Source organism: Spirulina subsalsa FACHB-351 (assembly GCF_026130165.1).
GTDB lineage: Bacteria > Cyanobacteriota > Cyanobacteriia > Cyanobacteriales > Spirulinaceae > Spirulina_A > Spirulina_A subsalsa_A.
This window is the reverse complement of record NZ_JAIHOM010000035.1, coordinates 1-44,965: the sequence shown is the minus strand read 5'-3', so window position 1 is coordinate 44,965 and position 44,965 is coordinate 1. Positions and strand designations below refer to the sequence as shown.

Below are 44,965 nucleotides of genomic sequence, written 5' to 3'. Positions count from 1 at the left end.
CACCCCGTCCCCCAGTCCCTCTCCCACTCCCCAAATCACCCCCACTCCTTCCCCCAGTCCCCCCGGAGGAACACAAACGGAGAACAGCAATAATGCTCAAGGGTTGGATGAACGAGATCCCTTTGCTAACTTTCCCAACTATTGTGACAGTTTCCCCTGTCAACGGGGCGCTTTAAATCTCCTCTCAGCAGAATTTGAACAAGGGGCATTTCACACCTCAGACCCACTGGAAAACGTGGCGAACTGGTATCAAAAAAACATTACCAAAGCGGGCTTTAATGAACCGCAAAAAATGCCCCAAAGTTCGGGCATGGTGGAAATTTATCAGGTGTCAAAGGGCAATAGTCAGGCGCGTTTTTTACATTTACTGAAGATTGAAGATAAAACCGTGATTTTGCTCCTGTCTCAACCCATTGCAGAGACAGAACTCGCCCGTTTAAGAAATTTAGAAAATCTCTCCCCAGAAGAAAGCGAATTTGAACAGATTTTTCTGGCGTTGCAACAGGAATTAAGTTTGGAAAGTTTCCAAGAGTCTGATTTAGTAGACCCTAGTTTAGGGTCTGGGCAAACCTTAAGGGGACGTTTGCCGGAGTCAAGCAGTCTTTCCCCAGAGGCTTTTCAACAACGGGTGATTGCTCGTTTAAAAGCCAGAAATTTTGTTGAGAAAGAGGTTTCCAATGATTTTAAACAGGACGGTGTATATTACATAGAAAAGGGAAATTCGGTCTGGCAGGTAGTATTTACTCCGGTGAAGGCTGGGAGTCAAACTAGGTTTGGGGTGATGAGTTCTAATGTGTCCTTGTTTTTTGGAAATTAGGAAATAACTGTTTTTGCCCCACCAGTTTCGGTGTTTTATATTAATCTAATCAGGTTCGTTGTTGCGCTTCAGCGCGCCTTTTGTAGGTCTAAAGCCCCAAAACCAGCTAGGATTATATTGTTGGGTTTCGCGCTCCGCTGCACCCAACCTACAGGCCCCACTTTGGTAGAAGCTTACGAACAAGCCTTTAACGCCCTCTGATTACCTCTCATCGGTCTGCTCCAACGCCCTGTTAGCTTGCGTCTGAGGAGCAAGTGCTTGGTTCTGCTGCGTCACCCTAATTAAAAAACGCAGAGCTTCATTCACTGCATCGGCACTGGGAAACATCTCAGCAACATCCGGATCTAGACGCACTGTTGTTGTGCCAAAACTCTTTCGTCCTGATCCTAATCTTCTGACTCTCAGGCTCTTCAAGTCGTATTCAGTCCGTAGATCATCTTCCATTTCTGACTTATCCCTTTTCATAAGCTTCTCGTTCAGTTCGTGTGACCTCTCTTGCGCTGATAAGGCGAATTGAATCCCCTTTTTCAGTGTAGGAAACAATCAACAATCGCCCTCGAATTGACTGTCCAACAATGAGGTATCGCTCCTCATTCTCAGAGTGATCTGGATCGTAGAAGTCAACATAGAGAGGATCATCAAAAACTGTTTTTGCTTCCTCAAATGAAACTTTATGCTTCGATAGATTGCGTTCTGCTTTGTTTTCATCCCAGTCAAACTGCATAAAGCTATTGTGCTGTTATATTAATCTAATCACGTTCGTTGTTGCGCTTCAGCGCGCCTTTTGCAGGTCTAAAGCCCCAAAACGAGCTAGGATTATATTGTTGGGTTTCGCGCTCCGCTGCACCCAACCTACAGGCTTATTCAGCAAGCTCTAACTAGATTTACTTTTGCGCTCTAATTGATTCACCTGTCGCATTAATTGCAGCCAGACTAAAGTTCCCATTCCTATACTCAGGGGAGTTGCGATAATGTAGGCTGTTTTGGGGCTAATCGCTAACACTTGTAAACTGGTTGCTAAAAAAAGACAAACTCCTCCAACAACACCCAAAAATGGTAAAAAAAGGGGGATGCCTCGCAGTTGATCTAAAATTTTGGTCGAGCGAGTTTTTGACCATTTTTTTAATAATTGTTTTAACCCTTGAAAAAAGGCAAAACCACACACAATTCCTACAAATAAACCAAAAAATAGTAGAACAAATGGAGGGCTAGAAAAGTCTGTCATTTGCGTTAGAACACCAAGGTTAATTTATTTTTATCCTATAGCATAACATGAACGGAATACTCTGAACTAACTGGCGGAAACCATCATCAGTAATCAGAAAAGAAAACAATTCACACTTTACTGTTTTTTCCAAAGAAAGCGGATTTGAGATTCAGATTCATGCTTTTGGGTGATGCAGTGGGCAACTCCTAATGAAACAATTTAAGGAGGAGTCCTATTGGATTCTACGGCTTCTTTTTGTAGTTCATTTGCTCTAACTTGTCCAGATGGGGCATTTATCGCTAAAATTAAATAGATATTACAAAAATTCACAAATTTTTATATACCCAAAATATACAGTTCACCTTTACTAATTGAGGAGAAGCAGTGAGTCAAGACAGGAACATCACAGGTCAACCCGACCCAGAGTTCGGGGCGATGGAGGTATCATCTTCTGAGCCTTCTGCACCCATCAAGGGCGGATTGGAAAGTGCTTTAAGTAAAAGTGCTTTGAATAAACATCAAGGCAAAACCCTACTATTAGGGATTGGGATTGGGATCTCCTTGGCTGTCTTTGGGATTCAGATACTTGTACCGAAGGCAGAAGAGCCTGCCACGGCACAGGAAACCACCCAAACAGAGCCGAGTGGTTCGAGCCAAACCGTTACGACGGCGAGAGTGGAACAGACGGTGGTGGAACGGACTCTAGAAGCGACGGGGACAGTGCAGGCGCAAGAACTGATTCCGGTCTTTTCAGAGGCGACGGGGTTAAAAATTGCCCGTTTGTTGGTGGATGAAGGAAGTATGGTTCAACAGGGTCAATTGATGGCGGTGTTGGAAAGTTCGGTGCTAGAGGCGCAACTGGTGCAAGCTCAGGCTTCTGTGACTCAGGCTGAGGCTAGGGTGGCGGAGTTGCGGGCGGGGGCGCGGAGTGAGGAACTAGCTCGGGCGCGGGAAGCGGTGCGCAGTGCGGAGGCGGGCGTAGCCCAAGCCCAGTCGAATTATGATTTAATCGCCAAGCGGGTGGAGAGTAACCAGAAATTGGTGGATGAGGGTGCGATCGCCCGGGACCGTTTTGATGAGCTACTGAATCAGAAACAGGTGGCTTTAACCAATATTCAACAAGCCCAAGCCAGTCGGGAAGATGCCAAAGCCCGGTTACAAGAATTAAGTCGGGGGCCGCGGCCGGAGGTCATTTCCCAAGCTGAAGCCCAACTGTCTCAAGCCAAGGGACAAGTCCAATTGATTCGCGCTCAATTGAATAATACCCGGGTGGTGGCTCCCCGGAGTGGGCAGGTGTTGCGCCGCAATGCCAGTGTGGGGAATTTAACCTCCTCATCCCAAGAATTATTCCAAATCGTTGAGAATGGTCGCTTAGAGGTTCAATTCAGGGTACCGGAAACCCAACTGTCCCAAATTCAGCCGGGGCAAGCCGTGGAAATTATGGCCGAGAATCAATCGGGAATTAATGTGGTGGGGCGAGTGCGAGAAATTGAACCCTCAGTGAATGAAGATTCACGCCAAGCGATGGTTCGGGTGGATTTACCCAGTTCTGAGGGCTTAAAACCGGGGATGTTCCTACGGGGTCGAATTGTTGTTGCCTCAACGTCTGGGATTACAGTCCCTTCGGGAGCCGTGTTACCCCAACCTGATGGTAGCGGTCGGGTGTTTATCCTACAAGGGGATAATACGGTACAGGCTCAACGGGTAGAGATGGGAGAGTTATTGGGTGACAATCGGGTGGAAATTCTCTCAGGCTTACAAGTAGGGCAGGAAGTAGCGGTTAAAGGAGTTCCTTACTTGAAAGATGGCGATCGCATTACTGTCCGTAATAACTAGGGCTTGCTGAGAAAGTCCCCTTGTTGGGGAGTTGGAAATAAGAACTAATTCCCTATTCCCTATTCTCTTGTTACCTCTAGCGTCCGGTTTTATTCAGCAAGCCTTAACTAGAAAAAACTATGTCCTTTCACGTCTCCTCCTGGTCGATTAAAAACCCCGTTGCCACCGTGGTGATGTTCCTCACCCTAGGGATTGTGGGCTTCTTCTCCTTCCTCGGTTTGGGTATTGATCAACAGCCCAATATTGATATTCCCACCATTCAAGTTTCCGTCACCCAGCCCGGAGCCGGACCAGTGGAACTTGAAACCCAAGTCACCCGGAAGGTGGAAGATGCCATTGCGGGTCTAGCCGATGTGGATGATATTATCTCCAACATTAGCGAGGGAGTTTCTAACACCACCGTTCAATTCACCCTGGGGGTAGAGAGCAATCAAGCGACTAATGATGTGCGGAATGCGATCGCCCAAATTCGCGCCGACCTGCCCCAAGATATTAACGAGCCGATTGTTCAGAAATTGGAATTTGCTGGCGGGGCGATTATGACCTATACCCTCTCCTCCGATCAGCGTTCCGTCGAAGAGTTGAGTAACTTTGTCGATCAAGATATTAGCCGCGCCCTCTCCTCCGTCCCCGGAATTGCCCAAATTGAACGCATTGGTGGGGTCGATCGGGAAGTGCGGGTTAACCTCGAATCCAAACGCCTCCAAGCCTACGGCATTACCGCCACCGCCGTGAATGACCAAATCCGTAGCTTAAACCTTGACCTGCCCGGTGGCCGTTCCGAAGTAGGGGGCAGTGAACAGAACATCCGCACCCTCGGCAGCGCCCAAACCGTCGCCCAGTTGCGACAATATCCCATTGTCCTGCCCGATGGTTCGACGGTTGCCTTGGGAAGTTTAGGCACCGTCGAAGATGGGTCTTCAGACCCCCGACAAATGGCTTTATTGAATGGGGAGTCCGTCGTCACCTTTTCCATTCGCCGCAGCACAGGCAGCACCTTAGTCACCGTCGAAGAACAAACCCGCAAGGCGATCGCAGAACTCCAAAAAACCCTGCCAGCCGATATGCGCATTGACCTGATCTTCACCCGGGCTACGGCGATTCGGGACTCCTATAAATCCACCATGGACGCGGTGATTATCGGCTCCATCCTAACTGTAATCACTGTGGGTCTATTCCTGCGCGATTGGCGCATGACCCTAATCACCGCCCTCGCCCTTCCCCTCTCCATCATTCCCACCTTTGCCGTCATGGGAATGTTGAACTATACCCTCAACGGCATGACCTTGTTAGCGCTAGCCCTAGCCATGGGGAACTTAGTCGATGATGCCATCTGTATGATTGAAAACATCGACCAACACTTACAAATGGGCAAAACCCCCCTAAGAGCCGCTTGGGACGGGGCGCGGGAAATTGGGTTAGCCGTCATTACCACCACCGCCACCATTGTGGCCGTATTCCTCCCCGTGGCCTTTATGGGGGGCATTCCGGGGCAGTTTTTCCAGCCCTTTGGGGTAACAGTAGCCGTAGCGACCATGTTCTCTACCCTCGTCGCCACCACCATGACCCCCATGTTGAGCGCCTACCTGCTCAAACCCAAAACCAACCCCTCCAAATTTGTTAAAAACCCCCCCCAAGACCGGGAAACCCTGCACCTGCAAGAATGGCGAGAAGAACTCCAAGAAGCCTACAATCCCCAACCTCATCGCAAACGCCAACCCTACCGGGGCGCGCTGACTTGGGCGCTGCGCCATCGTATCGCTACATTATTAATGGCGATCGCCTTCTTCATCGGCAGTCTCCAACTCATTCCCTACATCCCCCAAGGCCTCTTTGATAGCGGCGATATCGGCCTAAGTACCGTTAACGTCAGTTTGCCCCCCGGTTCCACCCTACGAGACACAGAAACCGTCCTGCGAGAAGTAGATCAAGTCCTCCAAGACCATCCCGCCGTCGCCAACGTCTTGGCCAGTGCCTCCGCGCCAGACTCTGCTAGTGTTTTTGTCAACCTGATCCCCCGTTCAGAACGCATCCATCAACGGGACTTTGAACAAGAAATGCGCTCCGTCTTCCAAACCATTCCGGGAGCGCGCATTTCCTTCCAAAGTGGGGGCGCAGGAGGCAGCAGCAAAGACCTCAGCCTAATTCTCAAAAGTCAAAACCCCGAAAGTTTAGCCGAAGTCGCCGACCGTCTGGAAAACGAAATGCGCCAACTTCCGGGCCTAGTGGAAGTCAGTTCCAGCGCCAGCTTAGTCCGGCCTGAATTAGTCATCCAGCCCGACCTTCAACGGGCGGCCGACCTTGGGGTATCTGTGCAGGCCATCGCCCGAACAGCCTCCCTCGCCTTAATTGGGGACAATGAGTCCAATCTAGCTAAATTTAACCTTCCCGACCGTCAAATCCCCATCCGCGTCCAAATAGACCCCGTAGAGCGGCAAAATATTGACACCATCCGCAATCTACAAGTCCCAGCCTCCGGGGGGCGTTTAGTTCCCCTCTCCTCCGTCGCCACCATTCGCCTAGGCAGTGGTCCGGCGGAAATTCAGCGTTATGACCGCTACCGTCAGGTGTCCCTGGAAGCGAACCTAGAAGGGATTGCCTTGGGGAATGCGGTGCAAGCGGTGCGCGCTTTACCCACTATGACATCTCTCCCCCCAGATGTGTTTGAGGAACCCTCTGGGGATGCGGAAATTATGCGGGATATCTTCGCCCGTTTTGCCTCAGCCTTGGGGTTAGCGATTCTCTCCATTTACGTCATTTTGGTCTTGTTGTACAACAATTTCCTCTATCCCTTCGCCATCCTAGCCGCCCTTCCCCTGTCCATTGGGGGGGCTTTACTGGGTTTATTGGTCATGCAGAAGGAGTTAGGGTTATTTGCTCTGATTGGGATTGTCTTGCTCATGGGCTTAGTCACCAAAAACGCCATTTTGTTGGTGGACTGTACTCTAGCTAACATGGCGGAAGGCAACCCTCGCCGACAAGCCATTATTGACGCGGGGATGTCCCGTCTCCGTCCGATTATTATGACTTCTATTTCCACCGTGGCGGGGATGTTGCCCATTGCCTTAGAATTCGGGGCAGATGGGGAGGTGCGGAGTCCTATGGCGATCGCTGTTATTGGCGGATTTACTACCTCTACCCTCCTCACCCTGATTGTGGTTCCCGTTTTGTTCACCTATGTGGATAGTGTGGTGCAGGGAATCGGCAAAATCTTCCGTCGGGAAAATGTTCCTCAAGAGGAGTATTTAGAGATAAACCATTGACCCTGATTCATCTGTGGTTTGTCCACCACAGGAGCGATCGCCCCATCTTCAATTTGGACATTAATCCCATGACGATTATGCAACGGCTTCCCCTCCGCAAAGCCCTCGTGGGTTTATTTGTTGGACAAATTCTAGTCGCTGTTGGCCTGGTGGGCTACCTCTCCTTTCGCAATGGCCAATCTGCCACGAACCACCTAGCCGCCAAACTGCAAATGGAAACCACACAGCGAGTTCAAGATCGCCTCAATCAGTTTTTAGCAACCCCCCAGCAGGTGGCGGCGATGAGTTACCAAGCAGCCCAATGGGAACAGCTTGACCGAAGCCACCTATCTTCAGTTGCGCGATCGCTACCGTTTTGAGGCAAGGGGGCAGGTTGAGATTAAGGGCAAGGGAAAACTGAACACCTACTGGCTAATGGAAAAACTGCCCGAGCCTGTGCCGGGTGGCGAAGCTATACCGTGAGGGCTTGAAGGGAATAGGGGGGTGTCGGGGAATTGATAATTGATAATTGATATCGGTCAATCCTACTCAATCTCAATGGGGGTAGGGGGTGCATCTCCGGGGGATTGGGGAGTTAGGGGCTGGCGAAATTCGGCATAAAGGCGATCGCGCCAAGCAAAGAAAGGAGCATAGGCACTATTATCCGCCAACTCAGGAATCCCCTTCCCTTTCAAGTGTTCCGGGATATCTAGATAATTCCCATCGGGGAACTTTAACACCATACTTAACCCAGCTACGGTAAAATCGGCCAGAGAGGGCGTATTCCCCACTAAATAGGGTTGACTCTCCAAAATCAAACACAAGGCCTCTAAATCCTGTTTTAGCCCCGTCACAGCCTCTTTTACTGAATCTCCTCCTAAACCTACACCAGACCCTAACACATCAAGCAAATCCCCCGGAATTGCCCCGACTAAATTTTTCAGGAAATCTGGCACCTCTTTCGGCAATATAGAGGTTCTGAAATTCTGATTTTTATTCAAAGCCCCAATTAAAGCCTTGCGTCCTTTTAAACCAATGGACTCATCAGCCCATTCCTCCATCATCAAACAAAACCCCTTCGCCCTAGGATTAGAAGGTAATAGGGGCTTTTCAGGATATTTGCGTTCTAAATAAAACGCAATGTCCGTTGAGTCTCCAATATAGGTATCCCCATCCTTCAAAACCGGAACTTGCCGATGTCCTGACTTTTGAAATAAGTCCAATTGTCCTACACCGGGAGTCACTTCTACTTTCCGGTAGTCTAACCCTTTGTAATCGAGAATAAAGCGGACTTTCTCGGAATATTGGGATAACTCAAATTGATATAACTCCAGCATGACAAATTTTCCTTAAACGATGGGTTACAGATACAGGGTACAAGGTTTTCCTGCTTCGCGTCATGACGGTTTACCCCTTTCCCCCCCTCGCTCTAACTCTCCCAATACCTCAAGGGGTTTTTCGACCAAACTCTCCCGAATCCCTTCTCTCCAATAGGAAGCGGGGGATTGTTGAGCATTGGGGGAACGATTGAGCAACAAGAAGGGAATACTTAACACCCCTAACCCCATGACCAATCCTGCCGTTAGCCATACCATGAGGGGATTAGGGGTATACTGGCCCGTTTCAATTTGCTCACTGATGCGACCGTAGTTCCAGAGGGCTAAGGGAATGAGGACTAAACCTGTAAGAATAAACCCCAGACCCAAGATCTCCGAGGTGCCTAAAGCACTCATGGAAACGGACTCGGGATTATTCAGGTATTGACTTTGACGGAGAAACAGGCCAAAACGTGCGATCGCCAAACCAATCCCAATCATCGCCAAAGCTGTGCGAATCCAAGCTAAAAACGTGCGTTCATTGGCCTGATGTTCTCGTTGGCGATCAATGGGAGGTTTTCCTGTCATTTTCCATTACTTTGTAGCTACTAATTAACTTCACCTAAACTAGGATTAGGTTTTATCAATTTTTTACGAGACAAAAATATGCAACCCTTCAAAGTTTCTCATAGTCAGCATTCTGGATCAACCCGTTCACTATGGGCAAGGATGACCACCCTTGCCACAATACTAGCGACTTCATCACTGTTTGGGTGTAATTTAGGCATGGCTCAAGAAAGTTTCAGTCAAGGAGAAATTAGGTCATGCCCTAGTCGATATTTTAGAATTACCTATTACTGGAAAAGAAGAGGATGTGGTGGATGAATTTGCCGCCATTATGCTGTTGCGTGGAGGAGAGCAAGAAATTGAAGCTGTTTTTTCCGCCATGTATCAATTTGAGGTAGATGCGCAAGAAGCTGAAGAACTAGAGGATGAAATCTCCTATTGGGGTGTCCATTCTTTGGACTTACAACGTTTCTATAATCTAGCCTGTTTTGTTTATGGCAGTGACCCCGAAGAATATGCCTACTTTATTGAGGAAGAATACTTACCCGAAGAGCGTGCAGAAGTGTGCGAATATGAATACGCTCAAAAAGAGAGAAGTTGGGATATTTTGTTAGGGGATTATTATAAATAAAGCCCCAAACCATCAATTCAAAGGGGTAAAAAGTTTTTACCCCTTTGGCTCAAAAACCGTCACTTAGTCAGGAAAAACCCCCGGTGTAACTTGTAACTGCATGGTGCGTCTTTGACGGAGAATTGTCACCGCCAACGGTTGTCCAATGACACTGCGTTCCACTTGCTGCTGAACATCTACAGCCGTAGCCACGGCCACCCCACCCACTTGTAGGATGACATCTCCCGCTTGGAATCCCGCTTGAGCCGCCGGGGAGTTCTGAATCACCTCCATAATGACAACTCCTTCATCTACGCTGACATTAAAGGTGTTTTTACTATTCTCATTGATTTCCTTGCGCCGTTCAGCGTTCAGGGTAATCATTTGAATCCCTAAATAGGGGTGATCGGCCTTGCCCTTACTAAATAACTGATTCGCAATTCGTTGGGCGGTTTCGACAGGAATGGCAAAACCTAAACCTTGGGCATTGGCTCGGATGGCTGTGTTCATGCCAATGACTTCCCCTTGAGCATTTAACAAAGGGCCGCCAGAGTTGCCGGGATTAATCGCCGCATCGGTTTGGATAAAACGAACGCGCTTATCGGGAACTCCCACTTGACTACTGGAACGGTCGAGAGCGCTGATAATGCCCACCGTAACGGTATTATCTAGACCCAAAGGATTGCCAATGGCGATCGCCCATTCCCCCGGAATCAAGGTTTCAGAATTCCCCAACTGCACCGTCGGCAAGTTTTCCGCCTCAATTTTCACCACCGCAATATCCGTAACATTATCCGCCCCAATCACCCGCCCCTCTAAAATACGACCATCTTTCAGGGTGACACGGACCAAATCCGAACCTTCCACCACATGAGCATTAGTAATTAAACGCCCATCGGAACTCAGAATAAATCCAGAACCCGTCCCCCGTTCTACCGGAGTTCTCGGTTCAGGTACATCATTGCCAAAAAAGCGACGGAAAAACGGCGAATCCCCAAAAGAATCCACTGATTGACTCGCCGTTGAACGCATCGCATCAATGCGAACCACTGCGGGCCCAACTTTCTGCACTGCCTCGGCAATAAAGTTAATATTAGCTGGATTGGGGTTTGCTGCTGGGGAAGGAGTAATCGACAAGGGCTGTACGGCAGCAGGAACGACCTCTGGCGTTGGCGTGACTGCACGGGGTCGCCCAGAAAGAAGATACTGATGCCCGACAAAACCCACACCTCCACCAATAAATAGCAAACTAATATACACACCCAGTTGCTTTAGTGGAATAGTCATCGAAAAATACAATTTAGGCTTACCATTCCCATTGTACTGTTAACCTTTTGAGCTACGGCAATTTTGCCAGATTATTTCCCATTTCCTAAAAGGTTGTAGTACCATGCTGGTGACATCCTCCCGATACTGATAAGTCCCCCATCCCAGCTACTGCTTCGGATACTCGCTGGTTCTGTCTTCTGAAAGGCTTCTAAGTCTCCAGTATAAAAGCCATTCAGTCAAGGGTGAACCTCTAAACAGTAGGTCTAACGCCAGATTAAGCCCCAATACATAGAGACTAATTGAAAACCTGAGTCCGGGTGACTTCTACCGAATTGTCCACAGTTTTGATTTTCAATTCTAATAGTCAGTCATTGCCATGAAAAAATTTCGTTTGATCACGCACTCCACAGCCGCCTTATGTTTGGTGGGACTACACACCCAAGTAGCCCAAGCCTCAACTGGGACGATGGTTTGGCAACCTGATGAGGAAGGGGGGGGAGATATCCCGGTTGGGTACCAGACAGAAGACCGGGCAACTCAAAGCCTACCGACCACTCAACCGACTACCCTTGTCCCCCTGTCCCCAGCTGCCTCCTATACCCCCATTGAGAAAGACCCCTATATTCGGGCGGCCATTGACCCCGGTAGTTCCTCCCTTTCCCCCGCAGAATTGCAACAACTCACAGCCGAGGATGTGATTCGGGATGGTCGCAGTTTTGCCGAACTGATTAACCCCTCCTCCGAACAAATAGCTGCTAAAACCACAGGATTAACACCGGAAGAACAGGCCTGGGTAGAAGCAGACCGCCAAGCCCGGATAAGTGCCGCCCCAGTGGAATCGGCTCCCGTTGCAACGAGGGAAGCGACCCCTCGCCCTTCCTCAGAACCGCCTATGTTAGCGGAACTAGAAGCCGACTTACAACGGATTCGTACCCAAGTAGCCCAGTTGTCCACAGAAACCCTAGACCCAGCCCCAGTGATTCGCAGTGACTTTGTGCCGGACTCGTTGCCGGAGAACGTTTTCTCAAAACGGGACTTAGGGACTACCGTTCCAGACCTGAACGAGACAGACTTTCAAACCTTTGCCGGAGCGCTTGGCTGGACGGAAGCGACGGAGAGTTTCGCTCAGATTGATCTCAGTTTCTTAAAAACTGACTTATTCAGCCAAGATTTAACCCAAATGGCCGTCGAGAGTTTTAGTCGCCATCTGTGGCAAGAGGAGAAAAATCCCTTGGTTCGGGAATTATTGAGTTTTGAGGCAGGGGTTAAAGTCTCGCCCTTGGCACTTCAGGCGGACTGGTGGACTGAGATGGCCGGGGATGTGGATGACCTATTAAAGGGTTGGGATATGGCGCTGAATCCGGTTTTAGGGTTGGAGGTGAACCCAGTTTTCGGGGAGGTGGATTGGGTTTTAGAATCGACCTTTGACCTGTTCTCTGTCCAGCCTGCATTAGGACAACTGGGGGATTTCTCGACCCGAGGCGGCTCTCTCATTGCTCAAAACCGTCTCGGCCGCTATGGGCAATGAGTTAATGTGGGCTGGGAATCTGTCCACCCTCTAAAATTGAGAAACCGGGTTTCTGCTAAGATGTTGCCCAACAGCGAGGGCAGGGAAGCAACCCGGTTTCTAGCGGCGGCTACTCTCTCAAAAAGGTTGGAACTATCTAGCTAGATGACCATTTGGCAAGCGGATTTTTATAAGCTACCTAGGGATAATGCCCCAGTTCCCCGGTGGGAGTTGGTGGTCTGTGATGAGCAGGGGAGTATCATCACCACAGCCACCTGTCCTCAAACTGAGGCCTCTGTTCCCTGGTTAATAGAGACTTTAAGCCCCTTACTGGATGAAGCGCCGCCCCAAAAAATCCAAGTGTTCCGTCCCCAGTCTCTGGCCTTAATGGAACCGACGGCCCAACGGTTACAGATTCCCCTAGAAGCCACTCGTAAAACTACGGCTCTGAAGCGGGTTTTAGCCCAACGGCGGGGGGGTGACGTGAGTTTAGAGCAACCCCCACCCCAGCCCCTCCCGGGGGCGTTGTGGGGGGAGAATTGGCGGTTTGCGAGTCTTCCGGCTGGGGATTTGTTGGCGGTGTTTTGCGATCGCCCCCTTCCCATTCTCCAGATACCTGATGGCCTAGATCCCTTGGCGTTAGGACTCCCTTCCACTGCCCCCATTCCGGGCATAATCATCGAGGGAGGACGGCGCTCCATGATGTTAGCCCGTTGGTTGGAAGAGGTGCAACCCGTCGCGGTGAATTATGTCGCCACAGAAGCAGGAGTTTCCGGGGGATTGGTCTTAGAAGCTGGGTTAGTCGATCGTTGGATTTTAGTCACCTTTGAAGATAGGGAGGTAGCGGCGGCGGCGGAACTCTACCAACAGCGTCTAGTCTCTAGTCAGGGGGTACATTTCCTGCTGGTGCAACCGGATAATACTGGCATCACTTACACTGGGTTCTGGGTGTTATCCCACCCAATCACAGACCGTGCTGGGAGAATCCCCGAAGGGAGCGAATGATGGGTCAAGAAATAGAACGGAAGTATTTAGTAAAAGGAGAGAGTTGGCGAGTCGGAAGCCAAGGAGAGGTTTATTGTCAAGGTTATATCACCCGTGAACCCCAGCGCACGGTACGGGTTAGAATTGTGGGAGAGCAGGGCTATTTGACCATTAAAGGGGCTACTCAAGGCATTACTCGCTGTGAGTTTGAGTATCCTATCCCCCTAGCGGATGCTCGCGCTTTGTTGGACTTATGCGATCGCCCTTTCATTGAAAAAACCCGCTATAAATTACAGATCGGGGATTTTCTCTGGGAAATTGACGAGTTTCACGGGGAAAATCAAGGGCTAATCCTAGCAGAGGTTGAATTACCCGACGAAAACACCTTTGTTCCCCTGCCGGATTGGGTGGGGGAAGAAGTTTCCCAAGATGGGAGATACTACAATGCCAATTTAGTCAAGTTTCCTTACAAGCAATGGTTTTAGGGCTTGCTGAATAACTCTACTCGTGGGGCTAGGGAATTGATAATTGATAATTGACAATTGATAATTGATAATTATTCCCGACTCTCCCTCTCTCCCCTGCTCCCCTGCTCCCCTGCTCCCCTGCTCCCCTGCTCTTGGGATTAGAGCCTTAGCCCCTAATCATTGTGTCACCCCATTAACCACAGGGCGAATACGCTGACTGCCCCCAAAGGGATCCGGAGTCCCAATCCAGTTAAAGTCACCAATCCGAATCTGAAAAGAACCCACAGCCAACGTGGGGTTATAGCGCAACATTAAACTATAGGTGCGACGACTATATTCTAGAGAGAAATCCGTACTAATTTCTTGCCCGGTGTCCAAATTGACCGAGGACTGCACCCCCAAACGGAAGGGGCCGTAAATCTGCTGCACAATGCCAAAGGAAAGGGTTCGTTGGTCAGCAATGCGGTCAAATAAGAAGGGAGATTGATTGGTAAAGGCTGATTGAGAATAACTGACATTAAACCCTGTGTAGTCAAAGAAAGGACGGGAAAAATGCCCCACTTGCCCTTGTAAACCAACAGTACCACTGAGGGACTCTTGACTGTCCCCATTGCTGTATAAACTGGCTACTCCCGTGACACTGGTGGAGAGTTGGAGATAGGGCTGAACTGGGGTTCCAGTATAGCGTAGTCCTTCTTCTGGTGTGGGGGGTAAGGCTTCCCCTTGCCAGAGCATAAAACTCCGACTCAGTAAGGCGGCGGTTTGATAGCGGGTGAGGGTGACGCGGTTGTTTTCCCGCACAGGAGCCAGTAAATCCGCTCGGTCGGTATCGGCGTTGATGATTTGAATGGCCCCTTGATAGGTTAAGTTAATCCCTGTGTCCCCTAAAACGTAGACAGGAGAGGTTAAAACAGCCCCGAGGTTACTTTGTACGGTTTGGAAGCCTAGAGAACCGTTAAACAGTTGATCCCGATAGCTATATTCTAGGGCGAGGGTGTGGGGCTTGTTAATATCCCCAATCAGATGATTTAAGCGCGCACTGGCGCGAAAACGGTTTTGATAGTTTTCGAGGTCTAAACCCGTTAAACTGGCGTTGCCTCGGAATTTGGTGCGTTTGCCTAGGTCGGCGGTGAGGGCACTTCTGACCCCAAACACAGAGGGATCTAAAAAGCCTTCTTCAAAAATGGCGCGTTGAAGATAGTATTCTGGGCTAACTTGCCAGAGGACGGTGGGGGTTTTAACGATGGTAAAGGTGCGGGTGAGGTAAAAGCCGCCTCGTTCCGCTCCATCAATGCCAAAGGTAAATAGACCTTCTCCCCGATCATCGGGACGGCGATCAATGAGGATGCGGTCGAGGAAGATGGGTAGGGTAAAGCCTTGATCAAAAACGAGACGGGAGCGACTGGTGAGTAGTTCGTCTTGAAATTCGTTGAGGCGGTTCAAGCGGGCGGTGTCTGCCCGAACTTCTAACTCAGGGGGGGAAAAGGGGTCGTTGGTGATGCGAATATTGGTGGCTCGCCATCCTTGGGAGTCAAATTCTACAAAGTCGGCTTCAAAGCGCAGACGGTTGACTTGTCCACTGCCACCGGGGACGGGGACGGATTGGACAATAGTATCAGGGGTGGGGTTAATGTTGCTGGTGCTACCGACACGAATTCCCCCGATGACGAAGGTGTATCCGGTGCTGGTGGTGATGCGTTGGAGGGGTTGCTGGGCTTGGATGCGATCGCTCAAAGGCCGTTCCGGTACAATCGCCGCCGCTTCGGCCGGGGAGAGTTGAAAGTCTAAATCCCGCCCCGAGGTGGGTTGATAGATTTCCCCTCGGGCTTGACGAATAATTCCCTGATCCTGCACTAACTGATACTCAAACTGTTCCCCCCGCAACACTTGATCTCCTCGTCGCAGGGCTACATTCCCCTCGGCATAAACCACCCGATTGGGCAAACTCACCCGCACCCGGTCGGCCGTGAGAACAGCCCGGGAGAAGCGCAGAGTAACGTTACCGTTGGCAAAAATGACTTTTTGGTTGTCGTTGTAGGTTTGGCGGTCTGCATTGACCTCTAAGATGCCTCTGGGGTCAGGAGTGGCGGGGGGTGGAGGGGCAACGGCTGGCGGGGGGGAAGCGGGAGCTATTTCTTCGTCAGCTTCGGTTTCTCGTATTCGGTCTCGGGGTTGTCGTCTGGGGGTGGGGGGAAATTCGGGGGCGACATCCTCCACGGCATCATCAAGCCCTTCATCAAAGGGGAGATCATCGGTGGTCTGGGGGGCGTTGAATTCGTACTCAATCACCTCACCCTCCTGATCTTGAATGCGCAGATGGGTCGGGTCAACGTCTTGAATCGAATCGAAACGGGGATCGCCCTCTTCTGACCATTGGAGGGGTACCGGCTGCTCAAAAACGATGGTCGGGGAGGGGGTTTCCGCTACAGGGGACGGGTTTTGGGGGAGTCGGGGAACTTGACGGTCTGGGGGCAGGGCAAAGGTGACTTGAGGGGGGCGACTCGTCCGGGTAATAGCCTCCCCGAGGACTTCTGAGGAGTTATGGGTTTCCGGGTCGAAGCGGTCGGGAGGGGAGGGGACGGCAGTATGGAGGGGAGAAACGGGGGAAGTCAGTTCATCGCTGCTTTCCACGGGGCGGTCGGTCGCGGCTACGGGGAGCGAGGCGACGGTGAGATCAGGGCTAGCGGGTAGATTAGAAAGGAACATTAACCCAACAGAATCATAAGTGTCCAAGGCATGGGATTCTGGATGGGTTTGCAGAGGGAGATGTTCCCCAGTGGTCACTTGACTGAGGTGGGAGAGGGGGGGGAAGGGCTGCCAACGGTCTGATTGCGGCTGGGGTGGAACGGTGAAGGAAACCTTAGTTATTGGCTTCTGCGTTAGGGGAGAACAATTTATAACAATGTCCTGACCCATGCCCTGACAAGGAATCTGAGGGCTTGCCTCCTGAGATGGGGCCAGGGACTGGGAGACAATTTGGATGGGCGGGATAGAAGGCGGTATCACAAATTGAGGCATTTGTCAAGATTTACAAGCTGTCAAAATTTAGAGACAGAGGGGGAGGAGTAGAGTAGGCAATCCTGACTTGAGCCACAGCTTCGGAGTTTTGGGGGGTGGGGCAAGGTCTAACTTGCCCCTAGAGGGCGCGGTTGGCCAGATTTGGCGGTTTAATTTTTAAGGCGCGGGGGCTTTTCTCTCCCATCTTATGGGTTTCCCATAAGATGGGTTATGGACGGGAGCATTCCCGCGCTATCCTTCTGGTAAAAATTAGGCTGACCCAAGGCTGATATTATTCCAAATCGCGACGACTCGGACTCCGAGAGGGGTCATTGGAGAGAAAACCGAAAACGAACAAACTGACAAAGAAGGCCACCACTAAATAAACAACAATTTTGAGGGTTAGCATTTATTAATCTCCTAAAATTAAATTGGGATTGCGGTCTGGCGTGGGAATTCCCCAAGGCTAAGGCCTGACAATATTTACAAATGTTATCATAATCTAACATCCTGTCGGCAGGTTAGGATAAAAAGAACATTGGTTATTTAGCCTATGCTTTCGGTAACGCCCTTTCTCTATCTATGTTGACCCCAAACCAGCGCGATCGCGCCATTGTTAAGCAGGGACTCACCTCAGAACAAGTTGAACTCAATCGTCAGAAATACGGACGCAATGTCTTAACCCCCCCAAAACGGGATCCGTGGTGGGTCTTGTTTTTGGAGAAGTTCGCTGACCCGGTAATTCGCATTCTCATGATTGCGGCCATTATTGCTTTGGTCGTTGGCGGATTTCAAGGGGAATATGTGGAAGGCCTAGGGATTATTATGGCTATTTTCTTAGCCACGACCTTGGCCTTTATCAATGAGTACCGTGCTAATCAAGCCTTTGCCATCCTCAATCAATATGTGGATGATGTCCAGGTGCGGGTAATGCGGGATGGACGTTTCACGACCATTCCTCGCAAGGATTTAGTGGTGGGGGATGTGGTCTATGTGGAACAGGGGGAAGAAATTCCGGCCGATGGGGAACTGTTAGAAACGGTGTCTTTGTTGATTGATGAATCGAAGATTACCGGAGAATCGGAAACCATCCAGAAAATGACGCGCCAGGACGCGGAAGAACAAGGGGTCCATGAGGACACTTACCCGATATTTAATGTATACCGCAGTACCATTGTGGATCAGGGCAATGGTCTGTTTGCTGTGTCTGCCGTGGGAGATCAAACGGAAATCGGTCAACTGGCTACGGCGGTGGCTACGGTGGAATCGGGGGATGAAACGCCCCTCAATCAACAGTTAGAAAAACTCAGCCAGTTAATTGGTTTGGTGGGTTTATCTTTTGCCACGCTGATTTTTAGCGCTCTCCTGCTGCGCGGCCTGTTGACTCGTGAATTACTCCTCACGGCCCCTCAAGGCTATTTTCTGGGGGTTTTAATCCTCAGTGTGGTGGTGTTTTTGACTCCGGTTTGGGGGCCGGTAGTGTCCGATGGCTTAGGTTTAATTGATGAGTCTTGGGAGTTACCCCCTTGGCTGACGGAAGATGGCCTCAAGGCTTGGCTCAAAAGTTTGTTGTTGGGCTTGGCCGTTGCAGGGGTAGGGGTGGCCATTGGCTTACTGTTGGATTTCTTACCTACGCTGAAAGAGGGCTGGCTGACGACGGAGGTCAGTAGTTCTCTGTTGCAATACTTTATGGTGGCCGTGACGATTATTGTGGTGGCGGTGCCGGAAGGATTGCCCATGAGTGTCACCCTGTCTCTAGCCTATAGCATGAAGAAGATGGCCGCGTCTAATAATTTGGTGCGGCGGATGCACGCCTGTGAAACGATTGGGGCGGCTACGGTGATCTGTTCCGATAAAACGGGAACGTTGACCCGCAATAAAATGATGATCCATGAGGTGAATTTCCCTAGTCTTCACAGTACGAAGTTCACGGATTTGGAGTTTAATCGCAGTTTGATTGCGGAGGCCATTGCTGGGAACAGTACGGCGGACTTGGATCTGTTGGCAGATGGGCAAGTGGAGGCCATTGGCAACGCGACAGAAGGGGCCTTGCTGTTGTGGTTGGATCACGAAAAGCTGGATTATATGGATTATCGCCGAGGTTTTCATATCCATTTTCGGATGTCTTTCTCGGCCCAAAATAAATGGATGGCGACCTTGGGGCGCTCTGGGGTGACGCGGAAGGATATTCTCCATCTTAAAGGGGCCCCGGAAGTGATTTTAGAACGCTGTTCCCATATCCTGACGGAATATGGGGTTTTCCCCTTACACAATAAGGAACCGATTTTGGCGGCGATTACGACCTATCAAAAACGAGGAATGCGCATTCTCAGTTTTGCTTATCAAGATTTGCCCGATAATTTAGTAGAGTTTGACCTAGAGAATATGGGGCATTATCTCAATTGGCTGGGCTTTGTGGCCATTGAAGATCCCCTACGCGCAGAAGTTCCCCAAGCTATCCAAGCTTGTCGCAAGGCGGGAATTCAGGTCAAGGTGGTGACTGGAGATGGGGCGGAAACGGCTCAGGAAATTGCCCGTCAAATTGGACTCTGTGAGGATGAAAGCACTTGGCAAATGGGCTGTTTAACGGGGCCAGAATTTCGCCAGATGCCGGATGAGGAGGCGAGGGAACGGGTGAAGTCTTTAAAGGTGCTATCCCGTGCGGTACCGTTGGATAAGTTGCGTTTGGTGAAACTGTTGCAAGAACAAGGAGAAGTGGTGGGTGTGACGGGGGATGGCACCAACGACGCGGCCGCCCTGAAACAGGCGAAGGTGGGGCTAGCTATGGGGAGTGGAACGGCGATCGCGAAGGAAGCCAGTGATATTATTTTGTTGGATGATTCCTTTCAAAGTATCGTCAATGCCATTATCTGGGGGCGATCGCTTTATGAGAATATTCAACGCTTTATTCTGTTCCAACTCACGATTAATGTGGTGGCTTTGGGGATTGCTTTATTAGGCCCGTTTATCGGCGTTTCCCTTCCCCTGACGGTGACTCAAATGTTATGGGTCAATTTGATTATGGATACCTTTGCCGCCCTAGCACTGGCCACAGAACCGCCTCATGATAGTGTTTTGGACTATCCTCCCCGTCCCCGAGATGCTTTTATTATTTCCGGTAAGATGGGCTGGAATATTTGTATCAGTGGGGTGGTTTTCTTGATCTTTTTGGTGGGCTTTCTGCTCTATCTCCAACGGGATCATCTGATGACGGATTATGAACTGTCGATCTTTTTTGCGGTGTTTGTGATGTTGCAGTTTTGGAACTTGTTTAATGCCCGGTGTTTGGGGCTGAAACAGTCGGCTTTTAACAAGTTAAATGAAAATTGGAGTTTTGTGGCGATCGCAACTACTATTTTAGTCGGGCAGGTGGTGATCATTCAATTTGGCGGGGAAGTCTTCCGCACGGTTCCCCTCTCCCTAGAAGATTGGTCTTGGATTATTGGCGGAACTTCAGTGATTCTCTGGATTGGCGAAATCTGGCGTTTTGCCCAACGATTAAGGGAAAGTCGAGACTCCTAGGGTGCAGGATCCATCCATTCCCCATTCCCTATCCCCCCATTGATTCAGGTCACATCCTGCTAAAATGGGATCGGGGAGTGCTTTGAGAAATCCCGCTTAACAAAAGCCCTAACAGTAGGGCTTAATCGCTGTATCTGAGGACTGGTTATTGTGTCATTGATTATTGGTGGCTTGCTCATTTTGTGTGCCTATTTGTTGGGGTCAATTCCCACCGGGTATTTATTAGCGCGCTGGCTGAAAGGGATTGATATTCGCGAACAAGGTTCCGGATCAACTGGGGCCACCAATGTTTTACGCCACGTCGGGAAAAAAGCCGCCCTAGCTGTCTTATTGATTGATCTGCTCAAAGGGGCGCTGGCTATTGCCTTAGTTCATCTCCTCTATACCCTCCCCAGTCTGGCCTCAGAATTGCCCCTGACGGCGAAACCTTGGTTAATTACCCTCGCGGGCATCATCGCCATTATTGGTCACAGTAAATCAGTCTGGTTAGGTTTTCAGGGGGGCAAGTCCGTAGCGTCGAGTTTAGGAGTTTTGCTGGTGATGAATCCTTGGGTGGCGCTGGGTACTTTAGCCGTATTCGCCCTTGTCCTAGGCATCTGGCGGATTGTGTCCTTGGGGTCCATTTGTGGTGCGATCGCCGTTAATCTCCTCATGCTCCTCCTCGGCCAACCCCTCCCCTTCTGTCTCTTCGCTGCAATGGCCGGCCTCTACGTCATCATCCGTCACCGCAGTAACATTGAGCGTATTCTCGACGGAACAGAACCCACCATCGGCAATAAATTGCAACAGAAAACTGTGGACAGTTGATCATTTAACTTTGGGTCTTAACGGGTCAAGATTACTCAAGGTTTTACCGCCCCAGCGCGACAATCCCGCAACCACAAAGCCACCGCCTGACCCATAATGCCCTCATGACTCTCCCGAGGGGGTGTAGGATCCTTCTGAGAAGTCGTCCCCAAACGAGTGAGCAACGTCGCCACCCGCCACCCACTCGGGGTTTTCGTCAAAAATAACCAGTAAAAATTCTGACGCTCCACCATCCGATCCCGATAGTATTGCCGTTCTAACGTCGTGAAAAAGACCTGTTGGGGGTCTGCCGTAGGGGGAGGAGGCGGTTGTCCGAAGCCCAAACTGAGGGGGTCAAACTCGGGGCGACCTGCCAAAACAACCGACGTGCGGCTATCCTGACCCGACAAAATCCGTGAACGACTGATTACCCGGTTAGCATAACTGGGTAAATCCCGTAACATCAACTCCACCAAAGGTTCAAGCTCCGTTGGGCAACGATAACGGGCTGGTTGAGCGACTCCCGGAGAAGCCCCAGCCCAGATCGTGAGCCACAGCACAGTCAAACCCCACAACCCCTTAATCATTAACCCTTTGCCACCTCCTCAACCAAGCGCTGCCAAGCCGCCACCGGGTCCGACGCGGCCGTAATCGGGCGACCAATGACCAAATAATCCGCCCCCGCGTCTAGGGCTTCACGGGGAGTCATCACCCGCCGTTGATCTCCCGCTTCCGCCCAAGTCGGGCGCACCCCCGGACAGACTAACAAAAAATCTGGGCCACAAATCTCCCGCAACTGGGCCACCTCTTGGGGAGAACAAACCGCCCCATCAATGCCCGATTCCTTGGCCAACAAAGCCATCTGTAAGACGTATTCCGGCAGTTCTAGGGGAATTTTGAGGTCAAAAGCCAACTCACGGGCATTCAGGCTCGTTAAGAGGGTAATCGCGAGCAGTTTTGGCTGGGGATGCACCCCCACGGCTTGGGCAGCCGCCGTTAGGGCAGCCCGTCCGGCGGTAGCGTGGAGGGTGAGTAAATCCACCCCGTGAGTGGTCGCAGAGGCCACCCCCCCAGCCACGGTGTTGGGGATGTCGTGGAGTTTGAGGTCTAAAAAAATGCGTTTTTGCCGTTGTTTGAGCAGGTCTAGGATTTCCACCCCAGCGGCAATAAACAGTTGCAGGCCGACCTTCCAGAATGTGACCTCGGGCAGTTTATCCAGAAGGGCGATCGCACCCTCCACCGTCGGCACATCCAAAGGCACAATAATCCGGTCACTTGGAGACATGAGAACTTCAATAAAACTAGAGAATCAGACGAACAAACTTTTTCTTACCCACCTGTAACACCTTACCCTGCAAATCCTCCGACCCAGAGAACTCTAAATCGACCTCCATCACCTTCTCCCCATCCAAACGCACCGCCCCCCCTTGAATTTGTCGGCGACCTTCCCCACTACTCTTACACAGCCCACTCGCCCCCAAGATATAGAACAACTTCGCCGGGAATTCCACCCCCGCCAGAGAATATTCCGGCACCGCCTCCGCCTCCTGCGCCCGTCCCTTGACCAGCGTCTGTGCTGCCTCCTGGGCCTTCTGGGCCGCCTCCCGACCGTGATATTGCGCCACCACCTCCAGGGCCAGCAACTTCTGTTGCTCCCTTGGATTTTCCGGCAACTGGGCAATATCTAACTTCGTCAACAGCGTAAAATAATCTGCCAACAAGGCATCCGGCGTTTTTTCCAACTTCGAGTACATCGTTAGTGCATCTTCCGTCAGCCCCACATAATTATTGAGCGACTTTGACATCTTATTCACCCCATCAAAGCCCAGCAACAACGGCAACAATAGGCAAAATTGCGGTTTCTGGCCAAAATGACGCTGAAGATCCCGACCCACCAACAGATTAAACTTCTGATCCGTTCCTCCTAACTCCACATCCGCCTGCACTGCCACCGAATCATAGCCCTGCATCAACGGGTAGAGAAACTCATGGAGATAAATCGGATTTTCCTGTTGATAACGCTCCGAAAATCCCTCCTTCGCCAACATTTGCCCCACTGTCATCTGAGCCAACAGGGCGATAATTTCCTTGAGATCCAAACCCCCCAGCCACTCCGAGTTATAGCGAATTTCCAGCCGTCCCGGAGTCTCAAAATCCAACACCGGACGCAATTGATCTAAATAAGTCTGAGCATTGGCCTTCACTTGCTCTGGCGTTAACTGGCGGCGCACCTCAGATTTACCCGTCGGATCCCCAATCTGTGCCGTAAAATCCCCAATAATAACCACCGCCCTGTGGCCTGCGTCCTGAAACGCTCTTAACTTGCGGAAAGGAATACTATGTCCTAAGTGGAGATCCGCCCCTGTAGGGTCAATCCCCAACTTGACCCGCAATGGTCGATCCACTTTACTCAGGAATAAGGCTAAATTTTCCTCAATTTCCCCGGAATTGGGCTGATTGGGGAAGATTTCGTGGGTTCCCCGTTCTAGCCAACTCAGGTCTGAAGTCAAAAAGTCCAATGTCATGTTAATGTACAGTCTAAAAGTCCCAATTCAAGCTGGGGGGATGAACCCTACCCCCCTTGATCATAGATTGTTGCCGTTCCTACTATGCGGTTTGTATTATATAGTGTCAAAAACCCCCGGTCTAATGGCAGTACATTTAAACTGTATTGCTTTAGCCCAAATTTGCTAAATTGGCACAATATAAAATATGCTCTCTGTCCCAAGATTGTTTAACAATAAGCTAAACTTTCATAGATAACTGCCTAGACTAATTCTAAAGTTCTGTCTCTCCTCAGAGCATTTAATCTTTTTTTGAGTGAGGAAGTGAAATCACCGTGGCGACCAGCACTGTTCGACAAAAACCAGAAAAACAAATCCCCAGAACTCCCGCTCTGGACTTTGCCCTAGGCACAGCCAAAGTAGCCGGAGGGACATTAATTGGGATCACCATGCTGACCAGTTCCATTGTGGCAGGGGGCCTCGTGGGGTTAGCGGTCAGTTTTCGGAATCTACCCGATGTAAGGGTGCTTCGGAACTATGTTCCCACTGAAACGACCTATATTTACGATATTAAAGGGAAGTTACTCGACAGTCTGCACGGTGAGTATAACCGGAGTGTGGTTAAACTCGATGAAATCTCACCTGAACTCAAGCGTGCGGTTCTGGCCATTGAGGACAGTCATTTCTACGTTCATGAGGGGATTAATCCCAACAGTGTCGCTCGGGCTTTATTGGCCAACTGGCGGCAAGGTTCCGTCGTAGAAGGGGGGTCAACCATCACCATGCAGTTGGTGAAAAACCTCTTTCTCTCCCGGGAAAGAACCGTCAGTCGGAAGCTGGCAGAAGCGGTCTTAGCTATTCGAGTGGAGCAGATTTTCACCAAAGATCAAATTCTGGAAATGTACCTCAATACAATCTATTGGGGTCATAACAGTTACGGCGCAGAAACTGCCGCCCAGAGTTATTTCGGCAAACCTGCCTCAGAAATTAACCTCGCAGAAGCGGCTGTTATGGCGGGGTTAATTCAAGCCCCGGAAGATTACAGCCCCTTCATTAACTATAAAGAAACCAAACGCCGTCAAGGAATGGTTTTAACCCGGATGCGGGAGTTGGGTTGGATTACCGCCGAGGAAGAAGCGACGGCCCGAGCCGAACCCTTGTTAGTCAGTCGCCCCACCGCTTGGAAAGCGAGTGAACTGCCCTATGTAACGGAAGCGGTGATTAGTGAACTCCAGCAGCGTTTTGGTCAAGATGCCGTTTTACAAGGGGGGATGCGGGTACAAACGACGGTAGACTATAACTTCCAAAAAATGGCAGAGGAGAAAGTCTCCACTGCCCACCGTCGTTTAAGAGGTCGTGGACTCTATGCCGATCAAGTGGCCTTGGTGGCCGTGGACCCTCGCACCCACTTTGTCAAAGCCTTGGTCGGGGGCGTAAACTACCGGGAAAGTCAGTTTAACCGGGCGATTCAGTCTCTGCGTCAACCGGGGTCGGCTTTTAAACCCTATGTGTACTATGCGGCCTTTGCCAGTGGGAAGTTTACTCCCTATTCCGTGGTAGATGATAGTCCGGTTCGTTATCGGGATGGTGCGGCTTACTATTCTCCGAGAAACTACGGCGGCGGTTTTGCTGGCCCCATGAGTTTACGGGATTCTTTAATTCAATCTCGCAACGTTCCGGCGGTTAAGTTGGGTCAGATGGTGGGCTTAAAGAATGTGATTGAAGTCTGTCGCACCTTGGGGATTAAAAGCCCCTTGGATCCGGTGGTTTCTCTGCCTCTGGGGGCGATTGGGGTGACTCCTTTGGAAATGGCGGGTTCCTATGCTACCTTTGCCAGTACGGGCTGGCACTCGGAACCGACGATTATGGTACGGGTGACGGATAGCCGAGGCAATGTAATTTTAGATAATACGCCCAATCCCCAATTGGTGTTAGATCCTTGGGCAACGGCTTCTTTGAATGCTGTTTTAAAGGGGGTGATTGAAGGGGGAACGGGTACGGCGGCGAATATTGGTCGCCCGGCCGCTGGGAAAACTGGAACGACTTCCTCGGAGCGGGATGTATGGTTTGTGGGCTATGTTCCTCAACTCTCAACGGCGGTCTGGATTGGTAATGATAATTTCCGTCCTTTGGGCAAGGGGATAACGGGGGGCGGTTATGCGGCTCCCATTTGGCGTGATTTTATGTTGGAAGCGCTGAAAAATGAGCCTGTGAAGCAATTCCCGGCGGCATCTCAATTTCGTCGTCCCCAGTAGGATTCTAGGACTTTAGGATTCTAGGACTTACAGTGAAAACCCGCTAGAACGGAGCAGAAAGGCCTGCTCTGTGCGGCGGGTTTTATTATTGCTCAATTTCAGATTTCATGCGCTCTAGGGTGAGGTGCATTTGGTCAAACATTTGTTGGGGGGTGATGCCAAATTGACCGAGTTGGGTTTTGAGTTGCTGAACGGTCATTTGTGCCATGAAGTCTTCGGAGAGTTCAAAGCGTTTCATGAAAATGCGGTAGCGTTCCATTAGGCCTTCCATCCGCTCGATGAAGATTTTTTTGCCTTCGCGGTCAAATTTGCCGTACTCGCTGCCGAGTTGGATCAAGGACTGGTAATCTTCAAAGAGTTGTTTGGCTTCTTGTTGCACAACTTCGGATTCAAAAAATCCCATGATTCCTCTGCGTTGATTGTTATAGTGGGTTTACCGAATGACTTTTTTTAAAGAGTCTCTCTAGAGAATATTTTAAAACAGAGCAAAGTCTGGGGACAATTCGGTTTTCCGTATCCGTCAGTGGGGGGACGGTGTGAGTCGAAGGTAAGGAGACATAAGGGGGTTTCTGTGTTAGAGAGTCTTTGGCAACAGCCCAGAAATCAAAAGGTTGCGGTGTTGTTGGCGTTGGTGGGGGCGGTGATGCCGATGGTGGTGCCTCTGGTGGGGTTACATAAGTTTTATTTGCGCCAACCGGGTTGGGGTGTGGTGTATTTGTTGTTGTTTGCTACGCCGATTCCCCATGTGGCGAGTGCTATTGAGGCGGTGTGGTATTTGTTGTTACCCTCGGAGGAGTTTGAGGAGCGTTTTAATGGCGGTTTTGGGGGGGCTGGGAGGCGGCAGATGGCGGGAAGTAAACCGGAACAGGTGGGGGCTGTGGCGGAGGCGTTGCGGCAGTTGGAGGGGTTGCGTCAGGAGGGGTTGTTATCGGAATATGAGTTTGAACAAAAGCGCCGTCAATTGTTGGAGCATCTTTAGGTGTTGGGGTTTAATCGGGGGCAAAAACGGGCGAGAATCTTGAAGGATCCCTATTATCGTTTGCAGTCGCTGGAGGAGGTGGCGATCGCAGCGGAGTTAGGGATTATCCTAGATGTCAATCGGGCCAGTATTGATGACTGGTTACGTTTACCCGGACTCTCTATCCACCAAGCGCGGACGCTGGTGGAGTTAACGACCATGGGGGTTCAGTTTTTGTGTTTAGAGGATATTGCGGCGGCCTTAAGTGTCCCGGTGGCTCGTTTACGGCCCCTAGAGCCGATTTTAGGCTTTTATTTTTATGATCACGACAGTGTAGAGAGTCCCCAACGGTGTAATCCCAATCTAGCGCCGTTGCAGGATTTAAGTCAGCTTCCTCTGGTGGATGGGGCGTTAGCGGAACGGATTGTCCAGGAGCGGCTGAGGGGGGGGAATTATCGCAATTTGGCCGATTTTCAGCGCCGTTTAGGGTTAAAAGGGGATCAAGTGGCGCAGTTGATGCACTATTTACAGTGGATTTAGTGGTTTTTGGAAAATTGACTACTCCCACCGTTAAGCTCCTCTCGTCGCTATAACGGGGGATTCTTTGTTCACCGAGGTGACTTGCTTAGACAGGATTTCTCCTGAAAAAGTAGAGGTATCCTCTCCCAAAGCGTTTAGGCTATCTTGTAGCCAAGTTCCCGAATGCCTAACCCCTAAGATACTTTACGGGTGATGAGGTTAAGCGAGATATCAATAGTTTACGTTTGTTGACCCATGATTGTTATTGTAAAGTTTTAATTCAATTCCGTGACACCCTAGGTATTTATAACTACAACCGGAAGTGTTAAGACTGGTGAAATGCTATGTCTGAGGTCGAGCTTCCCGATGCGCTTTTGTCTGCACCTTTTCCACCTAAGATTTATGCTGAGGCTGTTATTCGTTCTCAGAGTGGGGGGTCTTTGCTTTCTAGCGCTGAGGCGGTCACACAGGAAAATGTGCGGGGTTTTTATGGCGATCGCACCGCTTTAGAAACAGCCCGCCAACGCTTATCAGAACTGGGTTTTGAGGTTTTAGAAGAGGGGGCATTTTCCCTCACAATTGCCGCCCCCGTCGAGGTGTATGAGCAATCCCTTGCTACTCAACTGATCACCTTCGATCGACCCGTTATGACGGCACCAGGAGTCATCACCACGTCTAATTTTATCAACACCCCGGACACCAAACAATTTGGGCGCATCGATACGACGAAAACCGCCGCTTTAAGGGATGTTTTAGACGGCATTGCTATTAATGAACCCCTGACCTATCTCCAGTATAAAATTCCCTCCCCCTTGCCTCCAGCCGTCAGGAGTGATTATCTTCAGATTCCAGAGGATCTCCTGCGGGGACTCAATACCCAGAAGGTGCATGAACAGGGCATTCGGGGGCAAGGAGTCCGAGTGGTAATCGTGGATACGGGATGGTATCGACATCACTATTTTAAGGAACAGAACTATCAGGTGAATGTGGTTCTCGGCCCCGGGGCGGATGACCCAGAGTGGGACGAAAATGGTCACGGGACAGGGGTTTCTGCGAATTTGTTGGCGATCGCACCCGATGTTCAACTGACTGTAATTAAAACCAACATCACAGTCCGAGAGAACGAACCGGGCAAAAACGTCAACTGTATCGGCGGATTAAAACGAGCTATTGCCCTCCATCCCGACATTATCTCCTGTAGTTGGGGGTCAAACCTACGGGGGGATCAACTCTCTGCCCATGATCGGGTATTGGCGGCCACCGTTGCTGATGCCGTCTATCGGGGGATTGTGGTACTTTTTGCGGCTGGAAATGGGGGTTGGGGGTTTCCCGCTCAACACCCGGATGTGATTGCCGTTGGGGGGGTATATTGGCATCCCCAAGACGGCCAAGGGGAGTTAGAAGCTAGTGACGCGGCCAGTGGTTTTGTCAGTGTGGTGTATCCCCAGCGTCCTGTTCCGGATATCTGTGGTTTAGTGGGGAAAAGTCCCCATGGCGACTATATCCTGTTACCTGTTCCCCCCGGTAGTGAGCTTGACCGCAAGTATGCCGCCATTGGAGACGGAACCGATGCCGAAGATGGCTGGGCAGCCTTCAGTGGAACATCGGCCGCTACCCCCCAAGTGGCGGGAATTTGTGCCTTATTGCGACAAGTGCAACCGAATCTTACCCCGGTTGAGATTAGGCGAATTTTACGAGAAACGACGCGGGATATTGTGAGGGGGTATTCTAACCCAGTTTCGGGGGGCTATCCTGCGCAGCCGGGTGTTGATTTGGCAACGGGTGCGGGTTTGGTGGATGGGGAAAAGGCGATCGCATTTCTTCAGGGTAGAGAGCAAGTTCAGACCTTCGCGGGTGCTACCCAAGATTCTAGGGAATTTCCAGCTTTTCAGCGTCCTATTATGAGGAAAAAAACCATGACGGATTATCCTAAACTGCGGGCAAATTTGGAAGAGATTCAATGGGAAATTGATCAACTCATTCGGGCAAAATTTGACCAGAATGAGATTGAAGATGTTGAGTTTAAACTGGGATTACAGAACTTTTCACCCCGTTCTCAAGTGACTCGTTTAAGCTATTCCTTACGCAAATCCTTAGAAGATTATTTGACGTTTAAAAAAGCAGAGAGTCAGGAAAAGCCAGATCCACAAGATGCTACCAAGATAATTCAAGAAAATGCTGTAGCTGCGGCAGAAGCGCTACTACAGTTAGGACGGTATCAAGGAACAGCTATTAAGGTTTTAACAATGCTTGTAGAGCATGGAAATGATACTGTGAGAAAACAAGCTATTAGTGCTTTATCAAAATGTGGTGCTGAGATTTATAGTTTCGATTCAGTTTCATCTTCTAGTGTACCGTATAGTCTTCAAAGTGATATAGATACCTTCAATGGAGTTAAGACAGTTGACTTGTACGGTCAAACCTGTACTCTACATCAACTTGAAAATGGAAACGGGGAATTGGCTTGCTGTCCTGATCAAAGCGTCTGGTATCGAAAGCTACCACATAATTGGAAACAGATATAGCGAACCTATCTGAGTCGTGCAAAAAAGGCTCGCCTGGAATCGACATAGGACAATAGCCCAGAGTTCACGTCTCATTAGGACTAGCTATAATTGGAAAAGCGTAATCGCAATTCATACTCAAAAGAACGGGCAAAAATCGGAGATAAAACTTTCTTAAGTGTAGACGACAAGGGAAGGAAAAGCCGTCACGAGTAGACTCTGGCCAGCACATTTGTTGAGTGTTAGAAAGTAACTTTACAAAAAGCTTCTATTTTGATAAAATGGGGGCTTTTTTTTGATAATAACAACCTGATCTTAATATTAGGGGATAATCTGTTCACATTTTTACGAGTTGGCTTAATTATTGAGTGGCATAATGATGGAAATCGTTTGGTTTCGGTGTTTTCGATAAATTGTAAAATCACTATCTAGGGTTAGAATTTGGCTATCTTCATACATTTCACTCATTCTCACTAAACAGGCATCGGCTAACGACATGGGGACTGAAATATAGCGTTGCATCAGGCTCTCTATCGCCTCTATTTCTTGGTTTAAGGTAAAAGGTATAACCAGATATCCTTGTTTGATTAATTTTAAAATAGTTGCTGGCCCTTGATGAATCCTTCGGGCTAGAAAACAGGCTTCTGTGATTACTGCCTCATTGGTGATGACAGGAGCAGTAATTTTTGAAAATTGGTTAACAGCCCAAAAATGAAATTTATCCTTGGGCAAGAGAAAAGCAATTAAAACTCCAGTGTCTACAATAATTTTTGGACTCATTCTTGACCTAACTCTTCTAAATACTTAGGATTGTAGGACAAATCTTCTAAGTCACTATCGAGACAGCCAATAAATTCTTTGGCTGCCTCTGCAAATGAAATCTCAGAAGTTTCTACGGTTTTAGTTGCTTTTTGCTGGTGCATAGATTGGTATTCTAAGAATTCTATGAATTCAAGCACCTTTTGCCATTGCTCAGGAGGCAATTGTTGAATTTTTTGGATGGCTATGTCTAGGGGAAGCATAGTTATTTATCTTGATTTAGAACTGTCTAATGTTCAGAAATTACCGACCTCAAAATTTTTATTTTTTCCAATAAATACTTAAAAAACAATAGTTTCATTCTATCTAATTTGGTGCAAATTGTCAAGAGTTTCCTCGGTCACTTGTATCAAGACAACCCGATACATCCAGATGACTATACCCCCCAAAATACGCAATACAAACATCTGTAAAATTTTAATCGGTGAGAGGTTGAAAAATGAAAGTTACGGGATTTCGATACAACTTATTCATCCTTGAGTGAAGTAATCATTAATCTAATAGCGTCATTACAATCCCGGTCTGGATCAAGGTTTTTGTCATTTCGCAAATAATCGGGTAAGGTAACTTGACAAAGTTCTGCCCCATCTAATTGGTTATTGGTTAACCCTTTGACTTCACTTAAATCAGTACCATATAACTTTGCTTGATCAAGTTTTACGTTATACATCACCGCATTTTTGAAGCTCGTATTAAGGAGGGTTGTTTTCCGAAAATCTGCATTACTTAATTGTGTTATATTGTCAGAGTTAGAACAATCATTATTGAAACAATCAAGCTTTGCCTTAGTTAAAACAGAATCACGAAAATCAGCCTCTTCTAGAAAAGCTCCTTGAAATTTTGTGTTGTCTAAAAGGGCTTTTCTTAACTTAGTTTTTTGTAAGTTAGCATTTTGGAAATCAGATTCTATGAAAGTAAATCCGTCAAGATTGATATTAGTAATGACAGCATAACATAAGTTGGATTGAGGTCGGGTTAAAAGATTACGATCAAACAAACTTGCGAATTTAAGGTATTGTAAAGTTCCCACTATTCTAGGGTTACGAGGACAACTCCCCTCTGCTGTATTTAAAATTTGGGTTGCTTCGTTCAGTTTTTGTGTATGAATTGCATAAATAGATGGTACAAATACACCCAAAAATAAACCGCTCAAGAGCATCCCTAAACGGGTTCTTTGCTTCCATTGACTTTTTTTCACAAACTCCAAAGCTAAACTTGACAATTTCGTTTCAGAATCACAAGTCGCCATGAACTTTTTTGCATCATCTAAAGGTCGATCCTTCAGTAAATAACCGCTTACCTTGCCTGCATCTAACCATTCTTGAGCAAGCTGTTCAATGCGTCGCTTTCTGGCTAACTTCTGCTCATGTTGCTTCAACCACTCTCCTAATTGACCCCAATTGCGAATTAAGGCCTCATGGGCAACTTCAATGGTGTTATAGCGCTTCCTCTCTTCAGTCGTATCACCATTTTTATGATCTGAATAAACACTTAAAAACCGCACACTGGGTTCAGAAAATTGGCGAATAATTGCCCGCACTCGTTCCTCTTCCTCCCGTTGAGCAACCAGTTCAGAAAATAACACCCGACGGCGACTGTAATGGCTGTCAGTTCCATACTCTCCCACTTCCACTAACCCTAAGAAAATACGACGAGCTAAGATTTGATCGGCGGGGGTTAATTGTTCATATAAACGCTGGGCTTCTCCGGCTAAAGCGCCGCCCACTCCGCCAATTTCTTCAAGGGTTTTAACCGCAGGAATACCCACTTTTAATCCTTCCCAAATGCGTTTTAAGGCAAATTGTAAGAGGGGGAGCGCGTTCTCTCGTCCTTCAATTTGTTCGAGTAATAAGTCTATTAAGGTATCCTCAAAGGGATGATGGGCGAGTTCGGCGGGTTTGGCGATCGCACGCCGCAACTCATCAGGTAGCATGGGATGGATGAGATGCCCATGTTCCGGGGCAGAGAAGAGCCGATATAATGGGGGATGTTGTTGTAATTCCCCTAAAAAGTCACTGCGGAATGTGAGAATCACACTCACCTGTTTACCGCGATCGCCTGCCGCATAGAGTAAATTCCCAATAAATAGATCCCGTTCCTCGGCAGATTTACACTGAGAGTAAATTTCCTCAAACTGATCCACCAATACAATCAACGGACAAGTATTAATATTCGGTAAAATCGCCCCAATCTTCCATAGCCCAGTAAATTTGTCCTCATTCTGCCGTTTGCCCAATTTTTGGATGAGATCCAGAAACTCCAGACTTTTCGTCGCAGGAGAAAGATCATCCGTCGCTACCCTCGCTAAAGCATTCGCTAAAGCGTCGAGGGGATGAGTGCCGGGGATAAAGGAGGCAATCCTCACCCCCCCTTGTACAGGTAACGGTTGCCGGACTAATTGGGGAATGAGTCCAGCGCGCACGAGGGAAGATTTCCCGGATCCCGAAGGCCCATAGACGATTAAAATTCGGGATTTGCTGTCACTTTCGTAAAGGGTGCGCAGTTGCTCCCACAGTTTAGCGACTTGGGTTTCTCGACCAAAAAAGCGATCGCTGTCGGTTTCCTGAAAAGCCAGTAATCCCTTATAGGGATTAGGCCCCAATTCCCGGAAAGGTGGCGTTTTCTTCGGCAGATCAAGAGAACGATCTGGATAAATAATCACCTGATTTCCGGTGCCATCTAGGGACAAACTAATCGCCATGCTATTGAGCATTTTGCTGATAATTTGGCTTTTCTCAGCGTGATCCACTCGTTGGCTAATCTGATTATTTTCCATGACAATTCCCCCAAGCTGTCGCTTGATGTGTGACCATTGACCCGACTCAGTTCACAAGTTCTAGTTATGTCAAGAGAACCCGATACTAGCTGAGAAGCCATAGGAGAGAACTAAAATCCCCACTACGAACACTGGAGGAGCGAGAGAACTTTAGTTCTCATGATGAAGGGGGTTGAATTAACATGAAATGCTGAAATGTTGGCTAGCGCGGGGTGTTGGGTTTCGCTGTCGCTGCACCCAACCTACAGCTAGCATTCTTTTTTCCCTTTCAAATAGTCATTCATGACTGGGTGACGTTGATAGTGCTGTTACTTCCACTACTATCAACGTTAGCGGCTTTACTATCCTTCATTGATGCGATCGCCTGTCCCCCGTCCATAGTATGGATAGTTTGTGTGACCGAATCGCCCCCCTCATGAGCTTCTTCTGAGCCTTCTTTAATCTTCCCCAGCGCCGCCCTCAATTCCGCATCATTCTCCAACATTTCTGTGAGTTTTTGCTTAAAGGCTTCTTGCCATACTGTTTCATCGGGCTTTTTCGCCAACTCTTCCATAATGACTTTCGTCGCCGCTTCGAGATCAATTTTCGGCTTTAACACCGCCCAGATTTTCTGGCTGACCTCCCATGTATTCTTCCCCACCTTGCTCACGACATCCCCCACATCGACTTCCCCGGCTTTTTTGACCAGAAACGGGACACAGGGAATCAAGAACCGAGAAACTGCAATAACATCCATGAGTTGAATCCTCATCTACTGGATTAGAGAGTATCAGCACAAAACCCACGTTCCGCTACTGTGCGAGTGGCATGGGGGATATCCCTTATTCGATTTTCTCTTCTGCTTCAATCAATCCTCGGAGTATTCGCCCAAAGTAACTCCAACTTTCACAACTTTTATTCGCGTCTTAATGCGGACTCAGTGCAAGGTGAACCGGGATATTTTGACACCCTCCATGCTAATTGTAGTCTCAAAATCTTTGCCGTGCCAAGGGAAAAAACAACCAGCGCAAGACATTCTCTTGCTGACTACAGCCCCCTGAAAGTATCAGCAAAAAAACAAACTACTTCCAACCTCGGAAGATTGAGAACTGGTTTAGTCTCAATAGAGATAACTAGAACTTTGATTGGGATCTCGGGCAAAGGCTAACCAGAGGGGAAATTGTAGGAGAGATAAGTTAATCAGATCCTCGGTTTCGTCCATGATGATCACCGGGAGTAACTTGTCCTCGACTAAACGTTCCGCTTTTTGGACTAGAGCTTCTGGGGACTCAAATAAACCAATCCCTCTCGATGGGCCGAAATCACTGCGGGAGATGCCTAGACAGTCCTGTAAACCGCGCCGCCATTCTCCTAGGCGTTCCGGTGTGTTGGCTAACACTAACACCCGCAGGCGATCGCGATAAACACTGTGCAACACCCCAATCACCGCCGAAGCCACCAGTATATTCTGTAAGCGACTCCCCATCGAACGAATCGCTCCCCGTCCTCCTTGTTTAAAAAACCAATCCTGCACCCGTTCCGCGTGGATGGGTTCAAAAGTACGGCGCAGTTGCCACGGGGGGCCATAATAGTCCGGTTTGGTGCGATATTGATCCAGAATGGCCGTCACTTGTCGCCGTTGGTCCAGGAAATTCTGCTTGGCGAATTGGGGAGTCGGTACCTCCTCCGGCATTTCTCCTCGGGGGGAACGTCGCCCGGTGTCCGGTGGAATGTCCCGGTTTTGATAGTTGGGTAAGTCTAACTGTTCAGCCGCGGCCGCTAAGTCCTGTAAACTGCCCACTAAATACTCTTTAAACCCTTGGACCCGAATGGCGATTTCTTGGGACGTTCCGGCAAAAGAACGACGCATTTCTTGGGAGATGCGATCGCGCCGTTTCTCCAACTGCTCTACAGACGCTTGTAGAGCTTGTTTCTGGCTTTCCAATTCCTTCAACCCTTCCCGCATCATTTGTTCAATAACCTGTTGAATGGGTTGGGTTTCCCCTTCTAACCAGCGTTGTTTTTCCGCCCGCAATGCCGCCACTTCCGCCTCTAGCTGGGCTTTTTGCCGTTCTAAGTCCCGCACTTCTTGTTCTAAATCCGTGGGGGGCATAGGCGGTATAGGGGGTTCAGTTTGTTCGTAGACTGCCTCTAAATCCATCTCATTAAGTTCTGAACCAACCAGAGAGTTGGGTGCATCCTCCGAAGTCGATTCCCTGTCCAGCTTGGCGAAATCCTGAAGCGGTGGCTGATTTTCCCCTCCTTGAGGTTTCACTCCCACAGGGGTTAACTCCGGCAAGGGTTGGAGATTTTGAGATCCTGTACTCTCCTCCGTAACATCCGGTGTTGTCTCCTCATAAAACTCGGAGTCAGACAGAGGTTTAGGAATTTGGGTTTCGTCAGAATTCATTGTGCTGGTTGGTACTATGGATCAAAAATACGGATCAAAAATTAGGCGAGATGGGGAGATAGGGAAGTGAACTACCCCACCCTGCCGTTGGCGAGGATGGGGCTTCCTGATTCAACGGGAACTGCATCTAACAAAACCGATGTTTTGCCAGGTTGTCTTACACTCCCTCCCCAGGCAGTATCGCTGGTTCCCAACGACAAGATCCGCAAGGCTTCATTTCTGATGTTTTGTGCCGCATTGACATCTCGATCATGGCAAGTCCCACAATGTTGACATTGCCATTGACGCATATCTAACGGCAAACTCTCTACTCGGTTGAGGCAAAGGTGACAGGTTTTAGAGGAGGCAAAGAAACGGTCAACCTCAATATAGGTTTTTCCTTCCCACTCCGCTTTATATTTAAGCATTGTGGTGAACATTCCCCAGCCCACATCACTAATCGCCTTGGCTAGTTTGGGGTTTCGTACCATCCCTTTTACATTCAGATTTTCTACAGCAATAACTTGGTTTTCGTTGACTATCTTGCGGGATAGTTTGTGTAGAAAGTCCTCACGGCAACGGGTCGTCTTGCCATAAACCTTAGCTACTTTTTGTTTAGCTTTAGTTCTATTCTGACTCCCCTTTTGCTTGCGGGATAGTTTTTGTTGTTGGCGTTTAAGGTTACGGTGGTGTTTGGCGAAATGACGGGGATTCTCATACTTTGACCCATCACTGGTAATGGCGAAATGAGTCAATCCAACGTCAATGCCAACCGCTTTACCTTCGGTAGACTGACTGGGAGTTTCTTGCCCATCATCCACCAATACCGAAGCATAGTATTGTCCATCAGAATTTTGGGAGACAGTCACAGTTTTGATTGTCCCTTCAAATGCTCGATGAATATGGCAGTAGACTAGCCCAATCTTCCCAGGCAGTTTGATATAGTCTCCCTCAAACTTAACGTTGGCGGGATAACTTAAGGACTGCCGACCATGCTTTGACTTGAAACGGGGCAATTGCGCCCGCTTCTCAAAGCAGTTTTTGTAGGCAGTGGAAAGATTGAGAGCAACAACTTGCAAGGACTGGGAATAGGCATCCGTTAGCCAAGGGTATTCCTTTTTTAACCCTGGCAACAGACCCTGGATATATCCACGAGATAATCCTTTGCCTGTCTTGAGATAGGTTTCTTGGCATAGGTTGAGTGCAAAATTCCAATACCAACGACAGCATCCAAAGGCCTTGGCGAGAGATGCTTTTTGGTCGTCGGTTGGGTAGATGCGATACTTGTACGCCTTATACATTATCTTGATTTGCTGTTGCCGATCACATTGTAGCTGCTCATCCGATGATTCCCTATCGCTCAGTTTGTTTATGGGTTGCTATTCATCCCCTCCCTGCAAGGAAGGAAGGGGAATTCCGCAACATTTTGTTAAAAATTGATAATTGATAATCAATCCACTCATCCTTTGATCATTGGCCCTTGAGAACTGAGTCTTGACCATTGATAATTAATTAGATGCGCGGTAGAGGTTGGAGACAATCCTTTAGGGCTTCAGGATCGAAAATAATCGGTAAAAAGTGAATACTTTTAACCTCCTTGAAATAAAACAAAATCGGAACGCCCGGCCAAAAAATGCGCCAGTTTTGCCAATCTTCATAGGGAAAATGACGGATTAGAGTCCGGCCCCGGTAAACATCTAGTGCCGTTTCTGTAAAGACTAAACGCAGCGTCGCCGTTTGAATGCAGAGGAAAACGGCAAAAAGTGCGATCGCCCCCCCTAACCAAAATTGCAGCCAAAACAAAGGGATTGCCCCCACCAACAAAAACAAAGGTAAACGATAACTTGGCGTGAGTTCAATTGTATTATCACGAACAACAGTAGATCCGGTATTACTCATCAGAACAATTAGGTTTGCAACTCCGTCCCCGACGGTTTTGAACATAAAAGAGCCGAGACAGTGCCATCAAGTTCACCGTCTCCCCTGTATTTTAGCTGAAATATGGTCAGAACGCCCCCACCATAACTTGAGTTCACTCAGAGAGCATCAACATTCAAGCCTAAAATCTCAACTTACTCAACGTTTTTTTCAAAGCATCAGGATCCACAGGCTTAATTAAATAATCATCCGCCCCCAACATAGTTCCCCATGTTTTATCCACATCCGTCCCCTTCGTCGAACAAATGACCACCGGAATTTGTTTCGTGTCAGGACTACTTTTTAAAAAACGACAAAACTCAAAACCACTTTGACCCGGTAGAATCACATCCAAGAAAATAATATCCGGTTTACTTTGACCCAATTTTCCTTGCGCCTCTTCCACACTTCCAGCCGTAATCACCGTTAAACCCGACTCTTGTAGTTGACGGGTTAAAAATTCTCGGTCTGTTACACCATCTTCAACAATAAGCGCCATCTTCATAAAACCAACAGTTCCCTAACGATAAAAAACAGAGCATGACTTGACACTCCCGCCGTTAATTGCGTTCGGCAATTCTTAGGGGGATTCTTCTGTCTGCGAAGCAACTTGCTCTGACAGGATTGCTCCAACCAAAGTAGAGGTCATTTCTCCAGAAGCGTTTAACGGGTCTAGCCCGTAAGTTCCAGTATGCCCTACTGTACCTATTCCTTTTTGCAGGATGTTGAGTGCCGCATTATTATGGTCACGATCTAATTCACAACCACACCGACAAACACGAGTGCGAGTAGAAAGGGATTTTTTGACCACCGTTCCGCAACTAGAACATTCTTGACTGGTTCCATTGGGTACTACCGCCATTGTAACCTTCCCAAACACCTTGCCAAAATACTCTAATATCAGCATAGATTGAGGCTAGACTAGGAAGCGCAAAAACGTCAAGGACATGACAATACCTTTTGATTCGCTATCACTCAGTTCTGTTAGCTGGTTCGCTTACATCTCCCGCTAACCCTATCGGGTCTAACGGCAGTCTTTCGCTCAGGTTAAAGATAACCCGTGAGGGGGTATCCAAACCAGATAAAATATGTAACGTAATAATTTGCCCATCAATGAACTCTGGGATGCCTCTCCCTTCTCCTCGACCACTATTAACCGGATAGGCCGGAAAACAAGCCCCACTAATACTTAAGCGCAAACCACAACCCTCCGGCACAAAACAAGCCGTCTCCTGTAAGGGAATTTCCAGAGGACTCGCCACCGACCGAATTATACGTTTATAGCCTTGAGTGAGATTGTACACCGTTCCATCCGGTCGCACCTCGGATAAAATAACACACAGATCAAAAGTTTCCACATCCGTTTCCCAGTAAATTAAGACCCGCCCTTCACCGAGAATGTGACACCCTTGAGAGAGGGGAGGCGTAGTATAGGTAATCACATCACTACGACCATCAAGAACGCTCCGTTCAAAAGACCCGGCCGGAGTAGCAGCATGACCCCCCAGCGCCGGAACAGGTCGCCAAGGGTCATGAACAAGGCTATCCCGTTGGGAGCTATCCGGGGGAGTTGTGAGCAGTTGCCCCCCATCCTCCCGCAAGTTCGCTAAACCATTGCTGTGGCAATAGTACACTTGAGGGGAAAGTTGCGGCAACTGCTCAAAATCTTGCCACTGATTGCGCCCCATAATAAACAGACGCACCGGAGGCCGTGATAACTCTCCAGTCTCTCGACCCTTTAAATGATGGTCAAACCAACGCACTTGTAACTCATCCACCGGACTCGCCGCCTCTGCACCGTAGTCTAATGCACCCACGCGGCGACACCAAGGGATATGTCCCCAGGGCCCAATCAGCAACCGTTGGGGAGCCCTGCTGTGAGTCAGGCAGTGGCGATATAAACGCAAGGTACCGCGCAGGTAGGAGTCAAACCAGCCCCCGATATGGAACATGGGCAAATCCACCCGGCTTAAATCCGGGGTGAATTGTTCCCAGTAGGAATCTTGAGGGTCAGGGTGATATAACCATTGCTGATAGAAATTACTGGGGGCGTATTTATTCAGACTCTCCTTAAAACGGGGGGAAGGGTCATAAAACGGGAGGTTTCGGGAGGCACTGTAGAGAATTTTGTGGGCTGTGCTATCCCCTTTTAAGCGAGCCGTTTCCGCCGCCAACTGAACCGCCCAGCCCAGATTCCCCTGTAAACAAAACGCCCCATTTTCATAAGCCCAATCATGATAAAGATCATAGGCCAACATCGCCGGACACAGAGCTTTCAGGGCAGGGGGTTGATTTTGAGCCGCATAGAGTTGCGTCATCCCTTGATAGGAAAACCCATACATCCCCACGACCCCCGAACTCTTGGGCAATTGTGCCGCCCAATTCACCGCATCTTCTCCATCTTCTCCCTCGCGAATGAATAACTCAAACTCCCCTTCTGAAGTTCCCCGACCACGCACATCTTGAATCGCCACAATATAGCCCTGGGCCGCATACCAACGGGGATGAGCATAAACCACCGTTGAGGCAATTTTCCGCCCATAGGGTTGTCGCATCAACAACACGGGAAACTCCCCGGATTCATCAGGAGTATAGACATCTGCATCTAGGCGGATGCCATCCCGAGTGTACATAGAAACAGTTGTCTGGGTAATATTCAAGGGTTTTGAGCGTGAAAGGTTTGGATATCTCTGTATCTAGGGCTTGCTGAATAAGTCTGCTAGTCGGGAATAGAGAAAAATTCACAATTGATAATTGATAATTAATGATTGATAATTAATAATTTATAATTGTTAATTATTGTTAGCACTCAACAAACGACCAATTGTTTTATTATTCGCCGTAAACGTTTTACGCGCCACTCGTTGCACATCAGCCGCCGTCACCGCCGAAATGCGCTCAATTTGTTGAAATAAATTCCGCCAGTTTCCCGTTTTCACCTGATAACTGACTAACAATTGCGCCATTCCCATATTGGAATCTAAACTACGCAACAAACCAGCCCGGGCTTGGGTTTTAGCCCGATCTAATTCCTGTTGAGTAACAGGTTCTCGTTTTATGCGTTCAATTTCTGTCTCTAAAGCCGTCGCTACCTCATCCACTGTATGATCCGGCGCAGTTAGGGCATAAAATAGCAGCAAATTGGGGTATTTATCTCCCGGAAAACCATTAAATCCCTCGGCGTTTAAAGCCACCTGTTTCTCTTCCACTAAGGACTTATAAAGTCGAGACGTGCGACCATCACTCAGAATGCTGGTCATAATCTGATAAACGGCATGATCTCGATCTGTGATGGCAGGACGGTGAAATCCTTCTAAATACCAAGGTTGGGATTCTAGGGTAAGGGTGACTTCCCGGGTTTGCTGTTGGGGTGGTTCAACTAAGGTCATTTCAGGGGGTTGCGGTCGGTTAGGATAACGCCCAAAATAGACCTCGGCTAACTGTTGTACTTGATTAGGGTTGACATCCCCTACAATGGCCACTGTAAGGTTATTGGGAACATAGTACAGATCGAAAAACTCTTGAATATTATCCCGTCTCATATTGCGTAAATCTTCTTCATACCCAATGACGGGATGTTGATAAGGATGGGTGGTAAACGCTTCCCCTAAAAATGCTTCTACCATTTGACCAATGGGGGAATTATCTACTCCCAAACGACGTTCTTCTAAAATGACTTCTTTCTCTTCAAAAAATTCCCGAAAAACGGGTTCTAAGAAGCGTTCTGATTCCAAGGACATCCACAGTTCTAATTTATTAGAGGGGAAGCTGTAGAAATATACTGTAGAGTCCGCAGAAGTGGCTGCATTTAGACCGACTCCTCCCTCTTTTTCCACAATCTGCCCGAATTGGTTTTGAATCGCTATATCTTTGGCTTGAGCATGAACTTGATCAAAATCTGCTTGCAGTTGAGCGACTTTTTCTGTCTCTCCTGCTGCTTTAGCGGTTTTGAGTTGTTCAAACAAGTTATCTAGCTGATCTAATAAAACCGCTTCTTGTTCATAGTCTCGGGTGCCGATGCGTTTTGTGCCTTTGAAGGCAAGGTGTTCAAGGTAATGAGCAAGACCTGTTTTGCCTTCAGGTTCATCGGTACTACCCACATCCGCATAGGTAACAAAGGAGATGACTGGGGCATCATGACGTTCTAGGACGATGAATTTCATGCCATTTTCGAGGCTAAATTCCGTCACTTGGTTAAGCACCCGATCTAGATAGGGTTGAATGGATTGGGCTTGGTTTTGAGCCAAGGCTGGGGTTATAGTGCTGGTCCAGATAAGCAGTAGGGCAAAGAGTCCAGACAGAACTTTTAACCACTGCACAGGACGGGATGCTGTTTGTTGACGCTCCATTGGTGTTAAACGCAGAGTTAGACGATGGTTTATCCTTTCCCATCTTAGGCGGAATGGGAAGGACTCGCCAAACTCCTCAGCTTTTTACCAGAAGGATGGTGCGGGAAAACTTCGCACTTTAGGGGCTGGATGTGCTTTGCGCCTTAGCTGATTTGACATACTCCCCGACCTAAAGGTGCGGGGATTCTGGGGTCAAACAGCGATTGCGGGCATTGCCCGTCTAACATCGTCTAACCCAACAGGTAAAATAAATGATTGCCAATTTGTACGGTAAAGGTTGCACTTTTCGCCCAAGTTGGACGAGCTATAGAGTTGGCGTGGTAATGAGTAGCTCCCCCTGTGGGATCAGGGACGGATGCGGTTAACACTTTTTCGGCACTTTCTCGACATTGCTTAAAAACTGGATTGCTTTCTTCTACTGATTTAATAATGCTATGGTTAACATCATTGGAATTCCAACAAGAAAATTGCCAAGGTTTTAAACACACTTCCCCCACGGTGCGACCATACCATGTTTTTTTGCCGACTCGGTTCATAATGACCCAACCAACCCCTATTTGTCCTAATTCGGACTCTCCTCGCGCTTCTCCAAAGATGGTTCTTGCCATAATATCAAGGTCGTCTCTGGTACTCGGAAAGCGGCTAGTATCTAGTGAGGGCAAATGAATGACATCATTAACTTGAATAACATGGGGATTAGTAATCTGGGGGTTCAGGGCGAGTAAGCTGGGTAAAGATAACCCCCAGTCTCGTGCAATTTTAGATAAACTCTCTCCGGTTTTTACTTTATAGTGGGTGAGCATTGATCTGTCTCCTGATTGATCCTTGTTCTGATTGATTCTTGTTCTGATTGATTCTTGTCCTGATTGATTCTTGTCCTGATTGATTCTTGTCCTGATTGATTCTTGTTCTGATTAAACGTATAGTTTTTGAGGTTAGCCTCTGGTTGTTTCCACCGTACAAATACAACCGGGCAAATAGCTTGATTTTTGCTATTTGTTATAGTTTATATTTTTGCACACAACTCATTGATAGTTTAACTACAAGACTAAAGATTTCGTGAAGTTTTCTATGGCGTAAGATGCAGGGTGTTTTTGGGGTCCTTAAGTAATTATGACGAATTTGGAGGAGAATTTGGCGATTTCTTAATTGTTTTTATAGAGTTTACAAAAATTTGCTTTTTTGTCAAGAAGTGGTAAAACCTTCCGGGAAGACGAGTTTAAGTGTTGAAGACTTAGAATTACTTTTTTTGGGGTGATTACTGTTTAAATAACTATGCTAAATCCGGTTCAACAAAATATTTTAGTGCTGGCGGTTTATGGGATTGTCTTGGCGTTTGTGTTTTATCAGATGTGGGTGGATCTCGATGAGTTTGTTTCGGTGAAGTTAGATCAAGAGGCGTTAAAAACGGATTTAGAACGGCAAAATTTACAGGATTTGGTGGAAATTGAGTCTAAATTCGACGATTTGTATAAACCGGAACAGTTAAAGGCGATCGCACTCACGATCAAAAACAAGTGTCCGAAGGAGACGCTGTTTATCAATTGGGAGCGTAGCACTCTCAATGATCTTAAGGGAGAGTCGCGACGGGTGATCCGGATGGTGCCGGGAATGAAGGTGGATCTCTCTCAGCCTCAAGTGTTTGGATTGGTGGCTCCTGGACAAACCTTGAAGGAAAAAATCACGGCTGAATCCTGTTTAAAACCGAAAGGAGATGGCAGTTTAGAGCTTACGAAACCGTTGTTTAAGTCGGATGGGTTGTTAAAGGCGGCCAAAAAGGGCGATCGCGTCACCCTGCGTTTAATCCTGGAATTTAGCCAACCGACTGTAGGGGTTTACAATACCAGTCTACATCCCATCTCCTGTCAATTTAAGTTCAGCAAAACTCCCCTCGCTCGTGCCATGTACTGGGAGGGGAAACCGCGCAAAAATCAGAAAGGTAAATGAGGGAGTAAAATTTGCCCCCCAATCCCCACTAATAAAATGCCACCTAATACCTTAAACTGACCTTGAAAAATTGCCCCAAAATGATGACCCACCCATAAACCCAGTAAGGAGAAAGCCACTGTCACCAAACCGAGAATAGTCATTAACTCAACAATCCCCATTTCTACCCCAGCTAATCCAACCCCTACCCCTAAACTATCTAAACTCAAGACAAAGGCTAATCCTAACAGGGTGAAACCATCTAAGGATAAATTTTCGGGTTGTGCCGGATTAGAAACTATCCCATCGTAAAGACTTTTTAGCCCTAAAAATGTTAGTAAAATCCCGGTGAGTTGTCCACTTATCACCGTTAAATCCACCCCTAAATTTTGACCAATTCCCCAACCGAGTAATGGCATGAATACTTGAAATAGTCCAAAACAGAAGGCCATCTGTATGGCTTTCTTCCAGTTAAGTTGAGGGACTTGTAAACCACTAGAGACAGAGACAGCAAAGGTGTCAGAAGCTAGTCCTAATGAAATGAGTCCTAGGGTGGTCAGAGTCATAATCACTCCTCTCGGGTCAGCGATTCAAGGTACTTATTCCTTCAGAAACTCAGCTATGATTCCGTAAACTTCACTAAAACCTTACATAAATCTTTTCAATTTCTGAGTTCTATTGTCTTAGAATCTGCTACGGAGTAGGATGTTCCCTAACTGGATTGATCTAGGCCAAAACTCTGAATCAATACCAATTCTCTCGATCAAACTATCCCCCCCACTATCAATACAGTCCGGGATTGAAGAAATATCCAGTAGTTGACACTCCTCGGCCTAAAGGCACGAGGATTCTTGGTTCACAGACTCGCCATAACCTAGCAGGATTGATCCAACCAGGCTAGAGGGCAAATCTCCCCAAGCTTTAGATCCGGTATGCCCTACCG

Annotated in this window: 39 protein-coding genes and 2 pseudogenes; 16 read left to right on the top strand and 25 right to left on the bottom strand. The window is 48.4% G+C overall.

Translation table 11 applies throughout. From position 1 onward, the window contains the following. Positions 1-817 (top strand): annotated as a pseudogene (locus K4A83_RS09020) (hypothetical protein); the annotation flags it as partial. Positions 818-1,018: 201 nt separating this feature from the next. On the opposite strand, the gene K4A83_RS23125 reads toward K4A83_RS09020, so the two are convergent. From K4A83_RS23125 to K4A83_RS09010, 3 genes are all read right to left on the bottom strand, one after another. Further along, a complete protein-coding gene (locus tag K4A83_RS23125; RefSeq protein ID WP_407809966.1) occupies positions 1,019-1,282 on the bottom strand; it encodes a hypothetical protein in 264 nt (87 codons plus the stop codon). Next, positions 1,269-1,541: a BrnT family toxin gene (locus tag K4A83_RS09015; RefSeq protein WP_265264165.1), complete on the bottom strand. Its 273-nt coding sequence runs from the start codon at positions 1,539-1,541 to the stop codon at positions 1,269-1,271. The genes K4A83_RS23125 and K4A83_RS09015 overlap by 14 nt, the downstream gene beginning before the upstream one ends. Before the next feature lie 150 nt (positions 1,542-1,691). Then, positions 1,692-2,042 carry a hypothetical protein gene (locus K4A83_RS09010; RefSeq protein ID WP_265264164.1) on the bottom strand — a complete coding sequence of 117 codons (351 nt, stop codon included), beginning with the start codon at positions 2,040-2,042 and terminating at the stop codon, positions 1,692-1,694. A 366-nt stretch (positions 2,043-2,408) separates the two neighbouring features. Between K4A83_RS09010 and K4A83_RS09005 the strand changes: the two genes are divergently transcribed. The 4 genes from K4A83_RS09005 to K4A83_RS08990 all read left to right on the top strand — a co-directional run bounded on the left by K4A83_RS09005 (position 2,409) and on the right by K4A83_RS08990 (position 7,585). Further along, complete coding sequence (locus K4A83_RS09005) at positions 2,409-3,860, top strand: efflux RND transporter periplasmic adaptor subunit (RefSeq protein ID WP_265264163.1); 1,452 nt, start codon at positions 2,409-2,411, stop codon at positions 3,858-3,860. A 119-nt stretch (positions 3,861-3,979) separates the two neighbouring features. Continuing rightward, complete coding sequence (locus K4A83_RS09000; RefSeq protein WP_265264162.1) at positions 3,980-7,123, top strand: efflux RND transporter permease subunit; 3,144 nt, start codon at positions 3,980-3,982, stop codon at positions 7,121-7,123. Then, on the top strand, positions 7,120-7,482 hold the full coding sequence (locus K4A83_RS08995) for a hypothetical protein (RefSeq protein ID WP_265264161.1): 363 nt from the start codon (positions 7,120-7,122) through the stop codon (positions 7,480-7,482). Before K4A83_RS09000 ends, K4A83_RS08995 begins: the two co-directional genes overlap by 4 nt. Continuing rightward, positions 7,436-7,585: an adenylate/guanylate cyclase domain-containing protein gene (locus K4A83_RS08990; RefSeq protein WP_265264160.1), complete on the top strand. Its 150-nt coding sequence runs from the start codon at positions 7,436-7,438 to the stop codon at positions 7,583-7,585. Before K4A83_RS08995 ends, K4A83_RS08990 begins: the two co-directional genes overlap by 47 nt. A gap of 62 nt (positions 7,586-7,647) precedes the next feature. On the opposite strand, the gene K4A83_RS08985 is transcribed toward K4A83_RS08990, so the two are convergent. Then, complete coding sequence (locus K4A83_RS08985) at positions 7,648-8,439, bottom strand: glutathione S-transferase family protein (RefSeq protein ID WP_265264159.1); 792 nt, start codon at positions 8,437-8,439, stop codon at positions 7,648-7,650. A gap of 60 nt (positions 8,440-8,499) precedes the next feature. Continuing rightward, positions 8,500-9,006, bottom strand: coding sequence for a YidH family protein (locus K4A83_RS08980; RefSeq protein WP_265264158.1), 507 nt, complete (start codon positions 9,004-9,006; stop codon positions 8,500-8,502). A gap of 286 nt (positions 9,007-9,292) precedes the next feature. Here K4A83_RS08980 and K4A83_RS08975 point away from each other — a divergent pair, with 286 nt between their 5' ends. Then, a complete protein-coding gene (locus tag K4A83_RS08975) occupies positions 9,293-9,616 on the top strand; it encodes a DUF4344 domain-containing metallopeptidase (protein ID WP_265264157.1) in 324 nt (107 codons plus the stop codon). 63 nt (positions 9,617-9,679) lie between these two features. On the opposite strand, the gene K4A83_RS08970 is transcribed toward K4A83_RS08975, so the two are convergent. Next, entirely contained in the window at positions 9,680-10,882 is a 1,203-nt protein-coding gene (locus tag K4A83_RS08970; protein ID WP_265264156.1) for an HhoA/HhoB/HtrA family serine endopeptidase, read from the bottom strand. Between the two features lie 358 nt (positions 10,883-11,240). On the opposite strand from K4A83_RS08970, the gene K4A83_RS08965 reads away from it, so the two are divergent. The 3 genes from K4A83_RS08965 (at position 11,241) to K4A83_RS08955 (ending at position 13,840) form a co-directional block, all read left to right on the top strand. After that, the gene (locus K4A83_RS08965) at positions 11,241-12,392 is read left to right on the top strand and encodes a hypothetical protein (RefSeq protein ID WP_265264154.1); all 1,152 of its coding nucleotides are present in this window, start codon (positions 11,241-11,243) and stop codon (positions 12,390-12,392) included. Positions 12,393-12,536: 144 nt separating this feature from the next. Then, positions 12,537-13,376 (top strand): Tab2/Atab2 family RNA-binding protein, encoded by an 840-nt coding sequence (locus K4A83_RS08960; protein ID WP_265264153.1) that lies wholly within the window; start codon positions 12,537-12,539, stop codon positions 13,374-13,376. Continuing rightward, entirely contained in the window at positions 13,376-13,840 is a 465-nt protein-coding gene (locus K4A83_RS08955; RefSeq protein WP_407809969.1) for a CYTH domain-containing protein, read from the top strand. The genes K4A83_RS08960 and K4A83_RS08955 overlap by 1 nt, the downstream gene beginning before the upstream one ends. Before the next feature lie 159 nt (positions 13,841-13,999). Here the strand turns inward: K4A83_RS08955 and K4A83_RS08950 are convergent, their stop codons facing one another. Together K4A83_RS08950 and K4A83_RS08945 are read right to left on the bottom strand one after the other, a co-directional pair. Further along, positions 14,000-16,738, bottom strand: coding sequence for a DUF3769 domain-containing protein (locus tag K4A83_RS08950; RefSeq protein ID WP_265264151.1), 2,739 nt, complete (start codon positions 16,736-16,738; stop codon positions 14,000-14,002). Positions 16,739-17,111: 373 nt separating this feature from the next. Then, positions 17,112-17,228: a photosystem II reaction center protein I gene (locus tag K4A83_RS08945; RefSeq protein ID WP_265264150.1), complete on the bottom strand. Its 117-nt coding sequence runs from the start codon at positions 17,226-17,228 to the stop codon at positions 17,112-17,114. Positions 17,229-17,401: 173 nt separating this feature from the next. Between K4A83_RS08945 and K4A83_RS08940 the strand changes: the two genes are divergently transcribed. Then, the gene (locus tag K4A83_RS08940; protein ID WP_265264149.1) at positions 17,402-20,341 is read left to right on the top strand and encodes a calcium-translocating P-type ATPase, PMCA-type; all 2,940 of its coding nucleotides are present in this window, start codon (positions 17,402-17,404) and stop codon (positions 20,339-20,341) included. A 150-nt stretch (positions 20,342-20,491) separates the two neighbouring features. Further along, a complete protein-coding gene (gene plsY / locus K4A83_RS08935; protein WP_265264148.1) occupies positions 20,492-21,148 on the top strand; it encodes a glycerol-3-phosphate 1-O-acyltransferase PlsY in 657 nt (218 codons plus the stop codon). Positions 21,149-21,183: 35 nt separating this feature from the next. On the opposite strand, the gene K4A83_RS08930 is transcribed toward plsY, so the two are convergent. The 3 genes from K4A83_RS08930 to tyrS are packed head-to-tail and all read right to left on the bottom strand — an operon-like array spanning position 21,184 to position 23,652. Further along, on the bottom strand, positions 21,184-21,687 hold the full coding sequence (locus K4A83_RS08930; protein WP_265264147.1) for a hypothetical protein: 504 nt from the start codon (positions 21,685-21,687) through the stop codon (positions 21,184-21,186). A 26-nt stretch (positions 21,688-21,713) separates the two neighbouring features. Further along, a complete protein-coding gene (gene pyrF, locus K4A83_RS08925) occupies positions 21,714-22,412 on the bottom strand; it encodes an orotidine-5'-phosphate decarboxylase (protein ID WP_265264145.1) in 699 nt (232 codons plus the stop codon). Between the two features lie 16 nt (positions 22,413-22,428). Beyond that, positions 22,429-23,652: a tyrosine--tRNA ligase gene (gene tyrS, locus K4A83_RS08920; RefSeq protein WP_265264144.1), complete on the bottom strand. Its 1,224-nt coding sequence runs from the start codon at positions 23,650-23,652 to the stop codon at positions 22,429-22,431. Between the two features lie 353 nt (positions 23,653-24,005). Between tyrS and K4A83_RS08915 the strand changes: the two genes are divergently transcribed. Next, a complete protein-coding gene (locus K4A83_RS08915; RefSeq protein ID WP_407809968.1) occupies positions 24,006-25,886 on the top strand; it encodes a transglycosylase domain-containing protein in 1,881 nt (626 codons plus the stop codon). 85 nt (positions 25,887-25,971) lie between these two features. Here the strand turns inward: K4A83_RS08915 and K4A83_RS08910 are convergent, their stop codons facing one another. Then, positions 25,972-26,289, bottom strand: coding sequence for a DUF1825 family protein (locus K4A83_RS08910; protein ID WP_265264142.1), 318 nt, complete (start codon positions 26,287-26,289; stop codon positions 25,972-25,974). Between the two features lie 168 nt (positions 26,290-26,457). Here K4A83_RS08910 and K4A83_RS08905 point away from each other — a divergent pair, with 168 nt between their 5' ends. The 3 genes from K4A83_RS08905 (at position 26,458) to K4A83_RS08895 (ending at position 29,888) form a co-directional block, all read left to right on the top strand. Beyond that, entirely contained in the window at positions 26,458-26,865 is a 408-nt protein-coding gene (locus K4A83_RS08905; protein WP_265264141.1) for an NINE protein, read from the top strand. A gap of 39 nt (positions 26,866-26,904) precedes the next feature. Continuing rightward, positions 26,905-27,384, top strand: coding sequence for a ComEA family DNA-binding protein (locus K4A83_RS08900; protein WP_265264140.1), 480 nt, complete (start codon positions 26,905-26,907; stop codon positions 27,382-27,384). A gap of 323 nt (positions 27,385-27,707) precedes the next feature. Next, the gene (locus K4A83_RS08895) at positions 27,708-29,888 is read left to right on the top strand and encodes a S8 family serine peptidase (protein ID WP_265264139.1); all 2,181 of its coding nucleotides are present in this window, start codon (positions 27,708-27,710) and stop codon (positions 29,886-29,888) included. Positions 29,889-30,224: 336 nt separating this feature from the next. On the opposite strand, the gene K4A83_RS08890 is transcribed toward K4A83_RS08895, so the two are convergent. The 12 genes and pseudogenes from K4A83_RS08890 to K4A83_RS08835 form a co-directional block, all read right to left on the bottom strand. Continuing rightward, the gene (locus tag K4A83_RS08890) at positions 30,225-30,647 is read right to left on the bottom strand and encodes a type II toxin-antitoxin system VapC family toxin (RefSeq protein WP_265264138.1); all 423 of its coding nucleotides are present in this window, start codon (positions 30,645-30,647) and stop codon (positions 30,225-30,227) included. Continuing rightward, the gene (locus K4A83_RS08885) at positions 30,644-30,889 is read right to left on the bottom strand and encodes a DUF2281 domain-containing protein (protein WP_265264137.1); all 246 of its coding nucleotides are present in this window, start codon (positions 30,887-30,889) and stop codon (positions 30,644-30,646) included. Before K4A83_RS08885 ends, K4A83_RS08890 begins: the two co-directional genes overlap by 4 nt. A gap of 263 nt (positions 30,890-31,152) precedes the next feature. Next, a complete protein-coding gene (locus K4A83_RS08880; protein ID WP_265264136.1) occupies positions 31,153-33,462 on the bottom strand; it encodes an nSTAND1 domain-containing NTPase in 2,310 nt (769 codons plus the stop codon). 280 nt (positions 33,463-33,742) lie between these two features. Then, the gene (locus K4A83_RS08875; protein ID WP_265264135.1) at positions 33,743-34,198 is read right to left on the bottom strand and encodes a hypothetical protein; all 456 of its coding nucleotides are present in this window, start codon (positions 34,196-34,198) and stop codon (positions 33,743-33,745) included. A 363-nt stretch (positions 34,199-34,561) separates the two neighbouring features. After that, positions 34,562-35,851: a DUF3086 domain-containing protein gene (locus K4A83_RS08870; protein WP_265264134.1), complete on the bottom strand. Its 1,290-nt coding sequence runs from the start codon at positions 35,849-35,851 to the stop codon at positions 34,562-34,564. A 71-nt stretch (positions 35,852-35,922) separates the two neighbouring features. Next, on the bottom strand, positions 35,923-37,131 hold the full coding sequence (locus K4A83_RS08865; RefSeq protein WP_265264133.1) for an RNA-guided endonuclease InsQ/TnpB family protein: 1,209 nt from the start codon (positions 37,129-37,131) through the stop codon (positions 35,923-35,925). Positions 37,132-37,342: 211 nt separating this feature from the next. After that, the gene (locus K4A83_RS08860) at positions 37,343-37,729 is read right to left on the bottom strand and encodes a DUF3119 family protein (RefSeq protein ID WP_265264132.1); all 387 of its coding nucleotides are present in this window, start codon (positions 37,727-37,729) and stop codon (positions 37,343-37,345) included. Between the two features lie 160 nt (positions 37,730-37,889). Beyond that, entirely contained in the window at positions 37,890-38,252 is a 363-nt protein-coding gene (locus K4A83_RS08855; RefSeq protein ID WP_407809963.1) for a response regulator transcription factor, read from the bottom strand. A 75-nt stretch (positions 38,253-38,327) separates the two neighbouring features. Then, a pseudogene (locus K4A83_RS08850) lies at positions 38,328-38,645 on the bottom strand (zinc ribbon domain-containing protein); the annotation flags it as partial. Between the two features lie 73 nt (positions 38,646-38,718). Next, positions 38,719-40,380 carry a CocE/NonD family hydrolase gene (locus K4A83_RS08845; protein WP_407809967.1) on the bottom strand — a complete coding sequence of 554 codons (1,662 nt, stop codon included), beginning with the start codon at positions 40,378-40,380 and terminating at the stop codon, positions 38,719-38,721. A gap of 159 nt (positions 40,381-40,539) precedes the next feature. Continuing rightward, positions 40,540-42,096, bottom strand: coding sequence for a M16 family metallopeptidase (locus K4A83_RS08840; RefSeq protein WP_265264128.1), 1,557 nt, complete (start codon positions 42,094-42,096; stop codon positions 40,540-40,542). Positions 42,097-42,326: 230 nt separating this feature from the next. Further along, positions 42,327-42,899, bottom strand: a complete 573-nt coding sequence (locus tag K4A83_RS08835) for a cell wall hydrolase (protein ID WP_265264127.1) — start codon at positions 42,897-42,899, stop codon at positions 42,327-42,329. 472 nt (positions 42,900-43,371) lie between these two features. On the opposite strand from K4A83_RS08835, the gene K4A83_RS08830 reads away from it, so the two are divergent. Continuing rightward, positions 43,372-44,043 (top strand): hypothetical protein, encoded by a 672-nt coding sequence (locus K4A83_RS08830; protein ID WP_265264126.1) that lies wholly within the window; start codon positions 43,372-43,374, stop codon positions 44,041-44,043. On the opposite strand, the gene K4A83_RS08825 is transcribed toward K4A83_RS08830, so the two are convergent. Continuing rightward, the gene (locus K4A83_RS08825; RefSeq protein WP_265264125.1) at positions 44,028-44,588 is read right to left on the bottom strand and encodes a manganese efflux pump MntP; all 561 of its coding nucleotides are present in this window, start codon (positions 44,586-44,588) and stop codon (positions 44,028-44,030) included. The two genes, K4A83_RS08830 and K4A83_RS08825, sit on opposite strands and share 16 nt — an antisense overlap. Positions 44,589-44,965 lie beyond the last annotated feature (377 nt).

Excerpts from the sequence above, each read along its gene's own strand:
- K4A83_RS23125 (WP_407809966.1), bottom strand. The coding sequence starts at position 1,282 with ATGAAAAGGGATAAGTCAGAAATGGAAGATGATCTACGGACTGAATAC.
- K4A83_RS09015 (WP_265264165.1), bottom strand. The coding sequence starts at position 1,541 with ATGCAGTTTGACTGGGATGAAAACAAAGCAGAACGCAATCTATCGAAG.
- K4A83_RS09010 (WP_265264164.1), bottom strand. The coding sequence starts at position 2,042 with ATGACAGACTTTTCTAGCCCTCCATTTGTTCTACTATTTTTTGGTTTA.
- K4A83_RS09000 (WP_265264162.1), top strand. The coding sequence starts at position 3,980 with ATGTCCTTTCACGTCTCCTCCTGGTCGATTAAAAACCCCGTTGCCACC.
- K4A83_RS08985 (WP_265264159.1), bottom strand. The coding sequence starts at position 8,439 with ATGCTGGAGTTATATCAATTTGAGTTATCCCAATATTCCGAGAAAGTC.
- K4A83_RS08980 (WP_265264158.1), bottom strand. The coding sequence starts at position 9,006 with ATGACAGGAAAACCTCCCATTGATCGCCAACGAGAACATCAGGCCAAT.
- K4A83_RS08970 (WP_265264156.1), bottom strand. The coding sequence starts at position 10,882 with ATGACTATTCCACTAAAGCAACTGGGTGTGTATATTAGTTTGCTATTT.
- K4A83_RS08965 (WP_265264154.1), top strand. The coding sequence starts at position 11,241 with ATGAAAAAATTTCGTTTGATCACGCACTCCACAGCCGCCTTATGTTTG.
- K4A83_RS08960 (WP_265264153.1), top strand. The coding sequence starts at position 12,537 with ATGACCATTTGGCAAGCGGATTTTTATAAGCTACCTAGGGATAATGCC.
- K4A83_RS08955 (WP_407809969.1), top strand. The coding sequence starts at position 13,376 with ATGGGTCAAGAAATAGAACGGAAGTATTTAGTAAAAGGAGAGAGTTGG.
- K4A83_RS08950 (WP_265264151.1), bottom strand. The coding sequence starts at position 16,738 with ATGGGTCAGGACATTGTTATAAATTGTTCTCCCCTAACGCAGAAGCCA.
- K4A83_RS08945 (WP_265264150.1), bottom strand. The coding sequence starts at position 17,228 with ATGCTAACCCTCAAAATTGTTGTTTATTTAGTGGTGGCCTTCTTTGTC.
- K4A83_RS08940 (WP_265264149.1), top strand. The coding sequence starts at position 17,402 with ATGTTGACCCCAAACCAGCGCGATCGCGCCATTGTTAAGCAGGGACTC.
- pyrF (WP_265264145.1), bottom strand. The coding sequence starts at position 22,412 with ATGTCTCCAAGTGACCGGATTATTGTGCCTTTGGATGTGCCGACGGTG.
- tyrS (WP_265264144.1), bottom strand. The coding sequence starts at position 23,652 with ATGACATTGGACTTTTTGACTTCAGACCTGAGTTGGCTAGAACGGGGA.
- K4A83_RS08910 (WP_265264142.1), bottom strand. The coding sequence starts at position 26,289 with ATGGGATTTTTTGAATCCGAAGTTGTGCAACAAGAAGCCAAACAACTC.
- K4A83_RS08895 (WP_265264139.1), top strand. The coding sequence starts at position 27,708 with ATGTCTGAGGTCGAGCTTCCCGATGCGCTTTTGTCTGCACCTTTTCCA.
- K4A83_RS08890 (WP_265264138.1), bottom strand. The coding sequence starts at position 30,647 with ATGAGTCCAAAAATTATTGTAGACACTGGAGTTTTAATTGCTTTTCTC.
- K4A83_RS08885 (WP_265264137.1), bottom strand. The coding sequence starts at position 30,889 with ATGCTTCCCCTAGACATAGCCATCCAAAAAATTCAACAATTGCCTCCT.
- K4A83_RS08880 (WP_265264136.1), bottom strand. The coding sequence starts at position 33,462 with ATGGAAAATAATCAGATTAGCCAACGAGTGGATCACGCTGAGAAAAGC.
- K4A83_RS08875 (WP_265264135.1), bottom strand. The coding sequence starts at position 34,198 with ATGGATGTTATTGCAGTTTCTCGGTTCTTGATTCCCTGTGTCCCGTTT.
- K4A83_RS08870 (WP_265264134.1), bottom strand. The coding sequence starts at position 35,851 with ATGAATTCTGACGAAACCCAAATTCCTAAACCTCTGTCTGACTCCGAG.
- K4A83_RS08865 (WP_265264133.1), bottom strand. The coding sequence starts at position 37,131 with ATGTATAAGGCGTACAAGTATCGCATCTACCCAACCGACGACCAAAAA.
- K4A83_RS08860 (WP_265264132.1), bottom strand. The coding sequence starts at position 37,729 with ATGAGTAATACCGGATCTACTGTTGTTCGTGATAATACAATTGAACTC.
- K4A83_RS08855 (WP_407809963.1), bottom strand. The coding sequence starts at position 38,252 with ATGAAGATGGCGCTTATTGTTGAAGATGGTGTAACAGACCGAGAATTT.
- K4A83_RS08845 (WP_407809967.1), bottom strand. The coding sequence starts at position 40,380 with ATGTACACTCGGGATGGCATCCGCCTAGATGCAGATGTCTATACTCCT.
- K4A83_RS08840 (WP_265264128.1), bottom strand. The coding sequence starts at position 42,096 with ATGGAGCGTCAACAAACAGCATCCCGTCCTGTGCAGTGGTTAAAAGTT.
- K4A83_RS08835 (WP_265264127.1), bottom strand. The coding sequence starts at position 42,899 with ATGCTCACCCACTATAAAGTAAAAACCGGAGAGAGTTTATCTAAAATT.
- K4A83_RS08830 (WP_265264126.1), top strand. The coding sequence starts at position 43,372 with ATGCTAAATCCGGTTCAACAAAATATTTTAGTGCTGGCGGTTTATGGG.
- K4A83_RS08825 (WP_265264125.1), bottom strand. The coding sequence starts at position 44,588 with ATGACTCTGACCACCCTAGGACTCATTTCATTAGGACTAGCTTCTGAC.